The organism is Streptomyces sp. CB02366 (genome assembly GCF_001905905.1).
In the GTDB taxonomy this organism is placed as follows: domain Bacteria; phylum Actinomycetota; class Actinomycetes; order Streptomycetales; family Streptomycetaceae; genus Streptomyces.
This window is the reverse complement of the sequence record NZ_LIVT01000016.1, coordinates 20,469-77,153: the sequence shown is the minus strand read 5'-3', so window position 1 is coordinate 77,153 and position 56,685 is coordinate 20,469. Positions and strand designations below refer to the sequence as shown.

50 protein-coding genes (1 of these 50 cut by a window edge) are annotated in these 56,685 nt (G+C 72.8%); 26 read left to right on the top strand and 24 right to left on the bottom strand.

The window, feature by feature from the left end; all coding sequences use genetic code 11:
- Together AMK24_RS28885 and AMK24_RS28880 are read left to right on the top strand one after the other, a co-directional pair.
- Positions 1–981, top strand: partial view of a phospholipase D-like domain-containing protein gene (locus AMK24_RS28885; RefSeq protein ID WP_073771848.1) — the 3' portion only. The gene continues 240 nt to the left of window position 1, outside the view; only the last 981 of its 1,221 coding nucleotides appear in the window; its start codon lies beyond the left edge, outside the window; it ends in the stop codon at positions 979–981.
- Positions 982–1,139: 158 nt separating this feature from the next.
- Complete coding sequence (locus tag AMK24_RS28880) at positions 1,140–1,580, top strand: hypothetical protein (protein WP_073771847.1); 441 nt, start codon at positions 1,140–1,142, stop codon at positions 1,578–1,580.
- A gap of 73 nt (positions 1,581–1,653) precedes the next feature.
- On the opposite strand, the gene argS is transcribed toward AMK24_RS28880, so the two are convergent.
- On the bottom strand, positions 1,654–3,447 hold the full coding sequence (gene argS / locus AMK24_RS28875; RefSeq protein WP_073771846.1) for an arginine--tRNA ligase: 1,794 nt from the start codon (positions 3,445–3,447) through the stop codon (positions 1,654–1,656).
- Between the two features lie 249 nt (positions 3,448–3,696).
- On the opposite strand from argS, the gene lysS reads away from it, so the two are divergent.
- Positions 3,697–5,466 carry a lysine--tRNA ligase gene (lysS, locus tag AMK24_RS28870; RefSeq protein ID WP_073771845.1) on the top strand — a complete coding sequence of 590 codons (1,770 nt, stop codon included), beginning with the start codon at positions 3,697–3,699 and terminating at the stop codon, positions 5,464–5,466.
- Positions 5,467–5,588: 122 nt separating this feature from the next.
- Here the strand turns inward: lysS and AMK24_RS28865 are convergent, their stop codons facing one another.
- The 3 genes from AMK24_RS28865 to AMK24_RS28855 all read right to left on the bottom strand — a co-directional run bounded on the left by AMK24_RS28865 (position 5,589) and on the right by AMK24_RS28855 (position 9,196).
- Entirely contained in the window at positions 5,589–7,103 is a 1,515-nt protein-coding gene (locus AMK24_RS28865; RefSeq protein WP_073771844.1) for a DUF2637 domain-containing protein, read from the bottom strand.
- 214 nt (positions 7,104–7,317) lie between these two features.
- Positions 7,318–8,178: a DUF3558 domain-containing protein gene (locus tag AMK24_RS28860; RefSeq protein WP_073771843.1), complete on the bottom strand. Its 861-nt coding sequence runs from the start codon at positions 8,176–8,178 to the stop codon at positions 7,318–7,320.
- Positions 8,179–8,374: 196 nt separating this feature from the next.
- The gene (locus tag AMK24_RS28855; RefSeq protein ID WP_073771842.1) at positions 8,375–9,196 is read right to left on the bottom strand and encodes a hypothetical protein; all 822 of its coding nucleotides are present in this window, start codon (positions 9,194–9,196) and stop codon (positions 8,375–8,377) included.
- Positions 9,197–9,359: 163 nt separating this feature from the next.
- On the opposite strand from AMK24_RS28855, the gene AMK24_RS28850 reads away from it, so the two are divergent.
- A complete protein-coding gene (locus tag AMK24_RS28850; protein WP_073771841.1) occupies positions 9,360–10,553 on the top strand; it encodes an RtcB family protein in 1,194 nt (397 codons plus the stop codon).
- A 46-nt stretch (positions 10,554–10,599) separates the two neighbouring features.
- On the opposite strand, the gene AMK24_RS28845 is transcribed toward AMK24_RS28850, so the two are convergent.
- The 4 genes from AMK24_RS28845 to AMK24_RS28830 form a co-directional block, all read right to left on the bottom strand.
- Positions 10,600–11,493 carry an LAGLIDADG family homing endonuclease gene (locus tag AMK24_RS28845; RefSeq protein ID WP_073771840.1) on the bottom strand — a complete coding sequence of 298 codons (894 nt, stop codon included), beginning with the start codon at positions 11,491–11,493 and terminating at the stop codon, positions 10,600–10,602.
- A gap of 383 nt (positions 11,494–11,876) precedes the next feature.
- Positions 11,877–12,635 (bottom strand): SDR family NAD(P)-dependent oxidoreductase, encoded by a 759-nt coding sequence (locus AMK24_RS28840; RefSeq protein ID WP_073771839.1) that lies wholly within the window; start codon positions 12,633–12,635, stop codon positions 11,877–11,879.
- Positions 12,636–12,814: 179 nt separating this feature from the next.
- A complete protein-coding gene (locus AMK24_RS28835) occupies positions 12,815–13,549 on the bottom strand; it encodes a Mut7-C RNAse domain-containing protein (protein ID WP_073771838.1) in 735 nt (244 codons plus the stop codon).
- A 259-nt stretch (positions 13,550–13,808) separates the two neighbouring features.
- Complete coding sequence (locus AMK24_RS28830) at positions 13,809–14,630, bottom strand: AraC family transcriptional regulator (protein ID WP_073771837.1); 822 nt, start codon at positions 14,628–14,630, stop codon at positions 13,809–13,811.
- A gap of 93 nt (positions 14,631–14,723) precedes the next feature.
- Between AMK24_RS28830 and AMK24_RS28825 the strand changes: the two genes are divergently transcribed.
- A complete protein-coding gene (locus AMK24_RS28825) occupies positions 14,724–15,371 on the top strand; it encodes a TIGR03086 family metal-binding protein (RefSeq protein ID WP_073771836.1) in 648 nt (215 codons plus the stop codon).
- A gap of 213 nt (positions 15,372–15,584) precedes the next feature.
- On the opposite strand, the gene AMK24_RS28820 is transcribed toward AMK24_RS28825, so the two are convergent.
- A complete protein-coding gene (locus AMK24_RS28820; RefSeq protein ID WP_073771835.1) occupies positions 15,585–16,169 on the bottom strand; it encodes a hypothetical protein in 585 nt (194 codons plus the stop codon).
- 331 nt (positions 16,170–16,500) lie between these two features.
- On the opposite strand from AMK24_RS28820, the gene hemL reads away from it, so the two are divergent.
- The 7 genes from hemL to ccsB all read left to right on the top strand — a co-directional run bounded on the left by hemL (position 16,501) and on the right by ccsB (position 24,674).
- Complete coding sequence (hemL, locus tag AMK24_RS28815; RefSeq protein ID WP_073771878.1) at positions 16,501–17,772, top strand: glutamate-1-semialdehyde 2,1-aminomutase; 1,272 nt, start codon at positions 16,501–16,503, stop codon at positions 17,770–17,772.
- Positions 17,769–18,524 (top strand): histidine phosphatase family protein, encoded by a 756-nt coding sequence (locus AMK24_RS28810; RefSeq protein ID WP_073771834.1) that lies wholly within the window; start codon positions 17,769–17,771, stop codon positions 18,522–18,524. The genes hemL and AMK24_RS28810 overlap by 4 nt, the downstream gene beginning before the upstream one ends.
- A gap of 445 nt (positions 18,525–18,969) precedes the next feature.
- Positions 18,970–20,250 carry a hypothetical protein gene (locus AMK24_RS28805; protein WP_073771833.1) on the top strand — a complete coding sequence of 427 codons (1,281 nt, stop codon included), beginning with the start codon at positions 18,970–18,972 and terminating at the stop codon, positions 20,248–20,250.
- A gap of 67 nt (positions 20,251–20,317) precedes the next feature.
- Positions 20,318–20,920, top strand: coding sequence for a TlpA family protein disulfide reductase (locus tag AMK24_RS28800; RefSeq protein WP_073771832.1), 603 nt, complete (start codon positions 20,318–20,320; stop codon positions 20,918–20,920).
- Positions 20,921–20,924: 4 nt separating this feature from the next.
- A complete protein-coding gene (locus tag AMK24_RS28795) occupies positions 20,925–21,707 on the top strand; it encodes a cytochrome c biogenesis CcdA family protein (RefSeq protein ID WP_073771831.1) in 783 nt (260 codons plus the stop codon).
- Between the two features lie 4 nt (positions 21,708–21,711).
- Positions 21,712–23,589, top strand: a complete 1,878-nt coding sequence (locus AMK24_RS28790; protein WP_073771830.1) for a cytochrome c biogenesis protein ResB — start codon at positions 21,712–21,714, stop codon at positions 23,587–23,589.
- Positions 23,586–24,674: a c-type cytochrome biogenesis protein CcsB gene (gene ccsB, locus AMK24_RS28785; protein ID WP_073771829.1), complete on the top strand. Its 1,089-nt coding sequence runs from the start codon at positions 23,586–23,588 to the stop codon at positions 24,672–24,674. The genes AMK24_RS28790 and ccsB overlap by 4 nt, the downstream gene beginning before the upstream one ends.
- Before the next feature lie 95 nt (positions 24,675–24,769).
- Here ccsB and AMK24_RS28780 read toward each other — a convergent pair whose 3' ends face one another.
- Positions 24,770–25,123: a PLD nuclease N-terminal domain-containing protein gene (locus tag AMK24_RS28780; RefSeq protein ID WP_107427481.1), complete on the bottom strand. Its 354-nt coding sequence runs from the start codon at positions 25,121–25,123 to the stop codon at positions 24,770–24,772.
- 152 nt (positions 25,124–25,275) lie between these two features.
- Here AMK24_RS28780 and AMK24_RS28775 point away from each other — a divergent pair, with 152 nt between their 5' ends.
- Both AMK24_RS28775 and mqnP read left to right on the top strand, forming a co-directional pair.
- Entirely contained in the window at positions 25,276–26,733 is a 1,458-nt protein-coding gene (locus AMK24_RS28775; RefSeq protein WP_073771827.1) for a menaquinone biosynthesis decarboxylase, read from the top strand.
- Entirely contained in the window at positions 26,730–27,650 is a 921-nt protein-coding gene (gene mqnP, locus AMK24_RS28770) for a menaquinone biosynthesis prenyltransferase MqnP (protein ID WP_073771826.1), read from the top strand. Before AMK24_RS28775 ends, mqnP begins: the two co-directional genes overlap by 4 nt.
- A gap of 21 nt (positions 27,651–27,671) precedes the next feature.
- Here mqnP and AMK24_RS28765 read toward each other — a convergent pair whose 3' ends face one another.
- Entirely contained in the window at positions 27,672–28,298 is a 627-nt protein-coding gene (locus tag AMK24_RS28765) for a rhomboid family intramembrane serine protease (protein WP_073771825.1), read from the bottom strand.
- 122 nt (positions 28,299–28,420) lie between these two features.
- Between AMK24_RS28765 and AMK24_RS28760 the strand changes: the two genes are divergently transcribed.
- On the top strand, positions 28,421–29,104 hold the full coding sequence (locus AMK24_RS28760) for a UbiX family flavin prenyltransferase (protein ID WP_073771824.1): 684 nt from the start codon (positions 28,421–28,423) through the stop codon (positions 29,102–29,104).
- Between the two features lie 35 nt (positions 29,105–29,139).
- Here the strand turns inward: AMK24_RS28760 and AMK24_RS34020 are convergent, their stop codons facing one another.
- A complete protein-coding gene (locus tag AMK24_RS34020) occupies positions 29,140–29,286 on the bottom strand; it encodes a hypothetical protein (RefSeq protein ID WP_007460445.1) in 147 nt (48 codons plus the stop codon).
- Between the two features lie 121 nt (positions 29,287–29,407).
- Here AMK24_RS34020 and AMK24_RS28755 point away from each other — a divergent pair, with 121 nt between their 5' ends.
- The 4 genes from AMK24_RS28755 (at position 29,408) to AMK24_RS28740 (ending at position 33,532) form a co-directional block, all read left to right on the top strand.
- Entirely contained in the window at positions 29,408–29,863 is a 456-nt protein-coding gene (locus AMK24_RS28755) for an Lrp/AsnC family transcriptional regulator (RefSeq protein ID WP_073771823.1), read from the top strand.
- A gap of 94 nt (positions 29,864–29,957) precedes the next feature.
- Positions 29,958–31,121, top strand: a complete 1,164-nt coding sequence (gene mqnE / locus AMK24_RS28750) for an aminofutalosine synthase MqnE (protein WP_073771822.1) — start codon at positions 29,958–29,960, stop codon at positions 31,119–31,121.
- A gap of 222 nt (positions 31,122–31,343) precedes the next feature.
- Positions 31,344–31,637 carry a DUF4229 domain-containing protein gene (locus AMK24_RS28745; RefSeq protein WP_073771821.1) on the top strand — a complete coding sequence of 98 codons (294 nt, stop codon included), beginning with the start codon at positions 31,344–31,346 and terminating at the stop codon, positions 31,635–31,637.
- 494 nt (positions 31,638–32,131) lie between these two features.
- Entirely contained in the window at positions 32,132–33,532 is a 1,401-nt protein-coding gene (locus AMK24_RS28740) for a dicarboxylate/amino acid:cation symporter (protein WP_073771820.1), read from the top strand.
- A 103-nt stretch (positions 33,533–33,635) separates the two neighbouring features.
- Here the strand turns inward: AMK24_RS28740 and AMK24_RS28735 are convergent, their stop codons facing one another.
- The gene (locus AMK24_RS28735; protein ID WP_073771819.1) at positions 33,636–34,919 is read right to left on the bottom strand and encodes an alpha/beta hydrolase family protein; all 1,284 of its coding nucleotides are present in this window, start codon (positions 34,917–34,919) and stop codon (positions 33,636–33,638) included.
- A 211-nt stretch (positions 34,920–35,130) separates the two neighbouring features.
- Here AMK24_RS28735 and AMK24_RS28730 point away from each other — a divergent pair, with 211 nt between their 5' ends.
- A complete protein-coding gene (locus AMK24_RS28730; protein WP_073771818.1) occupies positions 35,131–35,775 on the top strand; it encodes a TetR/AcrR family transcriptional regulator in 645 nt (214 codons plus the stop codon).
- Positions 35,776–35,923: 148 nt separating this feature from the next.
- Here AMK24_RS28730 and AMK24_RS28725 read toward each other — a convergent pair whose 3' ends face one another.
- From AMK24_RS28725 to AMK24_RS28695, 7 genes are all read right to left on the bottom strand, one after another.
- On the bottom strand, positions 35,924–36,430 hold the full coding sequence (locus AMK24_RS28725) for a MarR family winged helix-turn-helix transcriptional regulator (protein ID WP_073771817.1): 507 nt from the start codon (positions 36,428–36,430) through the stop codon (positions 35,924–35,926).
- A 49-nt stretch (positions 36,431–36,479) separates the two neighbouring features.
- Positions 36,480–36,902 carry an STAS domain-containing protein gene (locus AMK24_RS28720; RefSeq protein ID WP_073771816.1) on the bottom strand — a complete coding sequence of 141 codons (423 nt, stop codon included), beginning with the start codon at positions 36,900–36,902 and terminating at the stop codon, positions 36,480–36,482.
- Positions 36,899–37,993, bottom strand: coding sequence for a cobalamin B12-binding domain-containing protein (locus tag AMK24_RS28715; RefSeq protein ID WP_073771815.1), 1,095 nt, complete (start codon positions 37,991–37,993; stop codon positions 36,899–36,901). The genes AMK24_RS28720 and AMK24_RS28715 overlap by 4 nt, the downstream gene beginning before the upstream one ends.
- Positions 37,990–39,573, bottom strand: a complete 1,584-nt coding sequence (locus tag AMK24_RS28710) for a PP2C family protein-serine/threonine phosphatase (RefSeq protein ID WP_384579727.1) — start codon at positions 39,571–39,573, stop codon at positions 37,990–37,992. The genes AMK24_RS28715 and AMK24_RS28710 overlap by 4 nt, the downstream gene beginning before the upstream one ends.
- A 265-nt stretch (positions 39,574–39,838) precedes the next feature.
- The gene (locus AMK24_RS28705; RefSeq protein ID WP_073771814.1) at positions 39,839–41,035 is read right to left on the bottom strand and encodes a PP2C family protein-serine/threonine phosphatase; all 1,197 of its coding nucleotides are present in this window, start codon (positions 41,033–41,035) and stop codon (positions 39,839–39,841) included.
- Between the two features lie 174 nt (positions 41,036–41,209).
- Positions 41,210–42,094, bottom strand: coding sequence for a MaoC/PaaZ C-terminal domain-containing protein (locus AMK24_RS28700; protein ID WP_073771813.1), 885 nt, complete (start codon positions 42,092–42,094; stop codon positions 41,210–41,212).
- A gap of 5 nt (positions 42,095–42,099) precedes the next feature.
- Positions 42,100–43,422, bottom strand: coding sequence for a 3-oxoacyl-ACP reductase (locus AMK24_RS28695; RefSeq protein ID WP_073771812.1), 1,323 nt, complete (start codon positions 43,420–43,422; stop codon positions 42,100–42,102).
- 109 nt (positions 43,423–43,531) lie between these two features.
- On the opposite strand from AMK24_RS28695, the gene AMK24_RS28690 reads away from it, so the two are divergent.
- Entirely contained in the window at positions 43,532–44,818 is a 1,287-nt protein-coding gene (locus tag AMK24_RS28690) for an acetyl-CoA C-acetyltransferase (RefSeq protein WP_073771811.1), read from the top strand.
- A gap of 318 nt (positions 44,819–45,136) precedes the next feature.
- Positions 45,137–47,059 carry an AMP-dependent synthetase/ligase gene (locus tag AMK24_RS28685; protein WP_073771810.1) on the top strand — a complete coding sequence of 641 codons (1,923 nt, stop codon included), beginning with the start codon at positions 45,137–45,139 and terminating at the stop codon, positions 47,057–47,059.
- Between the two features lie 91 nt (positions 47,060–47,150).
- On the opposite strand, the gene AMK24_RS28680 is transcribed toward AMK24_RS28685, so the two are convergent.
- The gene (locus tag AMK24_RS28680) at positions 47,151–48,581 is read right to left on the bottom strand and encodes a cytochrome P450 (protein ID WP_079190671.1); all 1,431 of its coding nucleotides are present in this window, start codon (positions 48,579–48,581) and stop codon (positions 47,151–47,153) included.
- Positions 48,582–48,943: 362 nt separating this feature from the next.
- Here AMK24_RS28680 and AMK24_RS28675 point away from each other — a divergent pair, with 362 nt between their 5' ends.
- Positions 48,944–49,774, top strand: a complete 831-nt coding sequence (locus tag AMK24_RS28675) for a M23 family metallopeptidase (RefSeq protein ID WP_073771809.1) — start codon at positions 48,944–48,946, stop codon at positions 49,772–49,774.
- A 128-nt stretch (positions 49,775–49,902) separates the two neighbouring features.
- Complete coding sequence (locus AMK24_RS28670) at positions 49,903–50,841, top strand: MOSC domain-containing protein (protein WP_073771808.1); 939 nt, start codon at positions 49,903–49,905, stop codon at positions 50,839–50,841.
- 84 nt (positions 50,842–50,925) lie between these two features.
- Here AMK24_RS28670 and AMK24_RS28665 read toward each other — a convergent pair whose 3' ends face one another.
- On the bottom strand, positions 50,926–51,357 hold the full coding sequence (locus AMK24_RS28665) for a VOC family protein (protein WP_073771807.1): 432 nt from the start codon (positions 51,355–51,357) through the stop codon (positions 50,926–50,928).
- 415 nt (positions 51,358–51,772) lie between these two features.
- Here AMK24_RS28665 and AMK24_RS28660 point away from each other — a divergent pair, with 415 nt between their 5' ends.
- Positions 51,773–53,359, top strand: coding sequence for an APC family permease (locus AMK24_RS28660; protein ID WP_073771806.1), 1,587 nt, complete (start codon positions 51,773–51,775; stop codon positions 53,357–53,359).
- 31 nt (positions 53,360–53,390) lie between these two features.
- Here AMK24_RS28660 and AMK24_RS28655 read toward each other — a convergent pair whose 3' ends face one another.
- Positions 53,391–54,119 (bottom strand): siderophore-interacting protein, encoded by a 729-nt coding sequence (locus tag AMK24_RS28655; protein ID WP_073771805.1) that lies wholly within the window; start codon positions 54,117–54,119, stop codon positions 53,391–53,393.
- Between the two features lie 136 nt (positions 54,120–54,255).
- Entirely contained in the window at positions 54,256–54,744 is a 489-nt protein-coding gene (locus AMK24_RS28650; protein ID WP_079190670.1) for a hypothetical protein, read from the bottom strand.
- A 345-nt stretch (positions 54,745–55,089) separates the two neighbouring features.
- On the opposite strand from AMK24_RS28650, the gene AMK24_RS28645 reads away from it, so the two are divergent.
- Positions 55,090–56,685, top strand: a 1,596-nt coding sequence (locus AMK24_RS28645) for a peptidoglycan D,D-transpeptidase FtsI family protein (protein WP_242435276.1), incomplete at its 3' end; no start/stop codon positions are given.

The window sequence follows — 56,685 nt, the reverse complement described above, 5'->3', positions numbered from 1 at the left end:
GGTGACATCGCTCTCAAGTTCGCCGAGGCGCTGGCCGACCGCGCCCGCGCCGGGGTCCGGGTGCGGCTGATGCTCGACGGGTTCGGATCGCGGCTCATCGAGAAGGACCAGCTCGACCTGATGGACCGGGCCGGGGTCACCGTCACCTGGTTCCGCAAGCCCCTACACCTCTCGCCGCTCAAGCAGAACCACCGCTGCCACCGCAAGGTCCTCGTCGTCGACGAGCGCACCGCGTTCACCGGCGGCGTCGGCATAGCCGAGGAGTGGTGCGGCGACGCCCGCAACGAGCACGAGTGGCGCGACACCCACGTCCAGGTCACCGGGCCCGCCGTCGACGGGCTGGCCGCCGCGTTCGCCCAGAACTGGGCCGAGTGCCACGACGAGCTGTTCGACGAGCGCGACCGGTTCATCACCGAGGAGCACCACGGGGACGCGGTCGTCCAGGTCGTGCGCGGCTCCGCCTCCTTCGGCTGGCAGGACATGCAGACCCTGATCCGGGTCGTCCTGGAGTCCGCCGAGGAGCGCGTCCGCCTCACCACCGCCTACTTCGCGCCCGACGCCTACTTCACCGGGCTCCTCTGCGCCGCCGCCCGGCGCGGGGTGGAGGTCGAGATCCTGCTGCCCGGCCCGCACACCGACAAGCGGGTCTGCCAGCTCGCCGGGCAGCGGTACTACGAGGAGCTGACCGCCTGCGGCGTGAAGATCTACCAGTACCAGCCGACGATGATGCACACGAAGTCCATCACCGTGGACCGGGTCGCCTCCCTCATCGGCTCCACCAACTTCAACCGGCGCTCCCTCGACCACGACGAGGAGGTCATGCTCGCCGTCCTCGACCGCGACTTCACCGCCACCCTCGACGGCCACTTCGACGACGACCGGGAGAAGAGCGTGCTGATCGAACACCGCCGGTGGAAGCGGCGCGACCTCCTCCAGCGGGCCCGGGAAGCGGCCGTCGTGCCCATCCGCCGCTTCCTCTGACCCCCGCGGGGCTGTGCGGCCGACGCCCGCGGGGGGCGGGCGGCGCCGTACACCCGGCCTCCGCCCGCAGCCCCCGGCGGGGCGGGGGGGCGTGGTCCCGCGTTCGGCGGGAAGGCGGGAAGGGCGACCCCTCGTCCGCCATGTGAAGGGAAGGGCCCATGAGCACCACCGCCGAGACCTCTCCGGCACCGTCCGCCGCGGTGATCACCGAACCCCTGCCCGACCTTCAGCTCCAGCTCCTCATCCAGCTCCTCGACGAGGACCCCCGCTCCAGCCTGCCCCTCACCCTCACCCACCCCGGCGGCCTGCTGCACGGGGACGTCATCGGGCACGAGCAGTGGAAGGCCGAGTGGGCCAGGAGCCTGCGCCAGGTCGAGGGGGAGGGGGCCAACCTGCTCGCCGAGTTCCCGGAGACCGTCGACCAGGGCGTACGGGAGCTGCGCGCCGAGGAGGAGGCGGCGGGGGCGAGCCGGCTGCCGCGCTGGATCCACCTGCGGGACGTCACGCTGGTCCCCGGGGCCATGGCCCCCGTCTCCCTGCCGCTGTGGCGCGGACGCCTCGCCGACGTGTCGGGATGGGCGCTCGGCCGCCCGCAGTGACCCCTCCGCACGCGGTCGGCCCCGGCGCCTTTCTCAGGCAGCCGGGGCCGAGGTACGGACAGCGGGGGCGGGGTCAGAGCCGCTCGGGCGTCCGGATGCCCAGCAGCGCCATCCCCCGGTGCAGGGTCCGGGCGGTCAGCTCGACCAGGAAGAGCCGGTTCTCGACGACCTCCGGGGCGTTGTCCGGGCTGAGCACCTGGCACTGGTCGTAGAACGTGGTCAGGTGCGAGGCCAGCTGGTACAGGTACGCGGCCAGCTTGTGCGGCTCGTACCCCGCCGCGACCTCGCCCAGCACCTCGCCGAACTGGTCCAGGTGCAGGCCCAGCGCCCGCTCCGCCGGGGCCAGCTCCAGCTCCGGGTGGGCGGCCGGGACAGCGTCCCCGGCCCTGCGCAGGATCGACCGGATACGCGCGTACGCGTACTGGAGGTACACCGACGTGTCGCCGTTCAGCGCCACCATCTGGTCCAGGTCGAACTTGTAGTCCCGGACGGCGGAGGTCGACAGGTCCGCGTACTTCACGGCCCCGATGCCGACGTACCGGCCGTTCTCGACGATCTCCTCCTCGGACAGGCCCACCTTCCCGGCCTTCTCCCGCACGACCGCCGTGGCCCGCTCGACCGCCTCGTCGAGGAGGTCCTCCAGCCGCACCGTCTCGCCCTCACGGGTCTTGAACGGCTTGCCGTCCTTGCCGAGGACCGTGCCGAAGGCCAGCTGCACGGCCTTGACGTCCTCGTTCAGCCAGCCGGCCCGCCGGGCCGTCTCGAAGACCATCTTGAAGTGCAGCGACTGCCGGGCGTCCACCACGTACAGCAGGGTGTCGGCCTTGAGGTCCTGCACCCGGTTCCGGATCGCGGAGAGGTCGGTGGCCGCGTAGCCGTAGCCGCCGTTCGTCTTCTTCACGATGAGCGGGACCCGGTTGCCGTCCGGGCCCTTCACGTCGTCGAAGAACACGCACAGCGCCCCCTCGGAGCGGACGGCGACGCCCGTCTCCTCCAGGATGCGGCAGGTCTCCTCCAGCATGTCGTTGTAGCCGGACTCGCCGACGATGTCCGGGTCGCTGATCTCCATGTCGAGCTTGTCGAACACCGAGTGGAAGTAGATCTTCGACTCGTCGACGAAGCCCTGCCACAGCTCCAGCGTCTCGGGATCCCCGGCCTGGAGCGCCACCACCCGGTCGCGGGACCGGGCCTTGAACTCCTCGTCCGCGTCGAACAGGGCCCGCGACTCCTTGTAGACCCGGTTCAGCGTCGACATCGCCGCTTCGCCCTCGCTCGCGCCGTCCGCCGCGCCCGCCTCGTGCTCCAGCGCGCCCGGGTGCTCGATCAGGTACTGGATGAGCATGCCGAACTGGGTGCCCCAGTCGCCGATGTGGTGCCGCCGGACCACGTTCTCGCCGGTGAACTCCAGGATCTTGACCATCGCGTCGCCGATGACCGCCGACCGCAGGTGGCCGACGTGCATCTCCTTGGCCACGTTCGGCTGGGCGTAGTCGACGACCGTGGTCCCGGCCTCGGGGTCCACCGGAACGCCGAGGCGGCCGGCGGCGTCGGCGGCCCGCGCGGCCAGCGTCTCGACGATCGCCCGGTCGGAGAGCGTGATGTTGAGGAAACCGGGGCCGGAGACCTCGATGTCCTTGATCAGCTCGCCCGCCGGGAGCGCGGCCGTCACCCGGGAGGCCAGCTCCCGGGGGTTGCCCTTGAGCTTCTTGGCGAGCGCCAGGATGCCGTTGGCCTGGAAGTCGGCCCGGTCGCTTCGGCGCAGCAGCGGGTCAGCGGCGCCGGCATCGGGCAGTGCTGCCGTCAGGGCGTCCGCCAGCTGCTGCTGGAGCGAGGAAGCGAGGGAAGGGACCGAGCCGTGCTCAGGCATGGGACGGGCTGCCGTTTCCGTAGGGGTACAAGGGATCTGCCCAGTATCCCACGGGGCGCAAAGCCTTTTACGGTCGGCGCTCGCACCCGGACAGGGGGCGTCGCCCCCGTCCGGCACGAGGCGGCGCGCCCACCCGCTCCGAGGCGTCGCCCCCGCGGTCCCCGCCCGCCGTAAAGCCGTTTTCGCGCTGCGGGCGGTAGCTGGGAGAATGGCCCGTACCCATCGGGAAACGACAGACGAGAGAAGGACGTGCCGACCGTGGCCGAGAGTCAGACCAGCACCGAGACCGACTGGGTCTCCCGCTTCGCGGACGATGTCATCGCCGAATCGGAGCGTCGTGCGCCTGGCAAACCGGTCGTCGTCGCCTCCGGCCTGTCGCCCTCGGGCCCGATCCACCTCGGCAACCTCCGCGAGGTCATGACCCCGCACCTGGTCGCCGACGAGATCCGCCGCCGCGGGCACACCGTGCGCCACCTGATCTCCTGGGACGACTACGACCGCTTCCGCAAGGTCCCCAACGGCGTCCCCGGCGTCGACCCGTCCTGGGCCGAGCACATCGGTAAGCCGCTGACCTCGGTGCCCGCCCCGGCCGGCTCCGCGTACCCGAACTGGGCCGAGCACTTCAAGGCCGCCATGACGGCGGCCCTGGACGAGCTGGGCGTGGAGTACGACGGGATCAGCCAGACGGAGCAGTACACCGCCGGGGCCTACCGCGAGCAGATCCTGCATGCGATGAAGCACCGCGCCGACATCGACGCCGTCCTCGACCGCTACCGGACGAAGAAGGACCCGGCGGCGGCCCAGGGCAAGGGCGGCGGCAAGAAGCCCCAGCAGCAGAAGAAGGTCGACGAGGCCGAGCTGGAGGCCGCCGAGGGCTCCGGCGCCGCCGACGAGGACGACGGCAGCGGCAACAGCGCCGGCTACTTCCCGTACAAGCCCTACTGCGGCAACTGCGAGAAGGACCTCACCGTCGTCACCTCCTACGACGACGACACCACCGAGCTGAACTACACCTGCTCGGCGTGCGGCTTCGCCGAAACGGTACGGCTCAACGAGTTCAACCGCGGCAAGCTGGTCTGGAAGGTCGACTGGCCGATGCGCTGGGCCTACGAAGGCGTGATCTTCGAACCCAGCGGCGTCGACCACTCCTCGCCCGGCTCCTCCTTCGTCGTCGGCGGCCAGATCGTCCGCGAGGTCTTCGACGGCGTCCAGCCCATCGGGCCCATGTACGCCTTCGTCGGCATCTCCGGCATGGCCAAGATGTCCTCCAGCAAGGGCGGGGTTCCCACCCCGGCCGACGCGCTGAAGATCATGGAGGCGCCGCTGCTGCGCTGGCTCTACGCCCGCCGCAAGCCCAACCAGTCGTTCAAGATCGCCTTCGACCAGGAGATCCAGCGGCTGTACGACGAATGGGACTCGCTGGCCCGGAAGGTCGCCGACGGCACCGTGCTGCCCGCCGACGCCGCCGCCCACTCCCGCGCCGTCCGCACGGCGGCCGGGGAGCTGCCCAGCACCCCGCGCCCCCTCCCGTACCGGACGCTCGCCTCGGTCGCCGACATCACCGCCGGAGCCGAGGACCAGACGCTGCGCATCCTCAGCGAACTGGACCCGGACAACCCGCTGACCTCGCTGGACGAGGCGCGCCCGCGCCTCGACCGTGCCGAGAGCTGGATCACCACCCAGGTCCCGGCCGAGGCCCGCACCATCGTCCGTGACGAGCCCGACACCGAGCTGCTGGACTCGCTCGACGACCAGGGCCGCGACTCCCTGCGCCTCCTCCTGGAGGGGCTGGACACGCACTGGTCGCTGGACGGACTCACCACGCTCGTCTACGGCGTGCCGAAGGTGCTCGCCGGTCTGGAGCCCGACGCCAAGCCGACGCCGGAGCTGAAGGCCGCGCAGCGGTCCTTCTTCGCCCTGCTCTACCGCCTGCTCGTCAGCCGCGACACGGGCCCGCGCCTGCCCACGCTGCTGCTCGCGGTGGGGGCGGACCGGGTGCGCAGGCTGCTGGGCGCGTAACGGCGCGCCCGGACGGGCGCTCGGAGCCCCGTACGCCGGAGGGCCGCCACCCGGGAATCCCCGGGCGGCGGCCCTCCGGTGTGTCGCGGGGCCGTGCCTCCGCCGTGCGGCCGGGCCGTACCTCAGGCGGTCTGGTCGGCCGCCGACCGCGCCGGGACGTACGCCTGCTTGAACTCCGGCATCAGGCGCAGGAGCAGCTCCCGGGAGTGCGGGTGGCGGACGTCGCGGAGGTCGGCGAGGTGGATCTCCAGGACCTCCGCACTCGGGTAGTCGCCCTGCTCGTCCGTGTACGCGCTGAACACCTCGAAGGCCATGTCCGCGAACTCGGCGTCCTCCTGGGACCACTCCTCCAGCTGCGGCGCGTCCTCGGGGGCGTGGGCTGGGGCGGCGGGCTCCTCGGGGTGCTCCGCGACGTCCTCGCGGTGCTCGGGGGTTCCGTCCTGGCGCTCCGGCGCGCCCTCGCGGCGGGGGTGCGGGACCGCACCGATGGTGCCCACGTCGCCCAGCGGCCGGGTCCGGCCGGGGCCCGAGGGGATCTGCACCGGGGCGTGCTCCAGACCCTCGCCCTGTCGCGGGTCGTACCCGCCGGGGTGCGCGGCGGTGTCCGGCAGCTTCTGCGCCGCGAACCAGGGGCTGTCGTGCGTGGGCGGGACGACGGGCTCCTGCTGGAGCGACGGGGGCTGCTGGACCTGCGGCTGGGCCTGCTGGCCCTGCGGGTGGAGGGACTGCTGGTCCTGCGCCTGGTGTTGCCGGCCCTGCGGGTGGGGGTGCTGCTGGGACTGAGGGTGGGGGTGCTGCTGCCCGCCCTGCCCGGGGCCGCCCTCGTACCCCTGCTCGCGGCCGTACCGGTGTTCGCCCGCCTGCTCCTGCTCCCGCTGGGGCTGCGGCTGCGGCTCGTACGGCAGCTCCGCCTTGGGGCGGGGGGCCTCGACCGGCGGGAGCAGCACCGGTTCGATGCCGGCGGCGGCGAGGCCCGCGGGGGCGGTGTCGGCCAGGGGGACGCCGTACTTCGCCAGCCGCAGGGGCATCATCGACTCGATGGGGGCCTTGCGCCGCCAGTTGCGGCCGAAGCGGGCCTGGAGGCGGGCCTGGTAGATCAGCCGGTCCTGTTCGAGCTTGATGACCTGCTCGTAACTGCGCAGCTCCCACAGCTTCATCCGCCGCCACAGCTTGAACGTCGGGATGGGCGAGAGCAGCCAGCGGGTGAGGCGGACGCCCTCCATGTGCTTGTCGGCGGTGATGTCGGCGATCCGGCCCACCGCGTGCCGGGCGGCCTCGACGGCGACGACGAACAGCACCGGGATCACCGCGTGCATCGCGGTGCCGAGCGGGTCGGGCCAGGAGGCGGCCCCGTTGAACGCGATCGTCGCGGCGGTCAGCAGCCACGCCGTCTGGCGCAGCAGCGGGAAGGGGATGCGCATCCAGGTGAGCAGGAGGTCCAGGGCGAGCAGGACGCAGATGCCCGCGTCGATGCCGATCGGGAAGACCAGGGAGAACGTCCCGAAGCCCTTGTCCTCCGCGAGCTCGCGCACGGCGGCGTAGGAACCCGCGAAACCGATCGCGGCGATGACCACCGCACCGGCGATGACGACCCCGATGAGTATGCGGTGCGTGCGTGTCAGCTGCATCGCGGCCACGCGCGATCCCCTCCCCGACCTCTGCTGCCCGAACCCGGCTTCCGTGCCCGGCGTTGGTTTTCGGCCGAACCTCGGACGCCCGGCGATGGCACAGCCTGGCACATGTGTACGAGTTCCGTTGCGCGGGGAGGGAGGGGAGCCCGGCCGCCGAGGGGGCCGGGCTCTCCAACGCACGTACGGGACCTGCGGTTTGACGGCCCGCGGGACCGTCAGGTCACGACTTGGGCGTGGCCTTGGCCTTCTCCTTGGGGGAGTCCTCTGACCCGGAGCCGGCCGCTTCCTTCCGGCCGCTTCCGGCGTCGTCCTTCGCGCCGCCCCCGGCGCTCTTGTCGTCGTCCTCGGCCGGGGGAGCGGCCTCGGCGGTCTTCTCGACCGCGGCGACCGCCTCCTTGGCCGCCTGCTGCGCGCCCTCGACGATCTCCGCGGACTTGGGCGTCTTCCCGCCCGCGTAGCCCGCGCCGTTGTACGTCAGGGTGACGACCACGTTGGCCGTGCGCGCCACGACGGTGGCGTACTCGAAGTCCTCGCCCGTCTTGGCGAGGCCGTACGTGACGACGGTGGCCTCCTCGCCGATGCCGGCCGCGGTCTCGGCGGCGACCTTCTCGGCGCCCTCGGCGGCCTTCGCCTTGGCGATCTGCTTCGTGTAGTCGGCGGTGGCGCGCTCGGCCCCGCTGCCGAGCGCCTGGTCCGAGGTGAACCGGGTGAAGCCGACGTCCAGCCAGCGGTACTGCGAGCCCTTGAGGCCCTTGTCGTCCAGGCCGTTCCAGGAGCAACTGCTGCGGATCGAGAGATCGCTGGACTTGCCGGCCGTGCCGCCCTTCTTCTTGGCGTCGGGCACCAGGTCCTTGATCGTCTTCTTCCCGATCGCAGCGCACGGGTCGCCGGGCAGGTCGGAGAACTTCGCCGGTTCGACGGTGGGCTCGGAGGGCTTGGCGGGGGCCGTGCCGGACGACGAGGAGCCCGCGTTCTTCTTGCCGTCGGAGCCGGAGTCCGACGAGCAGCCGACGGCTACGAGCATCACCGGAACGGCGGCGCAGGCGAGGATGCGGGACAGGCGCGGGGCAGATCGGTGCATGGTTCCTTCACTCGGATGGCACGGAGCTCTCGGTGCTGGAGGTCTCGGTTCGTGCGGTGTACGGACGGGCGGGCTCGGGAGCGGGTCGGCGGGTCTTCCGGACAGCCACGGTACGACGGGAGGCGGCCGGCCCGCGCCGCCCCCGGGAGCCCCGGAGAGCGGAACGCGGCCGGCGGGGGCCTCTCGGGCAGGGGGCCTACTCGCTGAGCGTCTCGGCCAGTTTCCGGGCCAGTGCCTGCGCCTTCTCCTGGAGTTCCCTGCCGTCGGGCCGCTGGGTGATGAGGGCCGGCTGCTCGGCGTACCGGACCGTCACGACCACGTTCGATGTGCGGAACACCACGCTCACGGTGTGGTTCTGCGCGGTGGAACCCGGACCTTTGGGTAGATCCTGCAGAAACGCGGCATCTCCCAGGTTGTCGAGGAGGCGCGAAGGGAGGGCGTCCTCCGGGCCGCCGCTCGCGGGGGCGCGGCCGGTGCTGGTGGAGGGCGAGGGGTCCGCGGAGCCCCCCTTCCCCTCGCCGCCGCCCCCGTCGGCCGGGGCGCCGGTGGCCGTGGCCACGTCCGCCTGGGGGGCGGACGGGGACGACAGGCCCGCCGCCTTCTCCTTCTTCTCGTACACCGCGTCGGCGCGGTCGTCGTCGCTGACCGCGGGGTCGTACGAGACGACGCGCTCGAAGTCGACGGCCAGGCTGCGGGTGGCGCTCGGCGCGTCCGCCTTCCAGCTGCAGCCCACCTTGCGGTCGGTGTCGTACGTGACGGCCGCCGACCCCCGGAGCGCCTTCTCCTGCTGGTCCGCCGGAAGCTCCGCCGCGCCCGGCAGCAGGTCCTTCAGCAGGGGGCGCGGCACGGCACGGCACGGCGCGGGCAGGGTCAGGTACCTGCCCGGAGGGGCGGGGGAGACCACCGGTCCGCCCGGTTTGCCGTCGGCGCCGTGCGCGTCACCGCCGCCCTCGGCGCTGCAGCCGACGACGAGTGCCGCGAGAAGCGCGACGCCGGGTACGTACGCCTTGTGTCGCACCGTCCCAGCCTCCCTTCGGTACGGAAAACGTGTTGCCGCCCGAGGGCGGCCGATGGACACAATGTGTATCGCACGCGCCGCCGTGGATGCCGGTCGGCCGACGGGTTTGCCGATCTTGGCACCGGTATTGCGCTTTATGTCTTTTCGGGGGAATCGAGGAGTTATGTCGTACGTAGAGATACCGGGGGCGAAGGTCCCCATCCGGATGTGGGCGGACCCGGCGACGGTCGAGGAGGGCGCGATGCAGCAGCTGCGCAACGTCTCCACGCTGCCGTGGATCAAGGGCCTCGCCGTCATGCCGGACGTCCACTTCGGCAAGGGGGCGACGGTCGGCTCGGTCATCGCGATGCACGGGGCGGTGTGCCCGGCGGCGGTGGGCGTGGACATCGGCTGCGGGATGTCGGCGGTGAAGACCTCCCTCACCGCCAACGACCTGCCGGGCGACCTCTCCCGCCTCCGCTCCAGGATCGAGCAGGCCATTCCGGTCGGCCGCGGGATGCATGACGACGCGGTGGACCCGGGACGGCTGCACGGCTTCCCGACGGCGGGATGGGACGACTTCTGGGGGCGGTTCGGGGGGATCGCCGACGCGGTCAGATTCCGCCGGGAGCGTGCCACGAAGCAGATGGGAACGCTGGGCTCGGGCAACCACATGATCGAGTTCTGCCTCGACGGCGAGGGGGCGGTGTGGTTGATGCTTCACTCCGGCTCCCGCAACATCGGCAAGGAACTCGCCGAGCACCACATCGGCATCGCGCAGAAGCTCCCGCACAACCAGGGCGTTATCGACCGGGACCTCGCGGTCTTCATCTCGGACACCCCGCAGATGGCGGACTACCGGAACGACCTCTACTGGGCGCAGGAGTACGCCAAGTACAACCGGGCGATCATGATGGCGCTCTTCAAGGACGTGGTCCGCAGGGAGTTCAAGAAGGCGAAGCCGGTCTTCGAGCAGGAGATCTCCTGCCACCACAACTACGTGGCGGAGGAAAGGTACGACGGGATGGATCTGCTGGTCACGCGCAAAGGCGCGATCCGGGCGGGATCCGGCGACTACGGGATCATCCCCGGCTCGATGGGCACCAGCTCGTACATCGTGAAGGGGCTCGGCAACGAGCTGGCGTTCAACTCGGCCTCCCACGGGGCCGGTCGCCGGATGAGCCGGGGCGCTGCTAAGCGCCGGTTCACGGTACGCGACCTGGAGGAGCAGACGCGCGGTGTGGAGTGCCGCAAGGACTCCGGCGTGCTGGACGAGATCCCGGCCGCTTACAAGCCGATCGAGCAGGTCATGGAGCAGCAGCGGGACCTGGTCGAGGTCGTCGCCAAGCTCAAGCAGGTCATCTGCATCAAGGGCTGAGGCGAGGGGCGCCCCGTCGACGGCGGTACGCCCCTCGCCCCGCCGCCTACGGGCCGCAGGGAGCGTCTTCGGGGCGTCGCACCTTGCCGGTCTTCAGCCGCCACAGACGTACGGAGCAGGAGGCTTCGCTGCGGCCCAGTTCGGCCGCGGCGGCTTGGGCGTCGTCATGGGCCAGCAGCGCGCGGTCCTCCCAGGGCTTCCACCGTCGTCCCGGAGTACGGACGGCCATCTCCGCCGGCCGCTTCCAGGCCGCCAGGGAAGCGGCCGCCGTCTGCTTGCGGGTGAGGGACAGACAGCCCGGATAGTAGAGGTGCCCGGCCAGTTGGGTCGCCGCCTCTTTCGTGTAGACCACGTTGTAGACCCCGTCCCGGGTATTGCGCCGGATCTGCCGGGCAGCCCCCGTCACCGCCTTGGCGTACCTGCAGAGGTACGCGCCGACAGCGGCGCTCGCGGTGGTCAGCGAGACGAAGGGGAGCCCCTGCCCGGTGTGCCCGACCGAGCCGTCGGCGTCGATGAGGCCCCGGAGGTAGTCCCGACGGGAGAACTCCACCCGGGGCGGGGTGATCTTCTTGCACTTCCGGCCGTAGGGAAGGCCCAGCCCGTTGATCGTCGCCCGGGCTTCTTGGTTACACAGGGTCCAGATGGCCGAGTGGTGTTCCCGGGAGAAGTTCGTGGACCGCACGCGCTCGGTGATGCTGCTGTTGTACGGAGTCAGGCGCTGGAACTCGTGCAGTACGCCGATGTCCCGGACGCTGATCTCCACCGTCAGACGCCCCTGGCGACCGGTGCCCTGCGCGAGGTGGCCGTCGGCCTGGAGGAAGCCGAACATGTAGGCGTACTCGGGGTGCTCCAGATCCATGAACGCGGGCCCCCCGGTGGGGGCGGGGGGAAGATCACCGATTTCGAACAGTGCGGGCGCGCTAGTGTCGTGCTCAACCACGGGAAGCCCTACTTCCTTGTGGACAGGCCCTCGGTCGGGACAGCCATCCTGCCCGGGGGCCGTGCTGGTGTACGGGTGCGGCCGACGCTAGGCAGAGAGGCCCCGAGACACGCAGACGATACGAAGCCTTCACCCGCACGAGTGGCTGCGAGGCATGACGGTGACCACGGGGCCGTATCCAGGCCCGGCCGCGCCCCGGGGCGGGCTGTCGGCCGCCCACGCCGTGCTCCGGCTGCGCCCCCCCGGTGCGTCCCGCAGTCCGGCGTTCCCGTCGCTCCCAAGACGGACCGAGGGCCCGGCCGGGGCGGTGCCCGGGCGGCTTCCGGTGGCCGGGGCGGCGGCGCGCCCCCGCTTTCTTCCTGGCGGGGGCGCCGGCCGTGCGCTCAGAGCTCCCGGTGGACCTTCGTGTTGGACGCCTGGGCTCGGGGGCGGACCACCAGCAGGTCGATGTTGACGTGGCTGGGGCGGGAGACCGCCCAGCCGATCGTGTCGGCCACGTCCTCGGCGGTCAGCGGGGCGTCGACGCCCGCGTAGACCTTGGCGGCCTTCTCCGTGTCGCCCCGGAAGCGGGTGGTGGCGAACTCCTCGGTCCTGACCATGCCGGGGGCCACCTCGATGACCCGGACCGGGGTGCCGACGATCTCCAGCCGCAGGGTCTCGGCCAGGACGTGTTCGCCGTGCTTGGCCGCCACGTAACCGCCGCCGCCCTCGTAGGAGGAGAGGGCCGCGGTGGAGGAGAGGATCACGATCGTGCCGTCGCCGCTCGCGGTGAGGGCGGGCAGCAGGGCCTGCGTCACGTTGAGGGTGCCGATGACGTTGGTCTCGTACATCTGCCGCCAGTCCGCCGGGTCGCCGGTCGCCACCGGGTCGGCCCCGAGCGCCCCGCCCGCGTTGTTGACGAGGACGGCGAGGGTGCGGAACGCGGTGGCGAACTCGTCGACCGCCGCCCGGTCGGTGACGTCCAGCGGGTACGCCGTCGCCTGGAGCCCGGCCTCGTTCAGCTCGGCCGCGAGCGCCTCGATGCGGTCCTTGCGGCGGGCGGTCAGCACGACCCGGAACCCGGCGGCGGCCAGCGTACGGGCGGTCGCGGCGCCGATGCCGCTGCTCGCGCCGGTGACGACGGCGATGGGGGTGGCGGCCATGGCGATCTCCTCGGACTGCTGATCGGGTACGGGGAAAGGATAGGCGCGCCTCGCGGACCGGCTCGTGCGCGGGCGTGCGAGGTGCGCGACTCCGCCCCGGACCCGCCTGCGCGCGGGCGTACGCGGTGCGCTGCCGGTGACCCCCGGCCGGCCCGTGCGCGGGCGTACGCGGTGCGCTCCTACGCCGTCGCGCCCCCGAACTCGCGGACCGCCTCGGACACGATCGTCTCCAGGTGGCCGTGGTGGGCCCCGCGCCAGTAGACCCGGTCGCACCGCGTGCACTGGGCGAACACGTCGTACGCCTCCTGGGTGCCGCGTTCCAGCAGCCCGCTCACGGTGTCCTTCGCGGCCACGGCCAGGGCGCCGTTGCAGGCGGTGCACCGGGTCCACGGGGCCAGGGCGGGGGCGAAACGGCCGAGGACGTCGCGCAGTTGCTCCTGGGGGCGGTCGCTGTAGACGTACGCCCCCGCCCAGATCTCGCGGCGGCGGAGCAGCCCCCGGTCCCGGGAGAGCAGGACCCGCCGCTCCCGCGCCGAGAGGGCGGCGAGGGCGGGGTCGCCGATGTCCTCGTTCTCGTACGCCGCGTCGACGCCGAGGAGCCGCAACCGGCGGGCCAGCGTGCCGAGATGGACGTCGAGGAGAAAGCGCAGGGGCGCGCCGGGAAGCTGCTGGGGGCGCTCCACGGCGCGTACGTCGACGTGTTCGCCGGGGCCCGGAACGTGCGAACGGGCCACCGGGTCGCCGTTCACCAGCAGCGTGCCGGCCTCGGTGAGCGGGATGCCCAGGGACTCGATGACGTGGCCGAGGGTCGAGGCGCCGTCCGTGACGAGGGGCGTGGGCCCGCCGCGACGCTCATGCGGAACGAAAAGTCGCAGTTCAGGGGCTACTTCCACGGTGATCTCGGGTCCGTTCACCTGGTCAGGATGCCATCGGCGGGGGACGGACTGCCAGGGATTTCGCGGGGCGCGCGGGGGCGTGCGACCGGCCCCCGCCCGGTGGGGCGCCTCCGCCCCTTCACGCCCCTTCGCGCCGGGGCGCCCGCACCGGTCCGTGTACGGGGCGCCCGCACCGGTCCGTGTACGGGGCGCCCGCACCGGTCCGTGTACGGGGCGCCCGCGCCGGTCTGCGTACCAGGGCCGGGGGCGGCTCGTGGCCGTACGCGTACGGGCACGGTCAGCGGGGGGTGAACGCCGTGGGGGGCACGCCGACCGTGGCGGTGAAGTCCCGCACCAGGTGGGCCTGGTCGCTGTAGCCGAGGTCCGCCGCGAGCCGCGCCCAGTCGACGGCCGGGCCGGATGCGGCGCGCTCCAGGGCCTCGTGGATGCGGTAGCGGAGGATGACCCACTTGGGGCCGACGCCGACGTACGCGGAGAACAGCCGTTGCAGGGAGCGGGGGGAGAGTCCCGTGTCCCGGGCGAGCCGGTCGACGCGACGGACGGTGCGGTCCGTGCGGACCCGGTCGACGGCGGCCATCGCCAAAGCCGCCCGGGGGTCGGGGCGGGGCTCCAGGGCCAGGAGGCAGGCGTCCAGGGCCGCGACCCGCGCGTCCTCGTCGTCCGGCTCCAGGACGGCGTCCACCGGCGGCGGCGTACGGAGCACGTCCGCGGCGGCCACCCGGCGTCCGGTCAGCTCGCGGACGGCGTGCTCCGGGGCGAACGGGCGGAAGCCGCCCGGCCGGAACTGGACCCCGCAGACCCGGCCGCGCCCGGCCAGCTTCCGGGTGAAGAGGCGGGGGTCGACGCCGGCCACCTCGGCGCGCCCGGGCCGGTCCGGCGTGCCGTTTTTGGCCTCGTACCGCTCGAAGACCAGGTTCACCGACGGGTGCGGGACGACGTGGGCGGCGTACGGCTCGGCCAGGTCCCAGTCGATCAGCCAGTAGTGCTCCAGGTACGGGCGGAGCGGGGCGGCGGGCGCGCGGCGGCGGAAGCGTACGTGGGCGAAGAGGTCCGGGGCGTCGACGATGCCCCGGGTGTCGCGGCGCGGTCCGTCTGCCATGGCGACGATCGTAGGCCGCGCCCGCGCCGCCGACCTGCCCGTCCGTCGTGTTTCTTCAAGACGCCGTGCCGGTGCGGGGCGCAGGGTGGGTCCATGACGCAGAAGATCGGTGAACTGCTGGAGGCCGCCGCGGACGGGGCGCTGCCCGTCGTGCGCGGCATCGACGACGCGCGGCTGGGCGACCCCACGCCGTGCGCGGAGTACGACGTGCGAGCCCTGGTGAACCACCTGTTCCTGGTGGTCGTGAACTTCCAGGCGCTCGCCGCCCGTGAGGAGGTGGATTTCAGCCAGGAGCCGGATTTCGTGACGGGTGACTGCGACTGGCGGGGCAGGTTCGGGGAGGAGACCGCCCGGCTGGTGGAGGCGTGGAGCGTGCCGGGGGTCGAGGAGGGCACGACCGGGGCGATGGGGCTGCCGGCCCGGACCGTGGGGCTCCTGGTGCTGGGCGATCTGACGGTGCACGCCTGGGACCTGGCGCGGGCGACCGGCGGGGACTTCGTGCCGGAGCCGGGCGTGCTCGACGTGGTGGGCCCGGGGCTGGCGGCGATGGCTCCGCAGGCCCGGGAGATGAAGGTGTTCGGGGAGCCCTTCCCGGTGGGGGAGGACGCCGGGCCCTTCGAGCGGCTGCTGGCCGTGACGGGGCGCGACCCCGGCTGGACGCCGGGGCCGACGACCGGAGGAGCGGGCAGGGCGGACGGGGCCGTCGGCGCGCCCGGGGCGGGCGGGACGCGGGGGAGCTGAGAGCGGCGGGCGGCCGGACGGGCTGCGCGGGGGCGCGCCCGGGGGAGCGGCGGCATGGCGGCGCCGGCGCTCGGGGCCGCACGCCCCCGGGGCCGGACGCGCCCGGGGCCGGACGCGCCCGAGGGGCGGATGCGCGCCGGGGAGCGGATGCGCGCCGGGGCGGGCGGAGCTACCGTCCGCTCACGGCCCCGCCGCGCGGGGGACGGTCCCCGCTCAGGGCCACACCAGGCAGTACGCCTGATGTCCCGCGTCGTGCAGGCGGTGGGAGAAGTCCTGCCACTCGTGGAGCAGCCGGTAGACGTTGAAGGCGTCGCGCGGGCCGCCGCGGTCGGGGACCGTGGACCAGATGAAGGCCGCCGCGCCCACCGACTCCTCGCCCACGCCGCGCAGCGGGTCGACCACGGTCATGGGGAGCTTCACCACCGCGTAGTCGGGGTGGAGGACGACCAGTTCCAGCGGGGGGACCTTGTGCAGGGGTACGCCCTGGATGCCGGTCAGGACCATGGCGGCCACGGTCTCCGGCTTGATCTTGGTGAACATGCCGCCCATCCCCAGCTCGTCGCCGCCGAGCTCCTCCGGGCGCATCGAGATGGGCACCCGGGCGGCGGTGGCGCCGTCCGGAGCGCCGAAGTACTTGTAGGTCACCCCCATCCCGCCCCCGCTCCTGGTCCCGGGGGGCGGCGTGCTCTCCGCACCCCTGCTCTGCGCGCGCTCGGTCCTGCGCCGGTGCCGCCCTCGACGGGCAGGCTCGGGCCCCAGGCCCTCGGTCCCTTCGCCCACTCCGCCACCGCGATGCATATCTCATCCACCCGACTACTTCTTAGGAGGCACGGCCCCCGCCGCGCAACCCGATCACCGTGTCAGTGACCTCCCCCGCGGGCGGGCGGTGAAACACCTGCCCGCAAGACCGTCCGTGCCTCTGACACCATGGCATGTGTGAGCTTTCCCTATGACGCCCCAGTTTCGCAGACGCGAGGGGGCTGACGCTCTTTCGTGATACGAGGGGAGCGCGCTCCCTGCTCACCGGTGGCCGAGATTGGTAGGGATTTCCCGGCCCGGCCTCCCGATACCCGAATCGCAGATCAGGACCAAAGTGGCGTATTCATACGAAGCCCCAGTTTCACAGTCGCTGTTCGACCGGGCGTCCGTCGTGACGCCCGGCGGCGTGAACTCTCCCGTGCGTGCCTTCCGGGCCGTGGGCGGTACGCCCCGGTTCATGGTGTCCGGCACCGGTCCGTACCTCACCGATGCGGACGGTCGCGAGTACGTCGACCTCGTGTGCTCGTGGGGGCCGATGATTCTCGGCCACTCCCACCCCGAGGTCGTCGCCGCGGTCCAGGAGGCGGTGGGCCGGGGGACCTCCTTCGGTACGCCCGGTGAGGGCGAGGTCGCGCTCGCCGAGGAGATCGTGGCGCGGATCGAGCCCGTCGAGCAGGTGCGCCTGGTCTCCTCCGGCACCGAGGCGACCATGTCGGCGATCCGGCTGGCCCGCGGCTTCACGGGCCGGGCCAAGGTCGTGAAGTTCGCCGGCTGCTACCACGGCCACGTGGACGCGCTGCTCGCCGCCGCCGGATCGGGCCTCGCCACCTTCGGGCTGCCCGACACCCCGGGCGTCACCGGCGCCACGGCCGGCGACACCGTCGTGCTGCCGTACAACGACCTGGACGCGGTGCGCGCCGCCTTCGCCGCGCACCCGGGCGAGATCGCCTGCGTGATCACCGAGGCGTCCCCCGGCAACATGGGCGTCGTCCCGCCCGCGGACGGCTTCAACGCCGGGCTCAAGGAGCTGTGCGCGGCCCACGGCGCGCTGTACATCTCCGACGAGGTCATGACGGGCTTCCGTACGTCGAAGGCCGGCTGGTACGGCGTCGACGGCGTCCGGCCCGACCTGATGACCTTCGGCAAGGTGATGGGCGGCGGCTTCCCCGCCGCGGCCTTCGGCGGTCGCGGCGACGTGATGGCGCACCTCGCCCCGGCGGGCCCGGTCTACCAGGCGGGCACCCTCTCCGGGAACCCGGTCGCCACGGCGGCGGGCCTCGCCCAGCTGCGGCTGCTGGACGACGCGGCGTACGCGAAGATCGACGCGGTCTCCGCCGAGCTGCGCACGCTGGTGGGCGACGCGCTCGCCAAGGAGGGCGTCGCGCACACGGTCTCGGCCGCGAGCAACATGTTCTCCGTCTTCTTCACCGACCGGCCGGTGCGGAACTACGACGACGCCAAGCAGCAGGACGTCTTCCGCTTCACCGCGTTCTTCCACGCGATGCTGGCCCGCGGCGTCTACCTGCCCCCCTCCGCGTTCGAGTCCTGGTTCGTCTCCACGGCCCACGACGAGCGGGCGGTCGAGCGCATCGCCGCCGCGCTGCCCGCCGCCGCCCGCGCCGCGGCGGAGGCCACCGCATGAGCGGCGACGAGACCGGCGAGAAGAACGAGAAGAACCAGAAGAAGGGGAGCGGGGGGAACGTGGACCGGGACGAGCAGCTGACCGTGGTGCACGTGGTCCGGCACGGCGAGGTGCACAACCCGGACGGGGTGCTCTACGGGCGGCGCTCCGGGTACCACCTCTCCGACCTGGGCCGGAAGATGGCCGACCGGGTGGCCGAGCACCTGGAGAAGCGCGACATCACCCATGTCGTCGCCTCACCGCTGGAGCGCGCCCAGGAGACCGCCGCCCCGATCGCCCGGGCGCACGGCCTGGAGCCGGCCACCGACGCCCGGCTGATCGAGGCCGCCAACGTCTTCGAGGGCAAGACCTTCGGCGTCGGGGACGGCGCGCTGCGCAGGCCGGACAACTGGAGGCACCTCACCAACCCGTTCAAGCCGTCGTGGGGCGAGCCGTACATCGAGCAGGTCGTGCGGATGATGGGGGCTATCGACACCGCGCGGGACGCGGCGCGCGGGCACGAGGCGGTCTGCGTCAGCCACCAGCTGCCGATCTGGATCCTGCGCTCCTTCGTGGAGCGCCGCCGCCTGTGGCACGACCCGCGCAAGCGGCAGTGCACGCTGGCCTCGCTGACCAGCTTCACCTACCGGGGCGACCGGATCGTCTCGGTCGGCTATTCGGAGCCGGCCCGGGACCTGGTGCCCGCCCACCTGCTGGCCGGGGCGAAGCCGGTGAAGGGGAAGCCGGGACAGTCCAAGGCGTTCGGCGCCTAGGAGGCCCCCGCCCCGGGGAGACCGGGGCGCCACGGGACCGGTCACCGTCACGGCGGTGGCCGGTCCCGGCCGTTGTCCGCCCCGGGCGCCCCCCCCGGGCCGCCCCTGCCTTCGCCCCCTCCCCCGCACCCGCGCATGAGTTCGAGGATCGCGGGAAGCCGCCCCCTCGGTGGGGCCCGCCGGTCGCCCCCCCGGCGAGGGAGAGATCCGTCGTCCGGGGCAGAACTGCGGAGGGGCGCCCCCGCGTCCCCCTCCCGGGGTGACCCGCAAGCGCGTGCGAGCACCGCGCCGATGTGGCGCTGTGACCGGTCGGACTGTCGGACGATCGGGAAGGTAAAGCGTAAAGAAAGTCCCCAAACGCTCGGAACCGACGTGTTACGCGCCTCATCTCACCCTTCGGCAGTTTGTATGACCTTGAGATAAAACGACCGCAGATGGGGACGGTATGCGCGACATCGATCGAAGGGGCCTGCTCGGTGCGGGGCTCGGGGCCGCAGCCGCGATCGGGCTCGCCGGGTGCGGGACCTCCGGCTCCTCCGCCGACGGAGGGCCCGGCCAGGGCGGTACGGGTGACGCCGGGGCCGGCGGGAACGGCAGCGGCAGCGGCAGCGGAAACGGCAGCGGAAACGGCGCGCCGAAGAACAAGGTGCGGCTGATCGGCGACGGCTCCACCGCCGACACCGGAAAACAGCCCCGCCAGCCGCAGGCGCCGGTCCCGCTCGAACCGGGCCAGAAGCCGCCGCAGTTCGTGATCTTTTCCTGGGACGGGGCCGGTGAGGTCGGCAACGGGCTCTTCCCGCGCTTTCTCGAACTCGCCAGGGAACACGACGCGGCGATGACGTTCTTCCTCTCCGGGCTCTATCTGCTGCCCGAGTCGAAGAAATCCCTCTACCGGCCGCCGAACAACCCGCGCGGCGCCTCCGACATCGGTTATCTCACCGACGAGCACATCAAGGACACGCTGAAGTACGTGCGCCAGGCGTGGCTGGACGGCCACGAGATCGGCACCCACTTCAACGGGCATTTCTGCGGCGGTTCCGGATCGGTGGAGCGCTGGACGCCCGCCCAATGGCACAGCGAGATCAATCAGGCTGTGTCGTTCGTCACGGAATGGCGCACCAACACCGGCTGGGAGGACGAGGACCCCCTCCCCTTCGACTACCGCAAGGAACTGGTCGGCGGTCGCACCCCCTGCCTGCTCGGCCAGGACAACCTCCTGCCCACCGCGAGCAAGCTCGGCTGGCGCTACGACGCCAGCTCGCCCGGGGGCCGCCAGATGTGGCCCGTGAAGCGCGGGGGCGTCTGGGACCTGCCGCTCCAGGCGATGCCGTTCCCCGGCCACTCCTTCGAAGTGCTCTCGATGGACTACAACATCCTCGCCAACCAGTCCCGGAATTCGACCAAGGGCATGCCCTCGCGTTATCCCGGCTGGCGCACGCAGGCGACCGGCGCCTATCTCGCCGGATTCCGGCGCGCGTACGAGACGAATCGCGCGCCCTTCTACATCGGCAACCACTTCGAGGAGTGGAACGGCGGCATCTACATGGACGCCGTGGAAGAAGTGATCAAGAAGGTGGCGGACAAGGACGACGTGCGCCTCGTCTCGTTCCGGCAGTACGTCGACTGGCTCGACGCACAGGACCCCGCCGTCCTCGCCAAGCTCCGTACGCTGGAGGTCGGACAGGCGCCCGCCGGAGGCTGGAACTCCTTCTTTAAACAGGCTTGACAAGGGGCTTTACGGGCACCGAGGGGGGCGCGCAGATCGCCGGAAACTGCCATGCGAAACTTTTCACATGAGCTTTGGCCGCGCGTCCCGACGCCGCTTCACCCTGCTCGCCGCCACCGCCGTGGCCGGTGCCCTGACGCTGTCCGCGTGCAGCGACGGCACCAAGGCGGGAGGCGGCGGCAACACCAACTTCATCACCGGCAGCGGCGGCGTCTCCACCGTCGACCGGGCGGACCGGGTGGCCGCGCCGAAGCTCGACGGCGAGGGCCTGGACGGCAAGCCGCTCGACCTCGCCGACCACCGGGGCAAGGTCGTCGTGCTCAACGTCTGGGGCTCCTGGTGCGGCCCCTGCCGCCTGGAGGCGAAGTACTTCGCGCAGGTCGCCGAGGAGACCGCCGACCAGGGGGTCCAGTTCGTCGGGATCAACACCCGGGACCCCGAGCGGGACAAGGCGGTCAACTTCGAGAAGGACTACGGGATCGAGTACCCGAGCTTCTACGACCCGATCGGCAAACTCATCCTCCGCTTCCCCAAGGGCACCCTGAACCCCCAGGCCATCCCGTCCACCGTGGTCATCGACCGGGACGGGAAGATCGCGGCGCGCACCCTCCAGGCGCTCGACGCGGACGGGCTGCGCGAGATGATCGACCCGATCATCGCGGAGAAGTGACCCGGTGATCCCGTCCGCCGCCCACCACGGGGCCGTCACCCTGGCCGCGTACAACGAGACCGTCCTGTCGGGAGCGCTGCTGGTCGCGCTGCCGCTCGCCCTGCTGGCCGGCCTCATCTCCTTCTTCTCCCCCTGCGTCCTGCCCCTGGTACCCGGCTACCTCAGTTACGTCACCGGAGTCAGCGGCACCGACCTGGCCGACGCGCGCCGGGGCCGGGTGGTGGCGGGCGCCTCCCTCTTCGTCCTCGGCTTCACCGTGGTGTTCGCCTCCACGGGCGCGCTCTTCGGCTACTTCGGCCAAGAGCTCCAGGTGCACTCCGAGGTGCTGAACAAGGTCCTCGGCGCCCTGATGATCCTCATGGGCGTCTTCTTCATGGGGCTCCTGCCCGGAGTGACGCAGCGCGAGTTCCGCTTCCACAGGCGCCCGGTGACGGGGCTCGCCGGAGCGCCCCTGCTGGGCGCGCTCTTCGGGATCGGCTGGACACCGTGCATCGGCCCCACGCTCTCCTCCGTCCTCGCGCTGTCCACCCAGAGCGCCACCGCCGGACGCGGCGCGCTGCTGACCGTCGCGTACTGTCTCGGACTCGGCGTCCCGTTCGTCCTGGCCGCGGTCGCCTTCCGGCGGGCGCTCGGCGCGTTCGGCTGGGTCAAGCGCCACTACGCGTGGGTGATGCGGATCGGCGGCGGAATGATGATCGTGACCGGAATTCTGCTGTTGACCGGAGTGTGGGCCACGATCATGCAGCAGATGCAGAGCTGGTCCAGCGGTTTCGTCGTAGGGATCTGAGTTCATGAGCAAGGCCAACAGCACGGGGACGCGGCAGCACGGGGACGAGGACGCGCGCGCCGCCGCCGGTCCGGGCGGGCCGCCCGGCCGCCCGGACGACTCCGGCCACGGCGCGGCCGGCGAACGGCTCTCCACCGCGCCCCGCGAGGAGCGCCCCGAGACCGGCGCGGGCGTGCCCGCGATGGGCGTGATCGGCTGGGTCCGCTGGTTCTGGCGCCAGCTCACCTCCATGCGGGTGGCGCTGATCCTGCTCTTCCTGCTCTCCCTCGGCGCGATCCCGGGGTCGCTCATCCCGCAGAACAGCGTCGACGACGTGAAGGTCCAGGACTTCAAGGACCAGCACGCCACCCTCGCCCCGATCTACGAGAAGCTCCAGCTCTTCGACGTCTACAGCTCGGTGTGGTTCTCCGCGATCTACATCCTGCTGTTCGTCTCGCTCATCGGCTGCATCGTGCCGCGCACCGGCCAGTTCGTCGGCCAGCTCCGCAGCCGCCCGCCGGGCGCGCCGAAGCGGCTGACCCGGCTGCCCGCGTACACCACCTGGCGCACCGAAGCCGAGCCCGAGGAGGTCCGCGCGGCAGCCCTCACGGTCCTGCGCGGGCGGCGCTTCCGGGCGCACGAGGCGGGCGACGCGGTCGCGGCCGAGAAGGGCTACCTCCGGGAGGCCGGGAACCTGGTCTTCCACATCGCCCTGATCGTGATGCTGGTGGCCTTCGCCTGCGGGCAGCTCTTCAAGTCCGAGGGCGGCAAGCTGGTCGTCGAGGGCGACGGCTTCTCCAACACGCTCACCCAGTACGACAACATCAAGTACGGCTCGCTCTACGACTCCGACTCGCTGGCCCCGTTCAGCTTCGTCCTGGACGACTTCGTCGGCACGTACGAGAAGAGCGGCCCGCAGCGCGGCACCCCGCGCACCTTCGAGGCCCGGGTGACGTACGCGCGGGGAGCCGACGGCGCCGAGCGCAAGGGCGTCATCAAGGTCAACGAACCGCTCGTCGTCGACGGCACCAAGATCTACCTGATCGCCCACGGCTACGCCCCCGTCGTCACCGTCCGGGACGGCTCGGGCAAGGTCGTCTCGCGGTCCGCCGTCCCGCTGCTGCCGATCGACAACAACATCACCTCGTCCGGCGCCATCAAGGTGATGGACGGCTACAAGGACGAGAAGGGCGAGAAGACCCAGCTGGGCTTCAAGGCGTTCTTCGTGCCGACCTTCGCCGGTCACGGCAAGGGCCAGATGTTCTCGCAGTTCCCCGCCCTGGACTTCCCCGTGCTGGCGCTCAGCGCCTACCACGGCTCCCTCGGCGTGGACTCCGGGCTCGCGCAGAACGTCTACCAGCTCGACACGTCCAAGATGAAGGAGTTCAAGGACGAGAAGGGCGAACTCCTCAAGAAGATGCTGATGCCCGGCGAGAAGCTGGACCTGCCCGACGGCGGCTCCATCACCTACGAGGGCACCGAGGAGTGGGCCAGCTTCCAGATCTCGCAGCAGCCGGGCAACGGGTGGGCGCTGGGCGGGGCCGTCGCCGCCATCGCCGGACTCGCCGGTTCGCTGTTCATCCAGCGCCGCCGGGTGTGGGTGCGGGCGGTCCGGGGCGCGGACGGCGTCACGGTCGTGGAGATGGCGGGCCTGGGCCGCAGCGAGTCCGCGCGGCTCCCCGAGGAGCTGGGCGAGCTGTCGGCCGCCCTCGTCGCCACCGCGCCCGTCGCCCCCGCCCCGGAGGAACCGGACGCGCCCGAGGCCCCCGCCGGCCGGGACGCGGCCCAGGAACCGGATACGCCCGCTACGCCCGCCACGCCCGACACCACCGAAGTCACGCACGAGGCCGGGAGCCGGCCCGTCCACCCTGCCGAAGCACCTGCCGAAGGGGCTGAGAAGTGAATCTCGCCGCCGCAACGAACGAGAACCTGGCGAACGCCAGCAACGTGCTGATCTATTCGTCGATGGCCGTCTACACCCTGGCCTTCTTCGCGCACATCGCGGAGTGGGTCTTCGGCAGCCGCAGCAAGGTCGGCCGCACGGCCGCCGCGCTGTCCGCCCCCGCGGCGAGCGCCGGGGCCGGGGCTTCCGCCGCCGCCGGGAAGGCGCAGGCCGGCGGCACCGCCGTGCTGGAGCGCCCGAAGGTCGTCACCCGCGCCGCCACCGGGACGCGGGACGTGCCGGACGGGCCGGGAGCGGCCGGCGGCACCTTCAAGGGCGACCTGTGGGGCCGGATCGCGGTCTCGCTGACCGTGGTCGCCTTCCTGGTCGAGGCGAGCGGCGTCGCCACCCGGGCGCTGTCCGTGGAGCGGGCCCCCTGGGCCAACATGTACGAGTTCTCCATCACCTTCTCCACGGTGGCGGTCGGCTCCTACCTGGTGCTGCTCGCGCTGAAGAAGAACGTCCGCTGGATCGGCCTGCCGCTGGTCACCACGGTCCTGCTGGACCTCGGCATCGCGGTCACCACGCTCTACACCGACAGCGACCAGCTGGTGCCCGCCCTGCACTCGTACTGGCTGTGGATCCACGTCTCGACCGCGATCCTGTGCGGCGCGGTCTTCTACCTCGGCGCGGTCGGCACGATCCTCTACCTGTTCCGCGACAGCTACGAGAACAAGATCGCCTCCGGCGGCACGCCCGGGAAGTTCGCCTCCTCGGTGATGGAGCGGCTGCCCTCGGCCGCCTCGCTGGACAAGTTCTCCTACCGGATCAACGCCGCCGTCTTCCCGCTGTGGACGTTCACGATCATCGCGGGCGCGATCTGGGCGGGCGACGCCTGGGGCCGCTACTGGGGCTGGGACCCCAAGGAGGTCTGGTCCTTCATCACCTGGGTCGCCTACGCCGCCTACCTGCACGCCCGCGCCACCGCCGGCTGGAAGGGCCGCAAGGCCGCCTACCTGGCGCTCGTCGCCTTCGCCTGCTGGCTGTTCAACTACTACGGCGTGAACATCTTCGTCTCCGGCCTGCACTCCTACGCGGGGGTCTGAGACACCGCGCCGAACCCTTCGACGCCTACGCAACGGCTCCCCGGACGAGATCCCGTCCGGGGAGCCGTGGCGTAGGCGCGTCGGGTGCGGGGCCGTCAGGGGGCGGGCGGGGCCTTGTCGTCGGGGTTGGTGCCGTCGCGGCGGCCCCGCTCCTCGTCGGCGTCCGCCTCGGGCCGCCGGTCGTCCTTGAGCGACTTCAGGAAGTCCGGGTTGTCGTCCGGGGCCACCCACTGCTGCCGCCTGTTCCACTGCCGGGAGCCGGGTCCGCCGGTCCCCGCCGTCGTGCGGCGGGCCTTGCCGGCGATCAGCCACACGACCGGGCCGACGACCCAGAACAGCAGGATGATGAAGACCCAGGCGATCTTCGGCAGATGCTTGGTGTCCTCCTCGGAGGTGTTCAGGCAGTCGATGAACGCGTAGATCGTCAGAGCCAGCGGCACGAGAAACATCAGGGCTCTCATGGTGCGTCCCCCAGGAGGTGGCGGCGGGCGGGATGATTGCCCCGTATCGCCGCCAGGGTACCGGCTCGACATGAAGGGCCCCGGGGCCGCCGGGGGAGCCCCGGCCCGGCCGCGGGGGCGGGGATGACAAACTGGACCGCATGGCTTACGACGATCTCCGCTCCCTGCTCCGGGCCCTTGAGCGCGATGGCGACCTCAAGCGCGTCAAGGTCGAGGTCGACCCCCACCTGGAGGTCGGCGAGATCGTCGACCGGGTCAACAAGGCGGGCGGCCCGGCCCTGCTGTTCGAGAACGTCAAGGGCTCCTCGATGCCCCTGGCCATGAACGTCTTCGGCACCGACCGGCGCCTCCTCAAGGCGCTCGGGCTGAAGGCGTACAGCGACATCAGCGACAAGATCGGCGGGCTCCTCAAGCCGGAGCTGCCGCAGGGCTTCGTCGGCGTGCGGGAGGCGTTCGGGAAGCTCGGCTCGATGGTGCACGTGCCGCCGAAGAAGGTGAAGCCCGGCGACGCGCCCGTGCAGGAAGTGGTGCTGACGGGCGACGACGTCGACCTGGACCGGCTGCCCGCGCTGTTCACCTGGCCCGAGGACGGCGGCTCGTTCTTCAACCTCGGCCTCACCCACACCAAGCACCCCGAGACCGGCGTCCGGAACCTGGGCCTCTACCGGCTCCAGCGCCACGACAAGCGCACCATCGGGATGCACTGGCAGATCCACAAGGACAGCGCCAACCACTACCAGGTCGCCGCCCGGCGCGGTGAGCGGCTGCCCGTCGCCATCGCCTTCGGCTGCCCGCCCGCCGTGACGTACGCCTCCACCGCCCCGCTGCCCGGGGACATCGACGAGTACCTCTTCGCCGGGTTCGTCCAGGGCAAGCGGATCGAGATGGTCGACTGCAAGACCGTGCCGCTCCAGGTCCCCGCGCAGGCGGAGGTCGTCATCGAGGGGTGGCTGGAGCCGGGCGAGATGCTGCCCGAGGGCCCGTTCGGGGACCACACCGGCTTCTACACCCCGCAGGAACCGTTCCCCGCACTGACCATCGACTGCGTCACCATGCGCAGGCGGCCGCTGCTCCAGTCCATCGTGGTGGGCCGGCCGCCGACCGAGGACGGGCCGCTGGGCCGGGCCACGGAGCGGTTCTTCCTGCCGCTGCTGAAGATCATCGTGCCGGACATCGTGGACTACCACCTCCCCGAGGCGGGCGGCTTCCACAACTGTGCGATCGTCTCGATCGACAAGAAGTACCCGAAGCACGCCCAGAAGGTGATGAGCGCCATCTGGGGCGCCCACATGATGTCGCTGACCAAGCTGATCGTGGTGGTCGACTCCGACTGCGACGTCCACGATCTGCACGAGGTGGCCTGGCGGGCGCTCGGCAACACCGACTACGCCCGGGACCTGACCGTCACCGAGGGCCCGGTCGACCACCTGGACCACGCCTCGTACCAGCAGTTCTGGGGCGGCAAGGCGGGCATCGACGCGACGAGGAAGCTGCCCACCGAGGGGTACACCCGGGACGGCGGCTGGCCGGAGATGGTCGTCTCCGACCCGGAGACGGCGGCGAAGGTCGACCGCCGCTGGAAGGAATACGGCCTGTGAGCAGTACGGCAGAGGCGGCGTCCGTCCCCGGACCCGCCCCATCGGACGGCAAGGTGAAGGCGTTCCTGCGGCTCGTGATGATCGAGCACTCGGTCTTCGCGCTGCCCTTCGCGTACATCGCCGCGCTGACCGCGATGTTCCGGATGGACGGCACGATCCACTGGGGCGTCCTGCTGCTCGTCACGCTGGCGATGGTGGGGCTGCGGACCTTCGCGATGGCCGCCAACCGGATCATCGACCGGGAGATCGACGCCCGGAACCCGCGCACCGCGGGCCGCGAGCTGGTGACCGGCGCGGTGTCGGTGAAGTCGGCGTGGACCGGGGCGCTCGTCGCGCTGGTGGTGTTCCTGGGGGCGGCGGCGCTGCTCAACCCGCTGTGCCTGGCGCTCGCGCCGGTGGCCGTGGTGCCGATGGTGGTCTACCCGTACGGCAAGCGGTTCACCAACTTCCCGCACGCCATCCTGGGGCTCGCGCAGGCCATCGGACCGGTCGGCGCCTGGCTGGCGGTGACCGGGAGCTGGTCGTGGGACGCGGTGATCCTCGGGCTCGCGGTGGGGATCTGGATCGGCGGCTTCGACCTGATCTTCGCCTGCCAGGACGTCCAGGCCGACCGGGCGCACGGGGTGCTGTCGTTCCCGGCGCGGTTCGGGATTCCGGCGGCGCTGTGGGGCGCGCGGGTGTGCCACGTGGTCACGACCGGGCTGCTGGTGTGGTTCGGGCTGGCCACGGACGCCGAGGTCTTCTACTGGATCGGCATGGCGATCGTCGCGGTGGCGTTCGTGTACGAGCACCGGGTGGTGCGTCCGCACGACCTGTCCCGGCTGAACCGGGCGTTCTTCTCGGTGAACGGCTTCATCGGCATCGCGCTGTTCGCCTGCGCGCTGCTGGACCTGCTGGTGCGGGGGCTGACCCCCTGACGCCTCGTGGGCGGCGGCCCCTCAGGCCGTGACCCGGGGGCCCGGGGCGCGGCGCGGGCGGCGGAAGAGGAAGGCCGCCGCGACCCCGCCGAGGAGCCCGAAGAGGTGGCCCTGCCAGCTGACGCCGGAATCGGTCGGCAGGACGCCCCACAGCAGCGAGCCGTAGACCACGGCGACGCCGATGCCGATGAGGACGTCCCACGGGCGGCGGTCCACGAAACCGCGCACCAGGAGATAGCCCAGCAGGCCGAAGACCACGCCGGAGGCGCCGAGCGTCACTGTGTTCGGCGGGGCGGTCAGCCAGACGCCGAGGCCGCTGACCAGGATGACCGTCAGGGCGACGGCGGCGAACCGGCGCAGCCCCGCGAGGGCGGCGAGGAAGCCGAGGACCAGCAGCGGGACGCTGTTGGAGGCCACGTGCTCCCAGCTTCCGTGCAGGAACGCGGCGGGCGCCACGTCCCGCAGCTCCGCCGTCTCGCGCGGGCTGATGCCGTAGGTGTCCAGGGCGTGGCCCGTGGCCGTGTCGATCCCTTCGAGGACCCAGAGCAGGGCCACCCACCCGGCCATCAGGAGCCCCGCGGCCAGGGCCCGCGCGCCGCCGGTGGCGCTGTGCCCACCGGTGCGGTCGGTGGTCCGGTAGTCGCCCATGGTCTGCCCCTGCCCCCGGGTTGCCCGTCACCCGGTGGAACGTCCGCGGCGGCCCCCCGGTTCCGGGTGCCGGGCGCGGGGGCGTGCCGGATAGGCTCGCGGGTGTGGAATCCAGGACTTCAGTGACTCATCAGCAGCGGCGGCCTTGGATTGTCGGGGTGTCCGGCGCTTCGGGTACCCCGTTCGCGGCCGCCGTCCTGCGCGGGCTCCTGGCGGCCGGCGAGAGCGTGGACCTGGTGGTGAGCCGGGCCTCGCGCCTCACCCTGCTGGACGAGACCGGCATCGCGTTCCGGGACGGGCACTGGCGCGAGGACCTGCGGGTCTGGCTGGAGCGGGGCGCGGACGGGAAGCCGGACGCGTTCGCGGTGGGGGAGGCGGAGCTGGAGCGCGTACGCCACTGGCCGGCCGGTGATCTGGCCGCCGGGCCGTCCTCCGGGTCGTACCCGGCGCGGGGGATGCTCATCGTGCCGGCCTCGACGGCCTGTGTGGCCGGGGTGGCGCTCGGTCTGTCGAAGGATCTGCTCCAGCGGGCCGCGAGCGTGACGCTCAAGGAGCGCCGCCCGCTGGTCGTCGCGGTGCGCGAGACCCCGCTGAGCGGCCAGACGCTGAAGCAGATGGTGGCCCTGGACGAGGCGGGCGCGATCGTGCTGCCCGCCTCTCCCGCGTTCTACGCGGGGGCGACGCACATCCAGGACCTGGTGGACTTCGTCGCGGGGCGGGTGCTGGACGCGGCGGGCGTGCCGCACCGCCTGTACCGCCGCTGGGAAGGAGAGCTCGGTGGCGGCTCCCGCCCGGAGACCCGCTAGGCCGCCGGGGCCGGCGGGGTGCGGTGGCGCCGGCGTCAGCGCTTCTTGTGCGCGCGGGGGGTGCGGGTCTTGTCGACGCGGTGCGCGGCGGCGGGCTGGTGGGCACGCGAGCGGTTGGCCAGGTCCTGCAGCTCGCGCATCCGGGCGTAGGCCATCTCGATCGTGTACACGGTGAAGTTCACTCCTGAAGATTCGAAAGCGTTTCTTGGATGTTCTAGAAGATTTGCAGGACGTCACCCCTACATGCCTTAGATTCTACACGTAAACTCGCGGTACTGCTGAACAATGGAAGGTTTCAGTCATATGGACGCGGTGGACAGGCAGCTCATCCAGGCCCTCAGGGAGAACGGCAGGGCCTCGTACGCCGAGCTGGGACGGCTGGTGGGGCTCTCCGGGCCCAGCGTCACCGACCGCATCAACCGGCTGGAATCCGCCGGTGTCATCACCGGCTACCGCGCCACCGTCGACTCCGCCTCGCTGGGGCTCGGGGTGACCGCGCTGATCGGGATCTCGCTCTCCGACGCCGCCGACCACGAGGACGTGGCCCACCGGCTGAAGGACCTCGCGGAGATCGAGGACTGCTGGTTCATCGCGGGCGACGACTCGTACATGCTCAAGGTCCGGGTGGGCGACGTGGACGGACTGGAGCGGACGATCCGGCGGCTGAGCGGTACGAAGGGCGTCTCGCGGACCCGGACCACGATCGTGCTCTCCACCAAGTGGGAGAACCGGGTCGGGGAGCTTCCCGAGGAGGCGTAGGCCCGCACCGCCTGGCGGGGGGCCCCGTCCGGCCGGAGGGCGGGGGAGTACCGTGGGGCGGAGTCTGGAACACGGAGAAAAGGGAGGCGCCCTAGTGGACGCGGGACTCAAGCGCGAGCTGGAGGAGAAGGTCCGGGCCGGCGAGCGGCTGACCCGCGAGGACGGGATCGCCCTCTACGCCTCCGACGACCTGGCGTGGCTGGGGGGCCTGGCGCACGAGGTGCGGACGCGCAAGAACGGCGACGTCGTGCACTTCAACGTCAACCGCCACCTCAACATGACCAACGTGTGCACCGCCTCGTGCGCGTACTGCTCGTTCCAGCGCAAGCCGGGCGAGAAGGACGCGTACACGATGCGCATCGAGGAGGCCGTCCGCCTCGCCAAGGCGATGGAGGGCGAGAACCTCACCGAGCTGCACATCGTCAACGGGCTCCACCCCACCCTCCCGTGGCGCTACTACCCGCGCTCGCTCAGCGCGCTGAAGGAAGCCCTGCCGAACGTGGCGCTCAAGGCGTTCACGGCGACGGAGATCCACCACTTCGAGACGATCTCAGGGCTCTCCGCCTCCGAGATCCTCGACGAGCTGATCGAGGCCGGTCTCGAATCGCTGACCGGCGGCGGCGCGGAAATCTTCGACTGGGAGGTCCGCCAGCACATCGTCGACCACCGCACCCACTGGGAGGACTGGTCGCGCATCCACCGCCTCGCGCACGAGAAGGGGCTCAAGACCCCGGCGACGATGCTGTACGGGCACATCGAGGAGCACCGCCACCGCGTCGACCACGTGCTGCGGCTGCGGGAGATGCAGGACGAGACCGGCGGTTTCCAGGTCTTCATCCCGCTGCGCTACCAGCACGACTTCGTGGACATGAAGGACGGCAAGGTCCGCAACAAGCTCCAGGCGCGCACCACGATGGCGACCGGCGCGGAGGCGCTGAAGACCTTCGCCGTCTCCCGGCTGCTCTTCGACAACGTGCCGCACGTCAAGGTCTTCTGGGTGATGCACGGCGTGCAGACCGCCCAGCTCGCGCTGCAGCACGGCGCGGACGACATGGACGGCTCGGTCGTCGAGTACAAGATCACGCACGACGCCGACGACTTCGGCACGCCGAACAAGCTCGGCCGCGAGGATCTGCTGGACCTGATCCGCGACGCCGGTTTCCGGCCGGTCGAGCGGAACACCCGGTACGAGATCCTGCGCGAGTACCCGGGCCCCGACCCCGACCGGCGCGAGTCGCCCCAGCCGATGCGCGTCTGAGGCCGGCCCCGGCGTGCGCCGAGGCGTCCGACGCCCGACGCGCGCCCGTGCCGTCCGGCGCCCCGCACCGCCCCGCGCCTTCCGGTGCGGCGAAAGCCCCGGCCGCCGTCCCCGGCCGGGGCTTTCCGGCGTCCGCCAACCCCCTGAACCGAGAGAATTCGGGCCATGCTTCACTGGACGGGCAGAAGCGTGTCGAGAGTTCCCGGGAAGAGAGGGCCCACCGTGTCCGCTGCCAAGCCGAGCGCGATGATCCGTTACACGGCGTTGCGCCTGCTGATCTTCGTCGGCTGTTTCTTCGTCGCCGGTGTCGCCGTCCACTTCGGACTGGTCCCCTCCGGCCTCGGCGGCTCCAACACGGTCTGGGTGATCCTCCTCGGCCTCGTCCTCTCCGCCCCGCTCAGCTATGTGCTGCTGCGCAAGCAGCGCGACGAGATGTCCGAGCAGATCGTCACCAAGGTCGACCGCACCAAGGCGCGCCTCGACGCCAACCGCACCCGCGAGGACGCGGTCCAGTAGCGCCGGCCGCGCCCGCGAGGACGCGGCCCCCGGCGGCTGCCGTACGGGGACGCCTGCGGGCGCCCCGCAAGCCTCCTCACACGCGCGCCTCCTGCGCCCCCCTTCTCCCCCGGACCCCGGGCGGGAGCCGACCGGCTCCCGCCCGGGGTCCGCGGCGTTCCGGACGGTATTCCGACGCTTTCCGGCCTTTTCCGACCGTGGAGCCCTGCCCGTGAGTCAAAGAAGGGCTTTGGGCTTCTCAAAGTACAAGTGTTAACGTATGCGCTATGAAGACAGCTGTGCGCCTCCGTCATGCCGCGAGCATCCCGCTCGTGGCGCGCCTGCATGTCGATCTCTGCCGCTGTATGTCCGCGGTCTGTTGCCGCAACGTCTGATACGGCATCATGCAGCGGCGCCGCCCCCGGCGCGGGCGCCGCGACCCCGTCCCCGTTCCACCGCACGATCGCGCGGACCACCTCTGCGCGTCCCGATGCGACCCCTGTTGGAGTGTGTCCGTGTCCGCGTCCCCCGCGTCCGTCGCCCCCGAGGCCGAGCAGCCAGCCGGCTCCGGTCCCGGTTCCCGTCCCCGTATACCCGGCGTCCCGTTCTGGATCCAGATCGTCGCCGGTCTGGTCCTCGGTGTGCTCCTCGGCTGGCTGGCCCGCAGCCAGGACCTCGGCTGGCTCGTCACCACCCTCGACGAGATCGGCTCGCTCTTCGTCCAGCTCCTCAAGCTGGCCGTGGCCCCGCTGGTCTTCTTCGCGATCCTGGTGTCGATCACCAACCTGCGCCAGGTCAACAACGCCGCCCGGCTCGCGACCCGCACCCTGCTCTGGTTCATGATCACCTCCCTGATCGCGGTCGCCATCGGCCTCGCGATCGGCCTGATCACCAACCCGGGCTCCGGCACCGGACTCACGCCGAAGGACGGCGCGCTCTCCGAGACCAAGGGCAGCTGGATCGACTTCCTGACCGGCATCGTCCCGGACAACGTGATCACGCCGTTCACCGAGCTGAACGTGCTCCAGATCGTGTTCATGGCCGCCGTCGCCGGTATCGCCGCGCTCAAGCTCGGTGAGAAGGCCAAGCCGATCCTCACCTTCAGCCAGGCCGTCCTGGAGCTGCTCCAGAAGGCCCTGTGGTGGGTCATCCGCCTCGCCCCGATCGGCACCGTCGGCCTCATCGGCTACGCCATCGCGGACTACGGCTGGGACCTCATCGGCAAGTACGCGACGTTCACCGCCGACGTCTACATCGGCTGCGCCCTGGTGATGTTCGGCGTCTACCCGCTGCTCCTGGCCACCGTCGCCAAGGTCAGCCCGCTCCAGTTCTTCAAGGGCGCCTGGCCCGCCATCCAGCTCGCCTTCGTCTCCCGCTCCTCGGTCGGCACCATGCCGGTCACCCAGCGGGTCACCGAGCGCCTCGGCGTCCCGAAGGAGTACGCCTCCTTCGCCGTCCCGTTCGGCGCGACCACCAAGATGGACGGCTGCGCCGCGATCTACCCGGCGCTGGCGGCGATCTTCATCGCGCAGATCTTCGACGTGCAGCTGGGCATCGGCGACTACCTCCTGATCGCCTTCGTCTCGGTGATCGGCTCGGCGGCCACCGCCGGCCTCACCGGCGCCACGGTCATGCTGACCCTCACCCTGTCCACGCTGGGCCTCCCCCTGGAGGGCGTCGGCCTGCTCATGGCGATCGACCCGATCCTGGACATGATGCGCACCGCCACCAACGTGGCCGGCCAGGCGCTGGTCCCGGTGATCGTCGCGGCCCGCGAGAAGATCCTCGACCACGACGCGTACGCCACCGCCTCGGCCTCCCCGATCGACTCCCTCGACGACGAGGCCGGCCGGCGCGACGAGGACCGGGACGCCGACCGCGACGAGGTCCGCGACGCGGTGCCCGTCACCGCGTAGCGCCCTCACCCGCACGCCCGACGGCGCCCCCGAGCCACCACGTACCCCGTACGCGGACGGCCCGGGGGCGCCGTCGTGTTCCGCCCGCCCGGCCCCCGGGCGGTCAGGGGCGCTGGAAGAGCACCTCGGGGTGGGCCGGGCTCGGGCCGTCCAGCAGCCGGGCCGGCCGGCCGCGCAGGGTCCGGTCGAGGAAGGCGGTCACATAGACGCGGGTGATCGTGGTCGAACGGGCGGCGGAGAGCGGCGCGCCCGGGTCCACGATGCCGAGCTGCTCCCCGATCTCCGGGGTGTCGGTGAAGGTGAAGTGGCCGGAGTCCCGGACCGTCAGCCACCGCTTGAAGCCGTCCAGCCGCGCCCAGCCCTCGTCCCAGGACGTGTCGCCCGCGCCGGGAGCGTGCCCCGGGTCGGTCCCCAGCATCAGGAACGGCCGCCCGCCGAGGCCCCGGGCGCTCACCGGGTCGAAGAACGTGCCGTCCATGTCGACGCCCGCGTCCACCCGGCGGTCGGCGGCCATGGTGGAGGCGGCCGCGTTGCCCCCGATGGAGTGGCCCGCCATGCCCACCCGGCGCGGATCGATCGTCCGGGCGTACCGCCAGGCCGGGCGCGGGCCCGTCAGCCGGTCCAGCAGGAACGAGAAGTCGGCGGCGCGTCCGGTGGAGACGGCGGCCAGCACCTTCCGCCGCCCGGCCTCGTCCGGCTGCGCGTCCACCGCGTCGCAGGCGGCGCACGGCAGGACCCGCCCGTCCGGCAGCTCCATGCCGGTGGTCTCGTACGGGTGGTCCGCACTCGCCACGACGTAGCCCCGGCTCGCCAGTTCCTCCGCGAGCCCGGTCAGCGTGGCCCGGGGCGTGCCGAAGCCGGGCGAGAGGAGCACCAGCGGGAAGCGCCCCGGAGCGGGCACGGCCGCCGTACGGGCGTGGGTCCGGGCGGCGGCGACCCGGCCGGGCCACGCCGGGTCGTCGAGCCCGCGTTGCGCGAGCATCGCCCGGGCCTCCTCCTCGGCCATGTACGGGGCCGGGTCGCCGCCGGTGCCGGGGCGGGCCGGGTAGTGCAGCGTGACCGGGAGCCGGCGCGGACCGGCGGCCGGCGCCCAGGGGTCGGGGCGCGCGTGATCGGTGAGAAGGAGGGCGTCACGGCCGGTGGCGTACGGGCCGGTGGGCCGGGGGAGCGCCAACGGGGAGGCAGCGGTGGTCGTCGGCGCCGGGGCCGCGGTGCGGGGCCCCGGGGTCCCGGCGGGGGCGGTGGCCGGGGCGGCGCCCGGCGCGGCCGTCCGCCCGGACGCCGCTGCGGGCGCGGCCGTTCCGGCCAGGGCGGTCAGGGCGGCCAGCGCCAGCGCGGCGGCGGTCGCGGCGGCCGTGCGCCGCCGCCGGTACGGAGAGGTCGTCATGTCCGCCACGCTAGGCGGCGGGGCCGCCGGGCCGCGTCGGACGACGGGTGGAAGCGGGTCGGCCCACGGGAGGACCCCCTCCTCGTCCAGAGGTCGCGGAGGCCTCGCCCCCCTCCGGCCGGTTTCCTTGATCACTCGCTGCGACGCCGGGCCGCCGACCGCCGTAGGGTGGACGGGGAGCAGGGCAGCGGGGGCGGGGAGGAAACCGGACATGGGTGCTGTGAAGGGCAAGCGGATGCCGCGCGCCGTACGCGAGCGGCAGATGATGGACGCCGCCGTGCGGACCTTCGGCCAACGGGGCTACCGGGCCGCCTCCATGGACGAGATCGCGGAGCTGGCGGGCGTCTCCAAGCCCTTGGTCTACCTGTACCTGAACTCCAAGGAGGACCTGTTCTCCGCCTGCATCAAGCGCGAGGCCGACGCCCTGCTGGAGGCGGTGCGGGCCGGGGTGGACCCGTCCCTGCCCGCCGACGCCCGGCTGTGGGCGGGGCTGCGGGCGTTCTTCGTCCACACCGCCGAGAACCCGGACGCCTGGTCGGTGCTGCACCGTCAGGCGCGGTCGCACGGCGAGCCGTTCGTCAGCGAGGTCGGCCGCATGCGGGACGAGATCGTCGCGTTCGTGACGGGCCTGATCGGGGACGCCGCCCGCGAGGCGCACAGCGACCCCGCGCTCGCCGACCGGGACGTGGCGGGACTCGCGCAGGCCCTGGTGGGCGCGGCGGAGTCGCTGGCGGGCTGGGCCAACGACACCCCGGACGTCTCGGCGCGGGAGGCCGCGGCGACCCTGATGAACTTCGCCTGGGCGGGTCTGGAGAACCTGATGCACGCCCGCCCGTGGACGCCCCCGGCCGACTGAGGACGGTCCCGCCGACGGCGCCGGGACGGCCCTCGGGGCCGTCCCGTTCGGATCATGCCGGGCTCCCGCGGTCCTCCTGGCAGGGCCGGGCGCCGCGGTCACGGCCCGGCGGACGCGCGCCGGGGGCTCCGCCGCGCCGCCCCGCCGGTCAGGCCGCCGAGGGGCTGCCGGGGGCGCGGCGCTCCTCGGCGTGGGCGGAGTCGAGCTGGGCCCGCAGCCCGGCGAGTCCCAGGGCGAGGGCCCCGCGTTCCCCGGGCGGCATGTTCGCTATGGCCTGGTGGAGCACGGTGTCGCGCTGGGCGCGGATGCGTTGCAGGTGCTCCCTCCCGGCGGCGGTGAGCCGGAGCGCGACCTCGCGGCCGTTGCCCGGGCACGGCAGGCGTTCGAGGAAGCCGATGGCCTGCAGGCGGTCGCACATGCGGGTCACCGTCGGCGGCGCGGAGGCGAGGCGGTGGCACACCGTGCGCATGCGGACGCCCTCCTCGCCGTCGACGACGTACATCAGCCGGAGCTGGGAGGTGGAACCGGGCGCGCTCATGCCCGTGGTGGCGTTCCTGGCGTGGTCCCACATCACGTCGAGGAGCTCGACGATCGAACTCGCGGCGTGGGCCGGCTCCTGCCGGCCTCCGTCGGCGGCGGCCTCTGGTGCGGTCATGGTTGCCCGTCGGTGGGTGCTTCTGCCCGGTGGAGCGCCGGGCAGTGGCTCAGGTGGTGCTGGCCGGTCCGGTGGGGCGGGGCGCTCCGGCGCCCTCGGTCCCCGAGGAGGGCGCCGGGGGCGCCGGGGGCCGGGGCGGTGGCGCGGCCGTGAGGTGGCCCAGCGTACCGGTGAGGGCCAGAAGCCGTTCCAGCCGCGCGGGCCGCTCGTCCAGGTGCAGCCGCACCCCCGCCTCGGCGGTGCGGCGCGCGATCATCAGCAGGGCGCACAGGCCCATGGAGTCGACCGCCTCGACATCCGCGCATCGCAGATGCAGATCGGTCAGGCCCGGCCGTGCGGCGAGCCGGGCGGCGGCCTCCCGCACGAGGAGGTCGGCGTTGTCGTAGTCGAGGTCTCCGTGGAGCTCTATGCGGATGCTGTCCTGCTCGTCGACCGTGGTCAGCCGGAGGTTGTGCTGGGGGTGCGTGGTCATGCGGTGTTCCCGGAGGCGGTGGGGTGGTCGGTGGTGAGGGCCCGGTTTCCGGCCCCGAGGACGCGGACGGCCCGGGGGAAGTCCTTGAGCTCGCGGGCCAGCAGGTCCAGGGCGGGCGGCAGGCTCGACGCGGGGACGCCCCGGGCCACCAGGATGTGCGCGGTCCAGGTGATGAACCGGGTGAAGAGTTCCTCGTCGTCGAGGTAGAGGGCGGTGGCCAGGAAGTCGACGATGTGCGCGAGGTCCTCGGCGGTGCGCTCGCGCTGGGCGACGTCGTAGGAGCGCATCGCGGGGAAGGCGTCCTCCAGCGCGGTGAAGACCTGGCGTACGAGGGCGGCGCTGCTGCGGGAGACCAGGGTGTACTCCTGGTCGGCCAGGTGCGGGAGGTCGTCGAACTGCTGGTGGTCCGGTTCCGGGCGGGGCGGCGGCCGCCGGGCGAGGAGGTCGGCGGCGGCGCGGGCGTCGGGGGCCCAGGCGTCGGCGCCCAGCCGCCGTGCGTACCGGCCCCCGGGTCCGAAGGCGGCCCCGCCGACGAGGACGGGGACGCCGATCGCCTGGCACGCGGTGATCGCCGCGTGGGCGGTGGGCAGCCGGGTGGGGATCGAGCTGGAGAGCGCCACCGCGTCGGCCCGGGTGTTGTGCAGGTGGACGATCAGGTGCGGGGTGGGGATCTGGGCGCCCAGGTAGTCGACCCGCCAGCCGCGCAGTTTCAAAACCTCCGCCAGCAGGCGTGCGGGCAGGCCGTGCCATTCGCCGTCCACGCAGGCCACCGTGACCCTGCCCCGGGTGACGGAGGTGCGGGCGGCGGGGTGCGTGCCCAGCGCGGCGACGACCCGTTCGTTGATGGCGGTCGCCGCGTGCTCCTGGGCGACGCTGATCCGGTTGGCCGCCCATTCCTCGCCGACCCGCTTCTGCACCCGGGCGATCACGTCCAGCAGGACGGCCTCCGGGTCGGTCCCCTCGTCGAGCAGGCGCAGGACCAGCTCGCCGGCCGCGTACTCGTCGCCGACCGAGACCGCGTCCCACAGCAGCTCCACCGACCGCCCGGTGTGTTCGGCGTCGGACGGGCGGGGCGGGGTGCTCGTGCTCATGCGGTGAACCTGCCCCGGGTGTGCCCGTTCACCGCGCTCAGGTGGTGGGTGCGGGGCGCGGAGATCACGACGACGGCCATGTCGTCGTGCGGGCGGTCGCCCAGCCACTGGCCGGCCAGCATCTGCACGTGCTCCACGACCCCCTCGGCGGGCATGCCCGCGCAGGCGGCGAGCGCGCGCTTGAGCCGTTCGTCGCCGAACAGCTCGTCGCCCATCGGGCCGCCCCTGGCCTCGGTGATGCCGTCGGTGTACAGGACGCAGGACTCGCCGGGCGCCAGGGTGGCGGTGACGGTGGTGCAGGCGATGGTGGGGATGGCGCCGATCAGGGTGCCGTGGGTGGCGGCCTCCTCCACCGTGCCGTCCGCGCGGACGATCAGCGGTTTGGGGTGGCCGCCGCTGGTGAGCTTGAGGTCCACGGTGTTGCCCCGGCGCAGGGCGGAGGCCAGGACCATGGTCGCGAAGCGGGTGTGGTGGGAGCTGAGCATCGAGGTGTTCAGCAGGTCGAGCATCCGCTGGTGGTCGTCGGCCAGGGGCAGCAGCGCGTGCAGCGTGTTGCGGATCCGGCCCGTCAGCACGGCGGCCTCCAGGCCCTTGCCGCACACGTCCCCCAGCAGGACCAGGGAGGCTTCTCCCTCGTCGGACGCGGGGTGCACGTCGTAGAAGTCGCCCCCGATGCGCTCGTGGTCGGCCGAGGGCCGGTAGCCGCCGGCGAAGTCCACCCCGGAGACCCGGTGCAGGGCCGGGGGCAGGAGTTCCCGCATCAGCAGGTCGCTGATCGAGCTCTGCTCCGCGTACAGCCGGGCGGCCGACATCCCCGCGCCCGCGCGGGCGGCGAACAACCGGGCGAAGATCTCCTCCTCCTCGGTGAAGGCGGCGGTGTCGGCCTTGCGCAGCAGGATGAGGGCCCCGGCGGGGACGCCGTGCCCGGGCAGCGGGGTGATCACGATCGAGCCGGCCGGCCCCATGCCCTCGGGCACCATCCAGGCGGGGGCCGTGCTCGGGTCGATCCACCGCGAGGGCACCGGCGGGAACCCGCGCAGCGCCTCTCCCAGCCCCGGCACGGAGTCGGGGGCCACCGTCACGGTGGCCGTCTCGGGGTCGCCGCCGCGCAGGCAGGTCACCACGGGCAGCCGCTGTCCGCGCGCCGGTGCGATCACGAGCGCCGCGTCGGCCAGTTTCTCGGCGGCCATCCGTGCCGCCACGTCCATGCAGCGCTCCAGGTTGAGGGAGGACAGCAGGGAGCTGGACGCCTTGGCGAGGAACGCGCTGCGCTCCTGCTCCATGCGCAGGGCCTCCCGGACGAGCCGGTGGTCGGTGGCGTCCACCAGCCACCACGCCGCCGAACCGTCGTCCCGCACCGTGGGGTGCGCCTCGAAGTACCGCCCGCCGATGTCACCGGCGGGCGCCCGGCCGGGTTCCGGTGCGGTGGGGCGGCCTGGGGAGTACAGCTCGGCGTGTGCTTCGCTGAGCCAGTCCGGGACCACTTCCGCGAGCGGCGCACCGGGGGCGGCGGCGGGCAGCACCTGCCCCGCCGCTTCGTTGCACCGCACCACGAGGCCCTGAGCGTCGGCGATCAGCACCGGGTAGGGGGCCTGGCCCCAGGGGAAGTCCGGATGCGTGTCCGCAAGGGTTCGCGCTTGGGTGGAAGCCAAATATCGAGGGCCCGCTGGGCGGACCCCTCACCTCATCAACTAGACGATTGCCTTGAGGCAACCTTCCCTCACGCCGTCCCTCCGTGACAACCCGGGCCCCGGGCGGAGCGGGGCGCCCGGGGCGGAAGGTCGCAGAGTCTTCACCTCATGACCACATACCCCGGGACACGCGGTCCACCGCTCCGCTCCGCCCTCACGCCCCCGGCGGCCCGGCGGCCGGGCGGCCGTGCCAGTCCAGGCACATCACGAGGGAGTCGTCCGCCGCCGGACCGGAGCCCCGGTGGCCCAGCAGCTCCTGGAGCATCACCCGGGGCACCTGCGGGGCGGGCAGCAGGCGCGTGCTGTTGATCGACGCGGCCAGGGCCCGGAGGCTGTACTTCTCGCCCGCCGGGGACAGCGCGTCGTAGACGCCGTCGCTGATGAACAGCAGGCGGTCACCGGGCAGGACCTGGAAGCGCTGGGCGACGTAGTCGGTGTCCTCGAACATCCCCAGCGGCATCTGCGCCTCGAACTCGATGGGCTCCACCACCCCCTGGCGCACCCGCCACACCCGGGGCGAGCCGGCGTCGACGACCTCCGCCTCCCCGGTCGGGAGGTGGAAGCGGAAGAGCAGGGTCGACAGGTGCCGCTCCCCGCGGTACTGCCCGTACACCGCCTGGTCGGCCAGGTACGCCTGGTCGCTCAGGCTCAGACCGGCGCGGCGGGCGTTGCGCAGCGCGTTGACGCAGAGGTTCGTCAGCAGGGCGGCGTCGATGCCCTCGCCCATGCCGTTGCTGACGGTCACGTACAGGTCGTCGGCCGAGGCCGACCAGTCGAAGCTGTCGCCGAAGATGGCGTAGGCGGGCTCCAGCTGCGCGCCGAGGCTGTACTCCGCCCGTGCGCAGGAGCGGCCGGGCAGGAGCTGCCACTGCATCTCGGCGGCCAGAGTCAGCCGTTCCGCCCGCCGCGCCTGGAGGAAGAGGTCGGTGTCGCGCTCCGCGACGACCACCTCGTGCGCCAGGGCGTCGGCGCAGTCCTGGAGGTCCGCCAGCACGTCCGCCGCCGGTCCGCCGTCGTCGGCCGCCGGCAGGGTGACGCTGAGGATGCCCAGCCGGTCCCCCCGGACGCTGACCGGGAGGTGCGCCGTCACCGTGGACGCCGGGCGGTCGTGCACGCAGTACGGCTCCTGCGCTCCGAACGCGCGGCCCGGAGCGCTGTCGTGCACCGGGACCGGTGCGCGGGTGTACGGAAGGACGTCGACGGGCTGCAGCTCGGTCATCGCGTAGTCGACGAGCAGAAGGTCCACCGTCAGCGCACCGTGCCGGCGCTCGATCAGGGACCGGACGACGTCGAAGATCTCGTGGGGCGCGGCCTCGCGCAGGGCGCGCTCGACCGCGCTGGGTCTGTCCACGGGTACCGGACCTGCCTTCTCGCGCTGTGTCCGCCGGCCGGTGTCGGCGACGGCCGGCGGAGGGGGCGGGGAAGCCCCCCACGGGAGTGTCACATGCGCGGGGACCGGCCCCGGACGCGGTCGGCGCGCGGGACCGGACGGTCCCGTACCCGCCCTGGAGACGGCGCCCCGGACCTACCGCACCACCGACCCCACGAGGTGGACGCGTCCCCCGGGTCCGCGCAGCGCGAAGGCGCGGCCGGAGGCGTCGGCCGCGTACACCACGGTGGCCGGCAGCAGGACGGGGGCCCTGAACTCCACCCGTACGGTACGGACGGCGGCCGGGTCGGCGGTCTCGGCCAGGCAGCGGGCGGCCGTCCACATGCCGTGCGCGATGGCGCGGGGGAAGCCGAAGGGCCTGGCGGTCAGCGGGTGGAGGTGGATCGGGTTGCGGTCCCCGGACACGGCCCCGTACCGCCGCCCGAGATCGCCGGGCAGCGTCCACTCGGCGCGGGCGGGCAGCTCCTCGGGGGCGGGGGGCCGTGCGGCGGCGGGGGGCGGGCTCCCCGGGCGGCCCGCCGCCGGGTCCTCCGCCGGGTCCTCCATCCGGTCCTCCGCCGGACGGCGGGTCGCGTGGCGGGAGAGATAGCCGCTGCGGGACGCCCACACCAGCTCCCCGGCCACCCGTGCCTCGGTCGCCATGGTGACCTCGGTGCCCCGCCGGTGCGGGTTCAACTCCTCCGCGTACACCGCGAGTTCGAGCGGTTCTTCCGGGCGCACGGGCCGGTGCGGGGTGATCTCGATCCAGGTGTGGACGAGCCCGAGCACCGGCAGTGGGAAGGCCCGGCCGGTCATCAGCCGCAGGGTGTCGGGGAAGGCCAGCACGTGCGGATAGGTGAGCGGGAGCGCCCCGGTCTCCGGGAATCCGCAGATCCCGGCGTACGCGGCGAGGGGCCCCGGCGCCACGGGCGCGGCGGGGCGGGTGCGGCGGGCCGGGGGCAGTGCGGCGTCCGGCCGCCCGGCGCGCTTGAGCGGTGAGGAGAGGGCTCCGCGTAGGAGCGAGGCGCTGAGCGAGGTCATCGGTCTCACGCTCCCAGCAGGCTCTGGCCGCAGACGCGCAGCACCTGGCCGTTGACGGCGGCGGAGCCGGGCTGCGCGAACCAGGCGACGGTCTCGGCGACGTCCACCGGAAGCCCGCCCTGGGAGAGGGAGTTCATCCGCCGGCCCGCCTCGCGGATGAGGAACGGCACGGCGGCGGTCATCTTCGTCTCGATGAACCCGGGCGCCACCGCGTTGACCGTGACGCCGTGTTCGGCGGCGGCGCGGGGGCCGAGGGAGCGGACCAGGCCGATGATCCCGGCCTTGCTGGCCGCGTAGTTGGTCTGGCCGTCGTTGCCCGCGATGCCCGCGATGGAGGCGGTGGCGACGATCCTGCCGCCCCGGTTCACCGTGCCCGACGCCAGCAGTTCGTCGGTGGTGCGGAGCACGCTGTCGAGGTTGACCTCCACGACCTGCGCCCACCGTTCGGCCGGCATGTTGGCGAGGCGGCGGTCGCGGGTGATGCCCGCGTTGTGGACGAGGACGTCGAGTCCGTCCGGAGCGGCGGCGGCGATGCGGGCGGCGGCGTCGGGCGCGGTGATGTCCAGCGGCAGCGCGGTGGCCCCGAGCCGGTCGGCGGTGCGCACCAGGTCGTTCTGGGCCCCGGGGACGTCCAGCACGACGACCCGTGCCCCGTCGCGGGCCAGCACCGAGGCGACGGAGGCGCCGATGCCCCGCGCCGCGCCGGTGACCAGGGCGGTGCGCCCGGCGAGCGGGGCGTCGGGGTCGGCCACCGGCTCCGGCGCGGCGGCGGTCAGCTCGATCACCTGGCCGCTGACGTAGGCGGAGCGCGGCGAGAGCAGGAAGCGGAGGGTGGACTCGGCGACCGTCGGCGCGGCCCCGGCCGGAAGCCGCAGCAGCTGGGCGGTGGACCCGCGCCCGGCCTCCTTCCCCAACGACCGGACGAAACCCTCCAACGCCTGCTGGGCGGCGGCCTGATGGTGGTCCTCGGAGGACGGCGGGGCGCCGATGACGACGATCCGGCCACCGGGAGCGAGCGACCGTACGACCGGGTGCAGGGCCGCGTGCACCTGGGCGAGGCCCCGGGCGGAGGCGACCCCGGTGGCGTCCAGCACGATCCCGGCGGGTCGCGCGGCCCGCAGTTCCACGGGGAGGCCGGTGGCCGCCAGCACCTTCGCCAGCTCGCCCCCGATCGCCGACTCCCCGGCGGTCAGATGCAGCAGCGGTCCGTCCAGGCCCGGGGCCTCCCGGCTCCAGCGGCGCAGGGGGACGGGCTGCGGCAGGCCGAGCCGACGGGTGAGGAAGCGGCCGGGTGCTGTGCCGGTGAGGTGCAGATAGCGATCGGCCATTGTCCTGACTCCCTGCTCGGTCGTAGATTTACTCTTGAGTAAGGTTACTCAAGAGTCAGGAGCTGGTCGAGATGAACGATTCCGGACCGACCGAGACGAGAGGGTCACGATGACGCGTTCGCGCCCGTTCGTTCCGCTCCCCGTGCCGCAGCCGCGCCGCGTCGCGGTGGTCGGCGGCAGCCGCATCCCGTTCGCCCGCTCCGACGGCCCGTACGCGACCGCCTCCAACCAGGACCTCCTGACGGCCGCGCTCGACGGCCTGGTGGCACGCTACGGCCTGGCCGGGCAGCGCGTCGGGGCTTTCGTCGCGGGCGCGGTCCTCAAACACAGCCGCGATTTCAACCTGGCGCGCGAGACCGTCCTCGGCTCCGCCCTCGACCCCCGCACCCCCGCGTACGACATCCAACAGGCCTGCGGCACCGGCCTCCAGGCGGTCGTCGCCGCCGCGAACGCCATCGCGCTCGGCTCCGTCGACTCGGCGGTCGCGGGCGGCTCCGACACCACGAGCGACGCCCCGCTCGGCGTCAACGACGCACTGCGCCGCATCCTGCTCGCCGCCCGCCGCGCCAAGACGCCCGGCGCCCGGCTCAAGGCCCTGTCCGCCGTACGCCCCCGCCACCTCGTCCCGGACATACCCCGCAACGCCGAACCCCGCACCGGCCTGTCGATGGGCGAGCACGCCGCCCTCACCGCCCGCCGCTGGGCGGTGACCCGCGAGGACCAGGACCTGCTGGCCGCCACGAGCCACCAGCGGCTGGCCGCCGCGTACGAACGGGGCTTCCTGGACGACCTGGTGGTCCCCTACCGGGGCCTGGACCGCGACCAGAACCTGCGTCCGGGATCGACGGCCGGGAAACTCGCCGCCCTGAAGCCGGTGTTCGGGACCTCCGGCCCCGACCCGACGATGACGGCGGGCAATTCGACGCCGCTGACGGACGGCGCGGCGACGGTCCTGCTGGCGAGCGAGGAGTGGGCCGGGGAACGCGGCCTCGAACCGCTGGCGTACCTCTCCCTGCACGAGACGGGCGCGGTGGACTACGTGGACGGCGACGACGGCCTCCTCATGGCCCCCGCGTACGCGGTGCCGCGCCTGCTGGAGCGGGCCGGCCTCGGCATCGAGGACTTCGACCTGGTCGAGATCCACGAGGCGTTCGCCTCCCAGGTGCTGGCCACCCTCGCCGCCTGGGAGAAGCAGGGCCTGGCCCCGGTGGACCGCGCCCGCCTGAACGTGGCCGGCTCCTCCCTCGCCACCGGCCACCCCTTCGCCGCGACCGGCGCCCGGATCGTGGCGACGCTGGCGAAACTCCTGGCGGAACGGGAGGGGCCGGGCCGCGGACTGATCTCGATCTGCGCGGCCGGCGGGCAGGGGGTGACGGCGATCCTGGAGCGGCCGTAGGAACCGGGGCGGCCGTGGGGAGCTTAGGCCCCTCGGCCCCGGAGGGGCCCGTGCCGGCCCCGATGGCCGCGGGGGCTCCGCCCCTTTCGGCCCGGGAGCGGGCGGAGGGGGCGCGGCGGCTGTAGGGGCCCGCCCCCTCGCGGACCCGGAGCGGCCCCTCCGCCCCCGGCTCCCCGGCCCCCACCCCGCCCGGCTCCCCGGCCCCCGCCCCGCCCGTTCTGCCCGCCGCCCCCGCTCTGCCCGCCCCGCCCGCAGTACCTGCCGGACGGACGACCCGGCGAACCGACCCGCCCGACCCCCCGAACCGAGGAGCCGCACGTGTCCACGCCACCTTCCGCCCCCGCCACCACCACGCCCCCCGGGCCCGTCCTGGTCGAACCGACGAAGAGGCGCGGCCCCGACGGCCGGGTCCAGGAGGTCTCCGTACCGGCGTTCGCCCCGCCCGTGCGGCGCGGTTCGCTCGCCGAGATCCCGTTCGACAACGCCCGGGTGGACCCTGCGGCCCCGGTCCTCAGCCGCAAGGACGCCGAGGGCGCCTGGCAGGACGTGAGCGCCGCCGATTTCGCCGCCGAGGTGCGGGCGGTGGCCAAGGGGCTGGTGGCGGAAGGGCTCCGGGCGGGCGACCGGATCGCGATCATGGCCCGGACGACGTACGAGTGGACGCTGCTGGACTTCGCCGCGTGGGCGGCCGGACTGGTGACGGTCCCCATCTACCCCACCTCCTCCGCCTTCCAGGCCCGGTGGATCCTCCAGGACTCCGGTGCGGTGGCGTGCGCGGTGGAGACGAAGGAACAGGGCCGCCTGATCAGCCAGGAGCGCAAGCAGCTCGGCGATCTGGCGCACCTGTGGCAGTTCGCCACGGGGGCGATCGGCCACCTGAAGACCCTCGGCAAGGACATCCCGGACGCGGCGGTGGCCGCCCGCCGGGCCGCCCTGGAACCGGAGACCCCCGCCACCCTGATCTACACCTCGGGCACCACCGGCCGCCCGAAGGGGTGCGTCCTGACCCACGGCAACTTCTTCGCCGAGGTCGACAACGCGATCGAACTCCTCCACCCCGTCTTCAAGTCGGTCTCCAAGGACCCGGCCTCCACGCTCCTCTTCCTGCCCCTCTCGCACGTCTTCGGCCGCATGGTGGCGATCGGCTGCCTGCGGGCGAGGGTGCGCCTGGGCCACGCCCCCTCCATCCGGACGGAGGACCTGCTGGCCGACCTGGCGGGCTTCCGCCCGACCTTCCTCCTCGCCATCCCGTACGTGCTGGAGAAGGTCTACAACACGGGCCGGGCGACCGCCGAGAAGATGGGCCGGGCCTCCTCGTTCGACCGGGCGGCCCGCATCGCCCAGCGGTACGGCAAGGCGGTCGAGGCCGCCGAGCACGGTACGGGCCCCGGGCCCGGCCTCGGCCTGCGCGCCGCCCGCGCCCTCTACGACCCGCTGGTCTACCGCCGCATCCGGGCGGCGCTGGGCGGGAAGGTCCGGTACGTGATCTGCGGCGGCTCCCCGCTGGGCCGCCGGCTCGCCGCGTTCTACGAGGGGGCGGGCATCGGCGTCTTCGAGGGGTACGGCCTCACCGAGACGACGGCCGCCCACACGGTGACCCCGCCCCTCAGACCCCGCCTGGGAACGGTGGGCTGGCCGCTGCCCGGAACCTCGGTGCGCATCGCGGAGGACGGCGAGGTGCTGCTCAAGGGCGGCCAGGTGTTCCGGGGCTACTGGGACGGCGCCCGGGCGCAGGCGGCCCCGGCACTGCTGGCGGACGACTGGTTCCCCACGGGCGACCTGGGCGCGCTGGACGAGGACGGCTACCTGACCATCACCGGCCGCAAGAAGGACATCATCATCACATCGGGCGGCAAGAACGTCACCCCGGCCCCGCTGGAGGACTGGCTGCGCGCCCACCCCCTGGTCAGCCAGTGCATGGTGGTCGGCGACAACCGCTCGTTCATCACCGCCCTGATCACCCTGGAGCCGGACGGCATCCAGCACTGGCGCCGGATGACCAAGAAGCAGGACGTCCCGATGCGGGAGCTGATCCACGACGAGGAGCTGCGCACCTCGCTCCAGAAGGCGGTGGACGAGGCGAACCGCCTGGTCTCCCGCGCGGAGTCGATCCGCAAGTTCACGGTCCTGCCCGTGGACTTCACGGAGGAGAAGGGCCATCTGACCCCGTCGCTGAAACTGAAGCGGGAGGCGATAGCCCGGGACTTCGCGACGGAGATCGAGGAGTTGTACCGGAAGTGAGCGGCCTCGGGGCGGCCCGCCGGAAGGGCCCCGGCGGGCCGCCCGCGGATCGCCCCGGATCGCTCTGGGGCCGCCCCCGGACCGGGTTCGCTCACGGGTGCGGGACGGGGGCGGTGTGCTCGTCGGGGCCGGGGCGGGATCGCGCCGCCCCGGCCCCGGCGGGGTGCGGTGCGCGGGGCGCGGCGACCATGGACAGGCCCTTGGGGGTGGGGGTGAGCTCCAGACTGACGCGGACCTTCCTGCCGGGCCGGGCCATGCGGAGGGTCCGTGCGTGGACGAGGGCCGCCAGGGCGACGGGCACCAGGATGTCGGCCGCCGCCGCGCCGGGGCAGTAGCGCGGCCCCAGCCCGTAGGTGAACACCGAGGCGGGGGAGAGGGGCGGTTGCGCGTCGGGCGACCAGCGCAGGGGGTCGAACTCGTCCGGCCGCGCGTAGCGGGCCGGATCGCGGCGCAGCGCCCCCAGCGGCAGGGTCACCACCGCGCGGGCGGGCAGGGTCTGCCCGCCCAGGCAGGTGGTGTGACGGGTGCGGCGGACCAGGAACGGAATGCCGTGGACGCGGGTGACCTCCGTGATGAAACCGGTGGTACGGGGCATCAGTCCGGGCCGGACGGCGCCGGCTGGACCGTCCGTGCCGAGGACGGCGTCGGCCTCGGCGCGGAGCGCTTCCTGGTGGTCGGGGTGGCGGCCCAGCTCGTAGCAGGACCAGGCGAGGGTCCCGGTGGTGGTCTCGATGCCCGCGAGCAGGAGCGCGTACAGATCGTGCAGGACCCCGTCCCGATCGTCACCGGCGGCACGCTTGAGGAGGGAGACGAGGTCGCCGCCGTCCGGGGCCGGGCGGTGGTTGTCGTACACCTCGCGGACGGCCCGGTCGAGCGTCGAGGCCGCACGGCGGAAGGCGCGCTGCCGGGGCGCGGGCAGCCACGGCCACGGCGACAGCGTGTACTTCCAGATCATCCCGGCCGACAACGCGGAACGGGACCGGGCCAGCGCGGCCAGGGTCTTTGGGGACAGCGTGCTGTTCAGCACGGACTCCACGAGGAGCCCGGCCGCGAACCGGCCCATCTCGAAGCGCATGTCGACGGGGCGGTCGGAGGGGATCGCGGCGAGCAGCCGCCGGGTCCGGGACCACACGGACGTTCCCAGCTCCGCCAGCCGGGGCGCCGCCAGCGCCGGCCGCATCACCGCGCGCCGCTCACGGTGGGACCGGCCCTCGGTCCCGGTGAGCCCCCGCCCGGCGACCTCCTTGAGGCACGGGTCGGTGCCCCAGAACTGGAAGACCTCCTCCGTGCTGCCGACCTTCCGGATGAGCGAGGGGTCGTTCATCTGGAAGGCGACCGCCGGGCCGGTCTTCGTCCTGAGGACGGGCCCCGCCTGCCGGAGCTTCACCGCGAGGTTCGCCGGGTCCAGCCAGAAGCGCAGGGAGCGGGAGTACGCGACCCCCGGCTCCTTCTCCGGGGCCGGGACGGGAAGCGCGGGCGGTGCGGGGGCCGGGGGCGTCCCGGGAACCTTCGCGTCGGACATGTTCTCCAGCCTCCTCGGCTCACCTGGTGCAGGGCTGCCCCCGGTGGTTCGGGCACGGCCGGCGTGGGCGCCGGCACCGGGGCCGCGTATGCGAACGAGGGGCGGGGGCAAAGGACACGCCGCCCGCCCGCCCCGGACGCCGCTCGCGACGCACCCCGAACGGGCGGGCCCCGCGGCCGGATCGGGATCTTCTCCGGTCCGACCCGGCCCGGGGGGAGCCGCCCGCCGGGGGGCGTCCGCGGTCTGTCGCGCGTGCCGGAGCTGCGGCATCCTGGTGACCGCTCAACCCGCGTAGATCCCCGGGCACTTCGTCACCAGCACCTCTCCCGCCATGGTCCGGCCGTCGACCCCGAAGGATTCCCATGCGCTCACCCCGTACCTGTCTCCTGGCCCTTCTCGCCCTCCTCGGAGGGCTGCTCACCGTCACCGCCGCCGCGAGCCCCGCGGCGGCCGCGCCGAACTTCAAAGCGCCGTACGCCTGCGGCCAGCAGTGGACCTACAGCCACCACTCCGCCGAGGTCAGGCAGGCTCTCGACTTCGTCCGCACCGACGGCGGGGGCACCGCGGGCTCACCGGTGCTCGCCTCGGCCGCCGGAACGGCGTACCGCTACTCCCAGCCGAGCGGCGCGGGCAACTACATCGCGATCGAGCACGGCGGCGGCTGGAAGACGTACTACTTCCACCTCGCCGCGTTCTCCGTCGCCCACGGGGCCCAGGTCGCCCAGGGGCAGCAGATCGGCACGACGGGATCGACCGGGAACAGCTCCGGCGCGCACATCCACTACGAGCAGCTCTACAACGGCGTCGGCCAGCCCATCGCGATCAACGGCCGCTCGCTCGCCCCGTATCCGGGCTCCTACTACAGCAAGTACCTGACCAGCGACAACGGTTGCGGGGGCGGCGTCGGGAAGTACTGGGTCGACACCTTCGCCGACGCCACCGGCTACGCCGCCGCCGACACGGTCGACGCGCAGGGCGTCCTCAAGGCCGGCACGAACTACGTGTACTGCAAGGTGTGGGGCGCGCGGGTCGGCACGGCGACCCAGTTCAACCACTGGTGGCTGCGCACCGACCTGGACGTCGTGTACGCGGGCAAGAACGGCCGCAACGCCTACGTCCCGGCGTACTACCTCTCCCGCTGGGGCAACGACGAGGCCCGCGACAACAACGGGGCGGTGATCCCGGACTGCTGACGCGGGCCGGGCGGCGGCCTCTCCCGGCCCGGCGCCCCGTCGATCACCGGCCGGGCCGCCTGGCACCCTTGCTGTACGGGCCCGGCGGCAGCGGTTGCGCGGGCGGGGCGTCACGAAGGAGAGGCCGCATGGCCACGGTCGTCGATCTGATCACCTACCCCGTCAAGGGGTGCGCGGGAACGTCCGTGAGCAGCACGCTGCTGACCCCGGCCGGCCTCGCGCACGACCGCACCTTCATGGTCGTCGACGCCGACGGGGTCTACCGGACCCAGCGCCGCGACCCCCGCCTCGCCCTCGTCCGCCCCGCCATCAGCGCGGACGGCAGCCGGCTCGTGCTCGCTTCCCCCTCCGCCGCGCCCGTGTCGGCCGCTTCCACTTTCACTTCCGCTGCCGGTCCGGGGAGCGGCGGCGGGGCGGGGCACGGGGAGGTGCACGTGGAGGTCACCACCTCCGCGCCCCGGCGCGACGTGGACCTGTTCGGGGTGACGTACCAGGGCATCGACCAGGGCGACGAGGCCGCCGCCTGGCTCTCGGACTTCCTGGGCGTCCCGAGCCGCCTGGTCCGCGTGCCGCCGGAGCACGACCGGAAGACCGACGGCCTGATCCCCGGCACGTCCGGCTACGCCGACAGCGGCGCCGTCCACCTGCTCTCCCGCGCCTCCCTCGCCCACCTGCGCACGCGGCTGGCGGAGCGCGGCGCCGCCCCCGTGGCCATGGACCGCTTCCGTCCGAACGTCGTCGTCGACAGCCGCCCCGAGGGGAGCCGGGCGGACGACCTGGCGGCGGACTGGGCGGTGGAACCCCACGCCGAGGACCGTATCCGCCGGACGGCCATCGGCTCGGCGGAGCTGGGCTACGCCAAGCTCGCCGTGCGCTGCGCGGTCACCCTGGTCGACCAGGGGGCCGGGGCCCGGGGCGGCCCGGAGCCGCTGCGAACGCTCGCGGACTACCGGCGGGCGCCGTTCGGCGGAGTGGTGTTCGGCGCGAAGTTCTCCGTGACGCGCCCGGGCGAGCTGGCGGTGGGCGACGAGGTGGCCGTGGCGGAGTGGGGCGACGCGGAGGCGTGACGGCAGGACCCGGCTGGGCAGGGGGACGGTCGCGTGCATGCCGGCGGACCGCTCGGCTGTCGCGCTCTGCCCGGAGCCGTGCTGTCAGGGCGTGTCCGGGCCCTGGAGGATCTGGAGGTAGTTGCCCACCGGGTCCACGAGCGTCGAGAAGAACCAGCCGCCCCCGGCCTCCTCGACGGGGCGCACCCACGTCACCCCGAGGGAGTTCAGGTGCTTCTCGGCCGCCCGGATGTCCCGCACGGTGAGGTTGATCAGATGCCGTCCCGGTTCGGCCGCCCGGTCCGCCACGTCGTTCCGCTGGTCGAAGCCGATGACCGCTCCGGGGCCGACCAGCAGCAGGTGTTCCGCCCAGCGCGCGCCCAGGGGCTCCAGCGCGGCGCGGTACCAGGCGATCAGGGCGTCGGAGTCCGTGCTGCCCAGGACGACCCCGAGCCCTGTGACGTCAGTGATGTCGGTGGTGTCCGTGACGGCTCCGGCGCCGGTGTGGCCGGTGCTGTTCCCGGTGGGGTCGTTCATGGTGGTTCCTCGCTCCGCTGGTCGCACGTACCGGTCTCCAGGCCGGTCGAGGCGTCCTGCCTCCTCCTTGGTGACCGTCGCCGACCGCGGAACTCATCGGTGCCCGCCACGGACGCACCCCCGCTGTGCGGCCCGGCCCGGGCGGGGGCGGGCGCGCGGCCCGTACGGGTAGGGGGCGGTAGCCGGAGCGTCGGCCCGGTCCGCTGCGGGAAAATTTTGAACCGTGACAAAACGGACGGCACTACGGTTACCGCACGCGGTCGCGTCCGGCTCGGCGGCATGTAAAGCAAGGTGTGACGCGAGTATGACCTTTAATTCATGAAGCGTTCAGCCGAAGTTGGGCGGTGCATCCAAGGGTGAGACGGGGGAGTCTCATCCTCCGGATGTGGATATCGCAGCGCATAGCGTCCTCTCCATGACTCAGCTGGACGCGCGGCCACGGGCCGGAGACACGGTACGGGTAAGCGCCCCGGCCGACGGTGACGGCGGCAGTGGCGGCGTACGCGGCAAAGGACTCGGCGGGAACTCCGTCGGCCTCATGGGGAGCGCCGTCATCGGCGTCTCCACCGTCGCCCCCGTCTACTGCCTGACCTCCACCCTCGGCTCCACCGCCGGAGAGGTCGGCGTGCAGATGCCCGCCGTCTTCCTGGCCGGGTTCCTGCCCATGCTGCTCGTGGCCTTCGCCTACCGCGAGCTGAACAAGGCGATGCCGGACTGCGGCACCTCCTTCACCTGGACGGTGAAGGCGTTCGGCCCGCGCGTCGGCTGGATGTGCGGCTGGGGCCTGGTCATCGCCACGATCATCGTGCTGTCCAACCTGGCCGGCGTCGCCACGTCGTACTTCTGGCTGCTGGCGGGCGAGATCACCGGCAGCGGCGCGGTCGCCGCGCTGGACGACAGCAAGCCCGTCCACATCCTCACGTGCCTGGCCCTCATCGCCGTCGCCACCGCCATCAGCTACCGGGGCATGACCGCCACCAAGGGCATCCAGTACGCCCTTGTCGGGCTCCAGCTGGTGGTCCTCGCCCTGTTCGTGACGATGGCCCTGGGCAAGGCCGGCAGCGGCGGCCCGGACTTCGCGTCCTCGCTCGACTTCTCCTGGTCCTGGCTGAACCCCTTCGCCGTCCAGTCCTTCGCGGCCTTCACGGCGGGCCTGTCCCTCTCCATCTTCATGTTCTGGGGCTGGGACGCCTGTCTGACCGCCAACGAGGAGACCACCGGCAGCGAGAAGACCCCCGGCCGCGCGGCGCTCATCGCGATGGTCGTCCTAGTCGGCTCCTACCTCGCCACCGGCATCGCCGCGCAGATGGCCGTGGGCTCCGGCGCCTCCGGCCTCGGCCTCGCCAACCCGGACACCTCCGACAACGTCTTCGCCGCCCTCGCCGGCCCCGTGATGGGCCCCGGCCTGGGCATCCTGCTCTTCCTCGCGGTCCTCGCCTCGGCCGCCGCCAGCCTCCAGACCACGTTCATCCCGGTCGCCCGCACGGTGCTCGCGATGTCCGCGTACGAGGCGATGCCGGCCTCGTACGCCAAGGTCCACCCCCGCTTCAAGACCCCCGGCCGGGCGACGATCACGGCGGGCATCGGCACCGGCGTCTTCTACACCGTGATGACCCTGGTCAGCGAGCACGTCCTGGTCGACACCATCTACGCGCTCGGCCTCATGATCTGCTTCTACTACGCGCTGACCGCCTTCGCCTGCGCCTGGTACTTCCGCGCCGAACTGACCCGATCCGCCCGGGACCTGGTCTTCAAGGGCCTCTTCCCGCTGCTCGGCGGCATCCTCCTCGCCGCCGTCTTCGCCAAGACCCTCTACGACATGTGGGATCCGGCGTACGGCTCCGGTTCCTCGGTCTTCGGCGTCGGCTCGGTGTTCGTCATCGGCGTGGGGCTGCTGCTCCTCGGCGTGGTGCTGATGGTCGCCATGGAGCGCCGCAGCCCGGCGTTCTTCCGGGGCGAGGTGCTCACGAAGGAGACCCCGGCCCTCGTGGTCGAGGACTGAGACCCCGGGGCGTACGGCTGCGCCCCGCTCTCTACGGCCGCCAGTAGCCCAGCGCGTTCACCCGGTCCTTGGGCAGGCCCGCCTCCTTGCGGAGGTACGCCGCCAGGGCCCGGGTGGTCGACGTGTCGCAGGCGACCCAGACGTACGCGTCCGAAGGGTCCTCGCCCAGCAGCCCCGGCAGCGCCGCTTTCACCTCGGCCACGAGGTGCGCCCCCGCCCCACGGCGCTCCACGTGGTGCAGGGTGTGGTGCGCCGGGTCGAGGCGGAACGGCAGTTCCCGGTCGTCCTCGTGCGCGGTCTCGAACCAGATGGTCGCGGGGGTCCGCGGGACCGCGTCCAGCAGGGAGTTGATCGCGGGCAGCGCCGCCGCGTCACCGATCACGAAGAGCCGCGCGGGCGCCGGATCGGGCAGCGTGAAACCGGTGCCCTGGAGCGTCGCCTCGATCGTGTCGCCCGCCTTCGCCTCCCGTGCCCACGCGCACGCCGGCCCGTCGTGCAGGGCGAATTCCAGACTGAAGGCGCCGGCCTCCGGGTCCGGATCGACCAGGGTGTAGGCGCGCTGGTGCGGTTTGCCGTTCTTCTCGAACCACAGGCGCACCCACATCGTCGGATGCGCCCCGCCGGTCGCGGCGAGCAGCCCGCCGTCGGTCAGGTGCACCCGGCGGAAGCGGTCGGTGACCTGTTCCGCGCCGGTCACCGTGAAGGTGAAGTCGCGCCCCCGGAACAGCTTGAGGACGACGCCCTCCCAGCCATGCCCCATGGTGTGTCTCCTGCCTCGCCCCGCCCCGGCGCACCGCCCGGAGGATGATTTTAGGTGAGGCTAACCTGAATTCTGCGGGTGGGGGAGTGGCGGGAAACCGCTGAGAACAGGGGCGAAGAACACCGGGCCCCCGCTCCTACGCCGTCGGCCCCGCCCCGTCCGGGTGCAGGGCGCCGCCCGGCCGGAACAGCCGCTTGGCCACGGGGTGCCCGCGCTCCGCCGCCATCCGGAACCACGGCTCCGCCTCCGCCAGGCCCGCGCGCCTCTCGACCAGGCGGCCCAGCTCCCACATCGACTCGACGTCCCCCGCCCCCACCGCCTGCCGCAGCATCCGCTCGGCCGCCTCGGGACGGCCCTCGGCGCGCGCGGCCAGGGCGAGCGTACGCAGCCCGCGGACCGCCCGCGCGTTCCCGGCGGCGGCAGCCGCCGCCAGCTCGCGCGGGTCGGCGGGGCGGCGCGAACGGTTCCACAGCAGCAGCAGGATGCCGAGCACCCACATGACCCAGCTCAGGCTGATCAGCGTGCCGTCGCCGGTGACCACCCCGGCCAGGCTCAGCGCCCCGCCCGCCGGCAGCAGGAAGTACCCCAGCCCCAACCCCGGTCCCAGCCCCGGCGCCGACCCCATGCCCGCTCCTCTCCGCCCGGCCGCCGCCGCGCATGCTCCGACCCTTCCCGCTTCCCCGCCCTCCGTACCGGCCCCCACCCCGACCGGCGGTGGCGCGGGCCCGAAGCCGTTCGCCCGCCCCGCGCGGTACGCGGACGGCAGGCCGCCCCCGGAAGCCGGGGCCCACCGAGTCCCCGCCGAAGCCGCGTACGGCCCGGGAGGAGGGCCGTACGCACCCGCGCGTGGGGGCCGCCCGTGCAACCGGAGACGCGCACAAGGCATCCTTACTCACCGGGAACGCATACGCGGGCCCGGTCGGCGGGCGGCACGTCGCGCGGACCGGGGCCCGCCCGGGTGGGGAGTGGAATGAACAGGCCGTTGCGGCACATAGCCATCTTCTGCGGGCTGCTGGTGCTGGCCCTGCTGCTGCGGGCGAACTGGCTGCAGCACGTCGACCGCCAGGAGCTGGCCCAGAACGAGCACAACGCCCGGGTGCGGTTCGAGCGGTTCTCCACCCCGCGCGGCGACATCATCGTCGGCGGCAAGGCGGTCACCGGGTCGAAGGAGACCGACAGCCGTGACTACGCGTTCCGCCGGACCTACAAGGACGGCCCGATGTACGCGCCCGTCACCGGCTACGCCTCCCAGTCCCGGGGCACCTCGCTGCTGGAGCGGACCTACGACAGCGTCCTGAGCGGCCAGGACGACCGGTTCGCCTTCCGGCACGCCAAGGACGTCCTGACCGGGCAGCCCCGGCGCGGCGGCGACGTGATCACCACGATCGACGCCAAGGCGCAGAAGGCCGCCTACAAGGGGCTGACGGACCTGGGGGCCCGGGGCGCGGTGGTCGCCCTGGACCCGCGCACCGGCAAGGTGCTGTCGCTGGTCTCCACGCCCTCGTACGACCCCGAGGTCTTCGCCGGCATCTCGTTCGAGGAGAGCGACCGCTTCACGGCGCTGGAGAAGAAGAAGAGCAAGCCGCTGGCCAACCGCCCGCTGCGCGAGACCTACCCGCCCGGCTCCACCTTCAAGATCCTCACGGCCGCCGCGGCCCTGGAGCACGGCGTGGTCACCGATGTGGACGCCCGGACGGACGCGGTCTCGCCGTACCCCCTGCCGCTCTCCACGAACAAGATCGGGAGCGAGGCGGGCGACGCGGTGTGCAACAAGGCGTCGATGAAGACCGCCATGCAGTACTCCTGCAACAACGTCTTCCTGGACGCCGCGTCCGAACTGGGCGAGGACCGGATGCGGGAGACGGCGGAGAAGTTCGGCTTCAACGAGGACGTGTACGCGGACGAGTTCGGCGACATGCTCGCCACCAAGAGCCTCTACCCGCCGAAGCTCGACAAGCCGGGCACGGCCCTGACCGGCATGGGCCAGGGCAGCCTGACCAGCACCCCGATGCAGATGGCGATGGTCACCGCGGCCCTCGCCAACGACGGCAAGCTGATGCAGCCCTACATCGTCGACGAGCTGCGCGGTCCGGACCTCTCCACCCTGGAGAAGAACGAGCCGATGGAGATGAGCCAGGCCGTCTCGCCGGAGACCGCGAAGAAGGTCCAGGAGATGATGGAGTACACCGCGAAGGAGGGCAGCGCCCAGCGCGCCCTGATCGACGGTGTGACGGTCGGCGGCAAGACCGGCACCGCCCAGCGCGGTGTGAACGTCCGCGACGAGGTCCCGTACGGCTGGTTCGTCAGCTACGGCAAGAAGGACGACGGCCGCTCCGTCGCCGTCGCGGTGTTCATCGACCCGACCGACATGGACATCTCCCGCTCCGACATCTCGGGTGGCCGCCTCGGCGCCCCGATCGCGAAGCCCGCCCCGCGGCGAGGTGTGCTTGAGCCCGTCGTCCTCGGGGCGGACGGGCCGGCCCGCGTACTCCTCGGTGTCGCCGCGGGCGGTGATCCAGCTCTCCCGCACAGGCGTGAGGCCGCGGCGGACATCGGTGTCGACGGC

What these genes read in the sequence shown, in the direction of transcription:
- AMK24_RS28880 (WP_073771847.1), top strand. Translation starts at nt 1,140, where the DNA reads ATGAGCACCACCGCCGAGACCTCTCCGGCACCGTCCGCCGCGGTGATC.
- argS (WP_073771846.1), bottom strand. Translation starts at nt 3,447, where the DNA reads ATGCCTGAGCACGGCTCGGTCCCTTCCCTCGCTTCCTCGCTCCAGCAG.
- AMK24_RS28860 (WP_073771843.1), bottom strand. Translation starts at nt 8,178, where the DNA reads ATGCACCGATCTGCCCCGCGCCTGTCCCGCATCCTCGCCTGCGCCGCC.
- AMK24_RS28850 (WP_073771841.1), top strand. Translation starts at nt 9,360, where the DNA reads ATGTCGTACGTAGAGATACCGGGGGCGAAGGTCCCCATCCGGATGTGG.
- AMK24_RS28840 (WP_073771839.1), bottom strand. Translation starts at nt 12,635, where the DNA reads ATGGCCGCCACCCCCATCGCCGTCGTCACCGGCGCGAGCAGCGGCATC.
- AMK24_RS28830 (WP_073771837.1), bottom strand. Translation starts at nt 14,630, where the DNA reads ATGGCAGACGGACCGCGCCGCGACACCCGGGGCATCGTCGACGCCCCG.
- AMK24_RS28825 (WP_073771836.1), top strand. Translation starts at nt 14,724, where the DNA reads ATGACGCAGAAGATCGGTGAACTGCTGGAGGCCGCCGCGGACGGGGCG.
- AMK24_RS28820 (WP_073771835.1), bottom strand. Translation starts at nt 16,169, where the DNA reads ATGCATCGCGGTGGCGGAGTGGGCGAAGGGACCGAGGGCCTGGGGCCC.
- AMK24_RS28810 (WP_073771834.1), top strand. Translation starts at nt 17,769, where the DNA reads ATGAGCGGCGACGAGACCGGCGAGAAGAACGAGAAGAACCAGAAGAAG.
- AMK24_RS28805 (WP_073771833.1), top strand. Translation starts at nt 18,970, where the DNA reads ATGCGCGACATCGATCGAAGGGGCCTGCTCGGTGCGGGGCTCGGGGCC.
- AMK24_RS28800 (WP_073771832.1), top strand. Translation starts at nt 20,318, where the DNA reads ATGAGCTTTGGCCGCGCGTCCCGACGCCGCTTCACCCTGCTCGCCGCC.
- AMK24_RS28790 (WP_073771830.1), top strand. Translation starts at nt 21,712, where the DNA reads ATGAGCAAGGCCAACAGCACGGGGACGCGGCAGCACGGGGACGAGGAC.
- AMK24_RS28780 (WP_107427481.1), bottom strand. Translation starts at nt 25,123, where the DNA reads ATGTTTCTCGTGCCGCTGGCTCTGACGATCTACGCGTTCATCGACTGC.
- AMK24_RS28775 (WP_073771827.1), top strand. Translation starts at nt 25,276, where the DNA reads ATGGCTTACGACGATCTCCGCTCCCTGCTCCGGGCCCTTGAGCGCGAT.
- AMK24_RS28765 (WP_073771825.1), bottom strand. Translation starts at nt 28,298, where the DNA reads ATGGGCGACTACCGGACCACCGACCGCACCGGTGGGCACAGCGCCACC.
- AMK24_RS28755 (WP_073771823.1), top strand. Translation starts at nt 29,408, where the DNA reads ATGGACGCGGTGGACAGGCAGCTCATCCAGGCCCTCAGGGAGAACGGC.
- AMK24_RS28735 (WP_073771819.1), bottom strand. Translation starts at nt 34,919, where the DNA reads ATGACGACCTCTCCGTACCGGCGGCGGCGCACGGCCGCCGCGACCGCC.
- AMK24_RS28730 (WP_073771818.1), top strand. Translation starts at nt 35,131, where the DNA reads ATGGGTGCTGTGAAGGGCAAGCGGATGCCGCGCGCCGTACGCGAGCGG.
- AMK24_RS28725 (WP_073771817.1), bottom strand. Translation starts at nt 36,430, where the DNA reads ATGACCGCACCAGAGGCCGCCGCCGACGGAGGCCGGCAGGAGCCGGCC.
- AMK24_RS28720 (WP_073771816.1), bottom strand. Translation starts at nt 36,902, where the DNA reads ATGACCACGCACCCCCAGCACAACCTCCGGCTGACCACGGTCGACGAG.
- AMK24_RS28715 (WP_073771815.1), bottom strand. Translation starts at nt 37,993, where the DNA reads ATGAGCACGAGCACCCCGCCCCGCCCGTCCGACGCCGAACACACCGGG.
- AMK24_RS28700 (WP_073771813.1), bottom strand. Translation starts at nt 42,094, where the DNA reads ATGACCTCGCTCAGCGCCTCGCTCCTACGCGGAGCCCTCTCCTCACCG.
- AMK24_RS28695 (WP_073771812.1), bottom strand. Translation starts at nt 43,422, where the DNA reads ATGGCCGATCGCTATCTGCACCTCACCGGCACAGCACCCGGCCGCTTC.
- AMK24_RS28690 (WP_073771811.1), top strand. Translation starts at nt 43,532, where the DNA reads ATGACGCGTTCGCGCCCGTTCGTTCCGCTCCCCGTGCCGCAGCCGCGC.
- AMK24_RS28680 (WP_079190671.1), bottom strand. Translation starts at nt 48,581, where the DNA reads ATGTCCGACGCGAAGGTTCCCGGGACGCCCCCGGCCCCCGCACCGCCC.
- AMK24_RS28675 (WP_073771809.1), top strand. Translation starts at nt 48,944, where the DNA reads ATGCGCTCACCCCGTACCTGTCTCCTGGCCCTTCTCGCCCTCCTCGGA.
- AMK24_RS28670 (WP_073771808.1), top strand. Translation starts at nt 49,903, where the DNA reads ATGGCCACGGTCGTCGATCTGATCACCTACCCCGTCAAGGGGTGCGCG.
- AMK24_RS28665 (WP_073771807.1), bottom strand. Translation starts at nt 51,357, where the DNA reads ATGAACGACCCCACCGGGAACAGCACCGGCCACACCGGCGCCGGAGCC.
- AMK24_RS28660 (WP_073771806.1), top strand. Translation starts at nt 51,773, where the DNA reads ATGACTCAGCTGGACGCGCGGCCACGGGCCGGAGACACGGTACGGGTA.
- AMK24_RS28655 (WP_073771805.1), bottom strand. Translation starts at nt 54,119, where the DNA reads ATGGGGCATGGCTGGGAGGGCGTCGTCCTCAAGCTGTTCCGGGGGCGC.
- AMK24_RS28650 (WP_079190670.1), bottom strand. Translation starts at nt 54,744, where the DNA reads ATGGGGTCGGCGCCGGGGCTGGGACCGGGGTTGGGGCTGGGGTACTTC.